The following is a 44,643-nucleotide window of genomic DNA, read 5'->3' as shown; positions in this document are numbered from 1 at the left end:
TCGCGGTATGCAACGCATGACTCGGGGACCTTGTGGATTGCTGGTCCTTCAATGGTCGGGGACTTTCACCCCTTGATCTCTACCGGTCACCCGGCGCACACTGTATACATATACAGTATTATCAATCGATGAGAGAAATCAAGGGCTGCTGGCGTGATAACGGAGTACTGGCCGCGTATCCCTCTGATTTAATAACGACTCTTTCTGCTTAAGGGAAAGCTCTGGTTTACAGGGCAACCGTGAGAAAAACCGGACGATAAAGCAAAGCGACGGTCACCGGCCAGCGCGCGAAGATATATCACTCGTCAGATGGCCTCTGCCTGCCCACCACAAACAAGAGCACCGGCAGACGAAGTGACCAGAAAATTGGCAAAGAGTAAGTCGCATCTCTGGAAATTTCCGCCGATTGGGAGGAGGATAGTCTTTGTGCAACCGACCGTTATGGGCCATCGCTATCCCCATCATACCGGCGATGTACCCGAGATACTGAACTGGAGATTCTTATGTATTACACGTTAGGAGATACCACCCTCCACTTTTATCGCTATCAGTGCCGCTTCTACGTCGCCCATTGGGACGGCGGCAATGTCATGAGCGATAAGTTCAAGCAGTTCATTGAGTTGATTACCGAAAAAACCGGTATTGATTCTAAGCGCGTCGAAGCCGTTGCGCGGGACTACTTCAATAACGTGGATTGACGCCGGTCGGAATCCGCATACGTCATACGTCTTTATTTCTCATTCGGGCACAGCCCCCCGGTGAGCGTTTACCAATCAACAGCCCGCCATTACCCGCTCGCGGAGGGCTGTCGCGCGCGATCCACGCGCGTATTGTGCTAAACAGTCCACTTCAGCAGGTCTCCCACGAGGCCTGCAGCCGCATTTTTGACTAAAGCATCCGCCACGCCGCACGATTGCCATTTCCAGTGAGTTATTAATCAGATATCACCTGCTAGCGGCCTCTTTTTCTGCTTATCTGCCTCACAGACCAACCACGGTGTATCCGATGTTTTTGAGCGAAAAATCCATTATCAATGACCATATAATGCTACGCCATCGGGGCGCAATTGGCATAAAATCTCGCACCAACAGAGCAAACAGAATTAAAAAAACTTTTTTCACATTCCATTAAAATATTTAGTTAGGATTTTTCTTAATCCTGGAGTAGATTCGCTTTCATAAAAGCAAGAATATCCATGAACTTCTCGGGGACTAAACCACATGGCAAACTTATTCTTTTTAGTATTAGCTATAGTACTGCTTCTGGTTGCTGTTTTTTCTCTCGTTTCCTATATCAAAGACAGAAAAAAGCAGCAGTTTACGTTCAAAAAAAGGCGTTAATAACAAAGCCACAACAGGAGAGGCACGCATCTGTGAACTTTCTAAAGTGAATTTAACTTAATGATCGAGAGTCTGACATGGCCAGTTTAACGCGATATCGCGTCAAAGATTGACGTCGCTTTAAACGCACAGGTCATGAGTTTTAGCAAAATTACGCATAAGCAAATCCAATTAATAATATTGCATTAATAAGATTTTAATTTCTCTTGGGTTAAGCAAGATAGTTATTTAGCGACCTTATCAACACCGACGGTATGATTGGTGCTGACAGGCCGTGCCGCGAAATTAAAATGCTGTTTGTCCTCACGGTGGTCTGCTGCTGGCCACCTGAGTTCACCCGCCGGTGTCATCCCTCCGCCCCCTTCCCGAGACATTAGCAAGACAGAGCCGGCCAAATCCAGTCAGGTCGGTCTGACTTTACCGCAGAGTGGTCAACGCCGTGTCGCCGGTCTTATATGATGTCATTAACGTGCCCATTTCTATCTCCTTTCGTCATGAGAAAGAGCATGGTACTTGCGACACCATTCGCGATGTCATAAGAGAATCCCGGTGTATTCCAGGCACAGGCGCAATCCATTCTCCCCTGTCGCATCGACCAGAGTGAGTTCAGGCATATTTATCACCCATGCTATTTCACACTCCGACACAATTGTTACCCACAGCAATGCCCTTGCACATTATCTTTACCGGTATTGACTAAGCCTGACCGTCGATTCATAAAACAAATCATAAAATCAAGATAACGCTCACTCCCCATTTTTTTATCAACCCCAGAAATATTGTTTTCCTCAACACTGCTCTCTGACTAGCGGCAGACATTTTGTTTAAAATAAACCAAAACAAACTATTACAACGTATTAATTCATTGTTTAATAGGATTTTTCTTATCAAAGCAAGCCTGTATCTCATTTTTGCCACACCTCTTGCAAAGATAATCTTAGTGAAATATCTTAGCTGCAATGCATTAACAAAAGAAAAGTTATAAAAAACACAACATTATCATATCCTGCCCTGACTATTGACTGTGAATACTAATGACTAAAATTTTACTTAATATAAAAAACATTTATTTCAGACTTGCTATGATAAAATTAATTGAAGATATCATGGCCGAGAATGAAAACATCACTTATGACTTCACCTACAATATAAAAAATATCAGCGCCGCCGATATCATCATTACAGAAATGGTCGCGGGAGAGTTTTCCTTATGTCATGACACGCTAAATAACAGAGGTGATGCCGCGAGAATTTTCATCATTCATCCACAAAAGGGACCCATTATAAAAAATCCGCTCCCCAACTGTATTAAAGGTTCTGTTTTTATTTACGAAAAAGATTTGCTTATCAATATCAAAAAGATCATTGCAAAAGCACTGGATGTTAACCGCATAAAAACCACAGATGAATCAGCATCATGTAGCCTCAGAAGGTGTCTTGACTGCCAGTGTAAATCGGTCACCGCGATACAACTAAAAATTCTCTATGCCACCAGTATCGGATTAAATACTTCCGATATTGCCAAAAAATTAAGCATGAACTATAAAACAGTATTTTCACACAAAAGAAATGTAATGAATAAATTTAACCTCGCCAACAAGCAGGAACTGCAAAAATTTGCCAATCTGTTTGCCAGAAAAAGAAGTGAGTCATAATATGGCCTGCGTCCGTGCTAATAAACGATGAATCAGAGACGCATCTGGCTTTTACATCATATTAATAATATATATCGGTTACACTCTAAAAAAGTCATAGTCTTCCGCTCCTGTCCCCTGCGCGACGCTAACATAGCGGTAATGAGCCCCCTATATGTTGATATTTATACTGTTGCTGCGACAAGATCAGCATGGGCCTGCGCAAAAGGGAGATGTCTCCCCCCTCTGACACAACGTCAGCACGTGCCGTCAGTCCATCAATATTGCCAAAAAACAGGGCGCGGATAACCGCGCCCTGTTAAACGGTGCTGAGGTAACAATTACGGGTGCTTTTCGATATACATCGTACGGCTATAGGCAACATCTTCCGGGTTATTAATCGGATACCCTTTCAGCCACGGCTTAATCAACCGCCCGTTGGTATACTGGTAAATCGGGGCGATAGGCGCTTTACTCATGATGATTTTTTCCGCCGCATTGTAATCATCATTGCGCGCTTTCTCCGAGGTTTCCAGCGCCGCCTGGCTCAGAATCTTGTCATAAGCCGGGTCGTTAAAACGGGAGATATTCCCGCTGTGGGTCGAGGTCAGCAGCGACAGGAAAGTGGAAGACTCATTATAATCCCCTACCCATGAAGCGCGAATCACATCAAAATTGCCGGTATTGCGGCTATCGATATAAGTTTTCCACTCTTGATTCTGCAGCTTCACATCCACGCCGAGATTCTTCTTCCACATCGAAGCAACCGCAATCGCGATTTTCTGGTGGTTTTCCGAAGTGTTATACAGCAGCGTCAGCTGCAGCGGACGACCGGGACCGTAGCCTGCCGCCTGCAATAACGCTTTGGCCTGAGCATTCAGCTCGGCCTGGCTCATGCTTTCCATCTGCGACGGCTGCGGTGTAAACCCGGCGGTCACGTCCGGCGTAAAGTGCCAGGCCGGTTTTTCGCCGGTTCCCAGTACCTTCTCCGCCATCAGACGACGGTCGATAGTCATGCTCAGCGCCAGACGCACGCGCTCATCGGCGGTAGGACCTTTCTGGGTATTAAAGGCGTAGTAATAGGTTCCCAGCTGCGGCGGCGTATACACCTGACCCGGAATATCCTTCAGCAATTTCTGATACAGATTCTTCGGGAAAGACTCGGTGATATCAATATCGCCGGCCAGATAGCGTTTCGTTGCCGAGGATTCCTGATTAATCGGGACAAACGTCACCTGCTGAATGACCGTTTTCGCATTATCCCAATAGTGGCTGTTTGGGACGACCACCAGTTTTTCGTTAACCACGCGATCTTTTAAAACGTAAGCGCCGTTGCCGATAAGATTGCCCGGACGCGTCCAGTTGGCACCGCTCTCCACGTTGGCTTTCTGTACCGGATAAAACGCGAAGCTGGCCGTCAGGTTACTGAACCACGGCAGCGGTTTATCCAGCTGCACGCGCAGGGTACGCGCATCAACGGCGGTGACGCCCAGCGTCTGCGGCGCAGCTTTACCGTCGATAATATTTTGCGCGTTGCTGATCCCCGCCAGCGCGGCGAACCAGGCGAAAGGCGAGGTGGTTTTCGGGTCGACCAGACGCTGCCAGCTATAAACAAAATCCTCTGCCGTCACCGGTGAGCCATCGGACCAGCGCGCGTTATCGCGCAGCGTAAACGTCCAGACGCGGTTATCATTACTCTGCCAGCGGGTCGCCACGCCTGGGATAATATTGCCTTTCGCATCCTGGTTGACTAAACCTTCAAAAAGATCGCGAATCACCTGAATTTCCGGCAGACCAACGGCTTTGGCGGGATCTAAGGATGCGGGTTCATCTTTAATATGCCGTACCAGCATCTGCTTTTCGGCTAATACGGTTCCCTGGGGGACATCCGCCGCCCAGGCAAGAGAAGAAACGCTGGCTAACCACAGCGCGCCGCATGTCAATGTGACAGGATACTTCATGAGATCCCCTTTAAAATAAAAAAACCAGAGCTGGCAGAGCGATAATTATTTGTTTCATCACCTGAAATTGCAAACGGCTTGTGATAGAAAATTGACCTGTCTACTGATTTAGCCGCCTCAGGAAACTATTTGATTCCGGGAGGCTTTTACACAACACTGCAGAAAATAACCTGCTAACAGGATGCCCTATGCCCGTTTCCCGTCCTCGCCCCCTACGCGGCGCCTTTCCGCCCGGTACGCAGCGCTATGGTCAGTCACATCTTGGCGCGCCGCTGCTCTGGTTCCCCGCCCCGCTGGCGGACAGCCGCAGCGGCCTGATTCTTGCCGGTACCCACGGCGATGAAAACTCATCGATCGTGACGCTCTCCTGTGCGCTGCGTACCCTGAAGCCGGAATTACGCCGCCATCACGTCGTGCTGGCGGTGAATCCCGATGGCTGTCAACTGGGGCTACGGGCCAACGCCCGCGGCGTCGATCTGAACCGCAACTTCCCCGCAGCAAACTGGAAAGAAGGGGAAACGGTGTATCGCTGGAATAGCGCGGCAGAACAGCGCGACGTGGTACTGCTGACCGGCGAAAAGCCCGGTTCAGAACCGGAAACGCAGGCACTGTGCCAGCTGATCCATCAGATCCACCCGGCATGGGTTGTCTCCTTCCACGATCCGCTGGCCTGCATTGAAGATCCCGGCCACAGCGAGCTGGGACAGTGGCTGGCCGAGGCTTTTGCCCTGCCGCTGGTCGGCAGCGTCGGTTACGAAACCCCCGGCTCTTTTGGCAGCTGGTGCGCCGATATCGGCCTGCCCTGCATCACCGCCGAGTTTCCGCCCGTCTCGGCCGACGAAGCGACGGAAAAGCATCTGTCGGCGATGATGGATCTGCTGCGCTGGCACGCTCAGAGATGAAGCACTCCGGTGCTGAAATGCAGCGCCGGCTCAACATCCACCGCCAGCCAGGTCGGGCCATCCAGATCGGCGAAACGCGCCAGCGGCGCCAGCGGGAGCGCCGCTGAAATGGCCCGCGACGTGCAAAGCATGCAGCCCAGCATACGTTCAAACCCCAGCTCCCCGGCCTCCTGCGCCAGAAACAGTGCTTCGGTCAAGCCGCCGGTTTTATCCAGCTTAATATTCACCATCTCATAGCGCCCGCGCAGCTGCGGCAGGCTATCACGGGTGTGGCAGCTCTCGTCGGCACAGACAGGCAGCGGGTGAATAAAGTTTTCCAGCGCGTCATCGGCGTCCGCCGGAAGCGGCTGTTCGAGCATGGCCACGCCGATATCCGCCAGCAGCTGACAGCGCGCCGCCAGGCCATCGCCGGACCAGGATTCATTGGCATCCACTATCAGCGTCGCCTCTGGCACCACGTTGCGAATGGCAATCAGCCGTTCGCTGATCAGATGATTATCCAGTTTCACCTTCAGTAGCCTGGCCCCCTTCTCCCACAGCGCGGCGGCGCTGGCCGCCATCTGTTCAGGGGTACCGATCACCACCGTCTGCGCCGTCACCACCCGATTGGGGAGTCCGATCCCCAGCAGTTGCGGAATCGTCTTCCCGACGCGACGGGCCTGCAGATCCCACAGTGCGCAATCTACGGCGTTGCGCGCTGCCCCTGCCGGCAGCAGATGCTGGAGCTGTTCGCGGGTTATGCCGCTTTCCAGCTGCTCGCCAATGGTGAGGATCTGCGCCATGACTGACGCAATGCTCTCCCCATAGCGCGGGTACGGCGTGCACTCTCCAACGCCTTTTACGCCGTCCTCTTCAATTTCCACCACCACCACCTTCGCCTCGCTGCGACTGCCGCGGGCAATCACAAAAGGCGTATGTAACGGCCAGGCTTCTTCGTACACTCGCAGGTTTCGCATTCCCAGGTTCCTCCAGGGGAAACATTAAATAGGATTTGCCGTGCCGATAACGGATGTCATACACTATCCGTGACGTTAACTATATGTAAACAGGAAGATAAACATGTCACAAACCGTGCATTTCCAGGGCAACCCCGTTTCTGTTCAGGGCACCATTCCGCAGGCTGGCGCTACCGCGCAGCCGTTTACGCTGGTCGCCAAAGATCTCTCTGACGTCGCGCTGAGCCAGTTCGCCGGCAAACGTAAAGTACTGAATATTTTCCCGAGCATCGATACCGGCGTTTGCGCGGCATCGGTTCGTAAATTTAACCAACTGGCCTCCGAGCTGGATAACACCGTTGTACTGTGCATCTCTGCCGACCTGCCGTTCGCTCAGTCTCGCTTCTGCGGCGCGGAAGGTCTGAACAATGTCGTCACGCTGTCCACGCTGCGCGCACCGCAGTTCCTGGCCGATTACGGTGTCGCCATTGCAGCCGGCCCGCTGGCCGGTCTGGCCGCGCGTGCGGTGGTCGTTGTTGATGAAAATGACCAGGTTGTTTACAGCCAGCTGGTGAACGAAATCACCGAAGAGCCGGACTACGATGCGGCCCTGGCTTCGCTGAAAGGCTAAGACCATAAGCTATCCCGGAAAATGGCGTCACCGCCAGCCTTCCGGCTACGTTAAGCCTCCGCTATGCGGAGGCTTATTTATTTCTGCGGCGCATAACGTGAAATAAAACGCGCCATCATCGGGCCGGTCAGCAAAATGGTAAACAGACGCAGCGTCTGCATCGCCATGATAAACGACATATCCGCCCGCGTACCTGCGGCAATGATCGCCACCGTATCCAACCCGCCGGGGCTTGTCGCCAGATAAGCGGTCATAAAATCGAGCGGCAGCACCTGGGTCACGCCCAGCGCCAACAGCGCACAAACCACAATCAGGCCGATAATGGAGGCGATAATCTGCGGCAGCGTCTTCAGGGCCAGCAGGAAGATCTCTTTATTAAACTTTAGCCCAACGCTCCAGCCAATGGCAGCATACGCCAGCGCCAGCAGCCATTCAGGCAGTTCCAGCATCCACCAGCCCTCCCCCTGCACCACCGCGCCCGCCAGCATCGGGAATAACATCGCGCCGGACGGGAAACGCATCCTCAGCCCCAGCCATCCCGCAACCATCGTCAGCAGCAGCGTCCACGGCAGCTGCCACGTCAATGGCGGAAACCAGACGATCTGCTGGGTCAGCGCCTGCGCATCGCCGCCCAGGGCAAAACGTACCACCAGCGCCGCCGCACCCGCGACAAACAGTACCCGCAGATACTGCATCAGAGCCACCAGCCGCACGTCGGCGCCGTACTCCTGCGCCATCACCACCATGGCCGACGCTCCGCCAGGCGAACTGCCCCACGCGCCGGTCGCGCCCGGTAGCGCGCTATAACGCACCAGCAGCCATCCCGTCAGCGCGCTGACGGCAAGCGTGGAGAAGAGGATAAGCAGCACCAGCGGCCAGTGCCCGATCAGGACACTAAAAATAGAGGGGGTCAGCGTGCGGGCGATCATGCAGCCGATAATGGCCTGAGCGGCAATAAAAAACGGGCGCGGAACGCGAATGTTCGCCCCGCGCAGACTCAACGTTATCCCGGCGATCATCGGCCCCAGCAGCAATGCCGCAGGCAGGTGCAGACCAAACAGGACCCCAGAGAGTCCGGCAGAGAGTCCCAGCAGTTTCATCCACTGAAGCAGATGACCCGGTGAAGTTGACATCCGTATTCCTGGAAAAAGATGAAGAAAACTGAGTATATACAGAAGCCGGCGACAGGCAGAAGCCTCTATGGCATCCGGTTGTCACCGGCCGCCTGAGCCGCCGGTGATTGCGTCTACTCTTCGCCTTTCTTCTGGCTCAGACCGTATTCACGCAGCTTGTTGGCAATCGCGGTATGCGATACGCCGAGGCGCTTCGCCAGCTTACGCGTGCTCGGGAAGCTGCGATAAAGCTGGGTAAGTACCGAGCGTTCAAAGCGACGCGTTATATCATCCAGCGACCCTTCCATCGCCTCTTCGCCAACCGGTAGTGAAGCCACATCGTGATCCGGCAACAAAATATCCTGCGGGCGCATCTCATAGCCTTCGAGCTGGGTCAGCGCGCGGTAAACCGCATTCTTCAGCTGGCGAACGTTGCCGGGCCAGCTATAGCGGGTCAACACCGTGCTGAGGTCGGCGGAAAGCTTCGGTCGCGGGATCCCCTGCTCGTCGGCAAACCGTGAAACAAACAGCTCCGTCAGCGGAATGATATCCTGCGGACAGTCGCGCAGCGGCGGCAGGTAGAGGGTGAGCACGTTGAGGCGGTAGTAGAGATCCTCGCGGAATAATCCCTTCTGCACCAGCTCCAGCAGATTTTTCTGCGTCGCGCAGATGACCCGCACGTCGACGTGAACTTCATGATCCTCCCCGACGCGCCGGAAGGTGCCGTCATTGAGAAAACGCAGTAGCTTGGTCTGCATCCGCGGCGACATTTCGCCGATTTCATCCAGCAGGACCGAACCGCCGTTCGCCTGCTCAAAGAAGCCTTTTTTACCCTGAATGGCGTCGCCAAACAGCTCGCTTTCCACCGCATCTTCCGGGATGGAGCCACAGTTCAGCGCCAGATAGGGTTTGTTCGCCCGCGGACTGGCCAGATGGCAGGCGTGGGCGAATAAATCTTTGCCGGTTCCGGTATCGCCGACGATCAGCAGCGGCGCGCTGAGCATCGCCAGCTTACGGGCCTGCTCGACAACATGGCGCATTTTCGGGCCGACGGCGAGGATTTGACTGAAGGCACTGGTGTCCTGCGTCGTCATGGTTTGCAGCTGACGCCCCATACGGACGGTGGAACGCAGCATCGCCACCGCGCCGGTCAGGACCCGTTCGCCGTGTTCGCCTTCAAGGTAGACCGGGGTGATTTCCAGCACGAAATTCTGACCGTTAACCACCACATGCTCGCTATGCGACTCCTGCGGGCTGCTCTCCAGCCAGCGCTGGACGTTAAAATCGGTAATTAACTGAGCGACCGGATGATTGCGCAGCCGCTCCTGGCTCTGCGCAAACAGCTGGCAGCTGGCGGGGTTCGCCAGTTCAACCTTGCCTTTGGTGTCCAGCGACAGCACCGGTTCCGGCATCGCCACCAGCAGCGCGCTAAGCGCCAGGTGTTCACGTTCCGACGGCATCCACGGCACGGTACGCACGTCGGTCACGCCGGCGATCCGACGGATTTCCGCCATCAGGCTGCTGAAGCTGGCGAACTCCAGCTCGGCAAAATTAAGATAAATTCGGCCAATGGGATCAATGTCGATGCCGCGCAGATCGATACCGCGGAGCACCAGCAAATCAAGCAATTCACGAGTCAGACCAAGACGGTCTTCACAAAAGACTTCAAGACGCATGGGAGTATTCACCCTAAAAAGGCCAATGACGGATGAATAATAGGACAGTTATTTGCTGGCGTGAAGATAGCTGTCAACAATTATTGACAGCATGGCGGAAAAACGGCCGTTATGGCGTAAAGATATCCGTTCAAAGCCCCGGCAGTCGGGGGAGCGACGTTAAAACCGCCGGTCGCCCGGCGGTTATCAGAAGGCGATCAGGGCTGCGGACCGCTTTTACTTTTTTGCAGCGTCTCTTTCAGCTGACCAATCAGTTCACGACGGAAATCGCCCAGCCGCGGTTTGTCGTCAGCGATCCACGGTAGTGGGCGGCACAGCTCCATTGCCTTAATCCCCAGACGCGCCGTGAGCAGTCCGGCGCCAATCCCCTGCGCCGCACGTGCCGAAAGTCTGGCCGCCAGGTCCTGCGACATCCAGTCCATGCCCACTTCCCGCACCAGTTCGCTGGCGCCGGCAAAGGCAATATTCAGCAGCACCAGGCGGAACAGACGCAGGCGGCTGTAATAACCCAGCTCAATGCCATACAGCGTGGCGATGCGGTTGATCAGGCGTAAATTACGCCAGGCGATAAAGGCCATATCCACCAGCGCCAGCGGGCTGACGGCAATCATCAGCGTGGACTCCGCCGCCGAACGGCTGATTTCCCGCCGCGCCTGGGCATCCAGCACTGGCTGCACCAGTTGCGCATACAGGCTGACCACTTCCCGGTCGTTTTGCGTTTCATGAATCGCCGCATACCAGCGCTGCAGCGCGGGATGCGCCTGATCCAGCCCGGCCTGCTGCGCCAGTTTCTCGCAAAACGCACGCCCTTTTCCGACCGCGTGACTGTGCATCAAATCCCGCGCCTCATCGCGCTCGTGGGCCCGCTGGCGCAGACGCCACAGCCGCCGCCATTCGGTGGCGACCGACCCGACACCGGCGCCGACAATCAGCGCTCCCGCCGCACAGCCGCCCAGCGCAATCCAGTCCTGGGTTTGCCAGGCGGTCATTGTCCACTGTACGCCCTGCGCCACGACGCTGACGCCAAAAATAGCCAGACCGGCGCTGACCATGCGTCGCCATAAACTCCGTTTCGGCCGCAGAACCGATTCGACTACCGCTTCTGCCGCCCCCTCGTCTTCCTCCAGCGCGTCGACTCGCGCCGGGGCAAATTTCGCCGCCTCTGCGCCGTCAAAGGCGCGGGCCGATTTCAGCGCTTCCATTTTCTCCGCTTCCAGCGGACCGTCGAAATCGATACGCGGTTTTAAGGGTTCGCTCATCGCAATTTATCTCCGATCAAAAATTCAAGCGCGGCATCCAGGCGAATATGCGGCAGCGGCTTATCGACGTCCATCACCTGCGGACGGAAATTCTCAAACTGAAACCCCTGCTGTTGCCAGAACGCCTGACCCGGCAGGCGCGCCGGAACCTCTCCGGGGTAGACGGTCAGCGGCTGACCGTCGCTCAGGCGATTTCCGCGCAGCGCGGGAATCTTCTCGCCGTTAACCTCAATCAACCCGCTCTGCGTCGCCTGGATCGATGCCAGCCCCAGACAATCCATACTGATGCCTTCGAACGCGGCGTTCTGCCAGGCGTCCTGAATCAGCTGCTGCAGCAGAGAAACCATATTGCCGTGCTGATCGACGGTGACGTGATCGGCTTTGGTGGCGGCAAACAGCAGCTTGTCGATCACCGGGGAAAACAGACGGCGGAACAGGGTTCGCTGGCCGTAATGGAAGCTCTGCATCAGCTGAGTCAGCGCCAGGCGCATATCGTTGAAAGCCTGCGGGCCGCTGTTCAGCGGCTGCAGGCAGTCCACCAGCACGATCTGGCGGTCAAAGCGCAGGAAGTGGTCTTTGTAAAAGCCCTTCACCACTTTTTCGCAGTAATATTTAAAGCGTTCACGCAGCATTCCGGCGTTGCTGTGTTTATCCGCCTGGGCCAGCTTCGCTTCGCCGATGGCGTCGACATCCGGCCAGGGGAAAAACTGCAGGGCCGGCGCCCCGGCCATATCTCCCGGCAGCACAAAGCGCCCCGGCTGAATAAAGTGCAGTCCTTCTCGTTTGCAGGCATGCAGATACTCCGTCCACGCGGCGGCAATCTCCGCCAGACGGTTTTCATCCGCCGGCGCCAGCGGATCCAGCCCGTCGCAGAGCTGACGCCAGCGAGCGGACCACGCCTCACGCTGCCCTTGCAGCAGGCCGGTCATCTGCCGCGACCAGCTGAGGTAATCCTGCGCCAGCATCGGTAAATCAAGCAGCCACTCGCCCGGATAATCGACGATCTCCAGGTACAGCGTGGAGGTCTCTTTAAAATGGCGGAGCAGCGATTCGCTGGAGCGGTAGCGCAGCGCCAGGCGAATTTCGCTTACCCCGCGGGTCGGCGTCGGCCAGACCGGCGGCGAACCGTACAGCTGCGCCAGCCCTTCGTCATAGGTAAAACGCGGAATGCCGAAATCACGCTGCGGAACCCGTTTGACGCCAAGCAGGCGCTCTTCTCTCACCGCGCTAAGCAACGGCAGGCGTGCCCCGGAGTGAATATTCAGCAGTTGATTGACCAGCGCGGTGATAAAGGCGGTTTTACCGCTGCGGCTCAGGCCGGTGACCGCCAGACGCAAATGACGGTCAACGCCACGGTTCACCAGCGCATTGAATTCAGTTTTGAATCGCTTCATTGCCATCCTGTTATGCTCTGAAGGAAAGTGCTTTGATTATAAGCTATTAGGTGAGGATAAGTAGAAAGATTCCCGCCAGCGCTGCGGGAGATTGACGGCTGATGGCATTCACCTCAGTCGCTGCGCGCCAGGCGCGCGCAGGAGTGCCTGCGCGACCTCACCCGTCCACCCCGTGGACGTCGCAACGATACGCCTGGCGCATCGCCTCGATAAATCATTTCATCCCGCGGGCAAAACGGTTGGCCAGACGGCTGAGCAACGGTTCCAGCGCCACCGCCAGCAACATTTTTAACGGCCGACGCGCCACCGATTTCACCGCCCAGCCGGCAACCCCCGCCGGGCCATAACGTAACGCGGTCAGCAGAACCAGCTTACCCGCGATTTTCAGGCCGGGTTTCACTTTTTGCCCTGCCTGCTGCCATTTTATGTTCATGCGTGACCTCAGATTTCAGTTAGAGCTGGCGAAAACGGCTGCGTAACGTAAAGGTATCCGACGTGACATAGCGTTCCATTTCGCGCAGGCGGCGTTCGCTGGCCGCCAGTTCTTGATCCGCCGCGGCCAGCAGCTCACCGCTGGTCGGCATTTTCTCGCCGTACAATTCACTTTCCGGCATCGGGTCAAGAGCGAACGTCAGGATGATGTACGCCACCACCACAAAGAAAAACAGGCCAAAGATCATCGCCAGTACGGTAATCAGTCGTACCAGCTTGACCGGCACATCCAGATACTGCGCGATACCGGCGCAGACGCCTTTTACCATGCCGTGCTGCGGCACGCGCCACAGTTTTTTATTCAGATCCAGTCCGCCCATTATTTGTCTCTCCAGTTCGGATGTTCGGCATCAAGAATGTCTTCCAGCGTCTGAATACGTTCGCGCATGCGCTTTGCATCGTCGGTCAGCTGCAGCAAACGCTGCTGTTCATTCTGCGATAAGCTGCCGCTCGCGGTGCGGTTGTTGTAGTGCAGCCAAAGCCAGACCGGTAAAACGAACAGCACAAACAGCGTCAGAGGTATGGCAATAAAAAGCGTACTCATGTGTACTCCTTACGGTGAGTGAACGGCGGCGCATAGCAGCGCCGCAACGCATTATCCTTCAGAACGTCGGGGCATCGGCTCACGACCGGCTTTAGCTGCGCCCGCCCTATCCGGCCCGCCAGTTCTGAAGGCGCTGGCCTCTGCCATTAGTTGTTTTGGTTCATTTTGCTTTTCAACGCCGCCAGCTGGGCGCTGATTTCATCATCCGCTTTCAGGTCGGCAAACTGCTGATCCAGCGTTTTCTGTTTACCAAAACCATGGCTTTCCGCTTCGGCTTCCATATGATCGATGCGGCGTTCAAAGGATTCAAAACGCGCCATCGCTTCATCAATTTTACCGCTATCCAGCTGACGACGTACATCGCGGGAAGAGCTGGCCGCCTGATGACGCAGTGTCAGCGCCTGCTGGCGAGCGCGGGTTTCGCTCAGTTTATTCTCCAGCTCGCCAATCTCTTTTTTCATCCGCGTCAGCGTTTCGTCAACCATCTGCGCTTCATTTTCCAGACTGCCGATAAGGTCGGTCAGCTTTTGTTTTTCGATAAGCGCGGCACGCGCCAGATCTTCTTTATCTTTACGCAGCGCCAGTTCAGCTTTTTCCTGCCACTCGGCCTGCTGGGCAAGCGCTTGTTCAATTCGACGGCTCAGCTGTTTCTTTTCCGCCAGCGCACGCGCCGAAGTTGAACGGACTTCGACCAGCGTATCCTCCATCTCCTGGATCATCAGACGCACCAGCTTCTGCGGATCTTCCGCTTTCTCCAGCAGGGAGTTGATGTTGGCGTTCACGATGTCGGCAAAACGAGAAAAAATACCCATAACGTTGATCCTCATAGTTCTGATTTCAGGCCGTGGCCTGCGATGATACTTACGCTGATTAATACAAATCCTGTGCCAACTTTTTATCTTATTGATTTTAAAAGGAGTGGTTGTTATCTGCACAACGGGTTGCTACAGTAGCCTGGTGAATCACACGAATAAATGGCGAATTTCATCATGGCGGAATACAAGGACAACCTGCTCGGCGAAGCGAACAGCTTTCTCGAGGTGCTGGAACAAGTGTCGCGGCTGGCGCCACTGGACAAACCGGTGCTGGTTATTGGTGAACGCGGTACTGGTAAAGAGCTTATCGCCAACCGCCTGCACTTTCTCTCTTCGCGCTGGCAGGGACCGTTCATCTCCCTCAACTGCGCGGCGCTGAATGAAAATCTGCTGGATAGCGAACTGTTTGGCCATGAAGCCGGCGCCTTTACCGGTGCCAGCAAGCGTCATCCGGGGCGCTTTGAGCGCGCCGACGGTGGAACCCTGTTTCTGGATGAACTGGCGACAGCGCCGATGCTGGTCCAGGAAAAGCTGCTGCGGGTGATTGAATATGGCGAACTGGAGCGCGTGGGCGGCAGTCAGCCGCTGCAGGTTAACGTGCGTCTGGTTTGCGCGACCAACGCCGATCTGCCGCAGAGGGTTGAGGACGGCCATTTCCGCGCCGACCTCCTCGACCGCCTCGCCTTCGATGTGGTGCAACTGCCGCCGCTACGCGACAGACAGAGCGACATTATGCTGCTGGCGAATCAGTTCGCTATCCAGATGTGTCGCGAACTGGGGCTGCCGCTGTTTCCCGGCTTCAGCGACCGCGCCCGCGAAACGCTGCTCGGCTACCGCTGGCCGGGGAATATTCGCGAGCTGAAAAACGTGGTGGAGCGCTCGGTGTATCGCCACGGGACCAGCGACAGCGAACTGGATAACATCATCATTAATCCTTTCCATCAACATCAGCCGCTTCAGTCGCCCGCCGCCGACGTTGCCGCGCATCCCACCGGGCCAACGCTGCCTGTGGATCTGCGGGCCTTTCAGCAGGAACAAGAAAAAAACCTGCTGCAGACGAGCCTGCAGCAGGCGAAGTACAATCAGAAACAGGCGGCGGCGCTGCTCGGGTTAACCTACCACCAGCTGCGGGCGCTGCTCAAAAAACATCAGCTGTGAGAGCTATGCGGCAGCATCAGGGCGCTGACCACCGTTGCTCCCAGGCACATCGCCGCGTTAAACCACAGCGCATACTGCGCGGCGCTGGCCATACCGAGCGGTAAAAACAGCGCAAAAAGTGACGCTGTCACCGCAATGCCCATCGCCCCGCCGAGCGAGCTGCCCATTTTGTAAATCCCCGAGGCGACGCCCACTTTGTTTTCCGGCGCGTTCACTACCGCCGTATCGGTAGACGGTGTCGCATAGCACCCCAGCCCGAGGCCAAACAGCACGTTGCTGAGAAAGACGGTGACGATATAGAGCGACTTATCGAGAAAGGTGCAGGAGATAAGCACAATCGCCACCGCGGTTAACAGCGGCCCGGTCATCATAGGCAGCCTGGCGCCGTAGCGCTGCAGCAGCTTTTCCCCCACGCGGATCATCGCCAGAACGGTCACCAGATAGCCCAGAGTCATGCCGCCGGTCTCCAGCGGGGTCATATTGTGCCCTTTTTGCAGCCAGATACTGGTGATCATCATCGTGCCAATCGCGCCGTTAAGCAGAAAGTTAGACAGCACGGCGGCGCTGTAGGCCCGGTTGCGAAACAGCGCAAAATCAATCAGCGCGGCATCCCCTTTGCGCAGGCCGCTGCGGATGAAAAACCCTGCCGCCAGCAGCGAACCGGCAAACATCGTCAGCGACAGGCCGCTGCTCCAGCCCCAGCCGTGCCCTTTGCTGATAAACAGATTCAACAGTACCAGCGAGGCGATCAGGCTCAACAGACCGCTGATATCCAGTTTTTGCTGCTGCGCGCCGGCGCTACGGCTTTCCGGCGTGCCGCGCAGCAGCATCAGCGCCACCAGCGCGACGGCAATGGAAAAGACGAAGATCCAGCGCCAGCCGAGACCGGTAGCGATGGCGCCGCCGACGAATGAACACAGCCCGCTACCGCCCCATGAACCGATAACCCAGAAGCTTACTGCGCGCTGGCGGGCCTTGCCTTCATACCAGGTTTTGATCAATGCCAGGGTAGCGGGCATGATGCAGGCCGCCGACAGCCCCTGTAAAACCCGCCCGGCGAGAAACAGCCATGGTCCCTGGGCCACGATCAGCAGCGCACTACCGGCAATACTCAATCCTAAGCCGATATGGGTCATGCGCATCCGGCCAAATTTATCCGCCAGCCCGCCGCTGGCGACAACAAAGCAACCGCTGAAAAGTGCGCTGAGGCTGACGGCGAGCGTCAGCGTCTCAAGGGAAATATCCAGACTGCTTTTCATGGCCGGCACGACGTTGATGACCGACTGGGCAAACAGCCAGAAGGTCAGCACGCTCAGCACGATGCCCGCCAGCAGACGATCGGTGCCGACAAACGGGGTGTCGGTCAGAGATACGGAGCTCATAATAGGGTCCTCCCGGTCGCGGGTCGTTAGCGCAGATAATGTTCCGTCAGGCCGCACCACAGCGCCGCGCCCTTGAGCAGGATCTCGTCGTTAAAATCATATCCGGGATTATGCACCATGCAGCGATCGGCTTCGTCTCCGGCGCCGATAGTGAAATAACACCCGTTCGGATTATGTTCGAGCATAAAGGCAAAATCTTCGCTGCCCATAAACGGTTTCACCTCCCCGACCTGCGCTGCGCCAAACAGCGATGTCGCCACCTCGCGCACCATCTGATTCGCGGCGGGATCGTTTTTCAGCACCGGGCTGCCGTTGACGTGGGTTAAGGTGGCCGTGGCGTTAAAGCTTTCCGCCTGGGCAACGGCAATATCGTGGATGCGCTGCAGGACCGTTTCACGTACCTGCTCGTTAAGAGTACGGACCGTCAGCTTCATCAGTACCTTATCGTTGATAATGTTTGGCGCATGTCCCGCCTGAATACTGCCGACGGTCACCACCGCCGGTTCAAATGGCGTGATATTACGCGAAACGATGGATTGCAGCGCCAGCGTGATGTGACAGGCAACCAGCGTGGCGTCAACGGTATGCTCCGGTACCGCCCCGTGCCCGCCTACCCCCTTGACCTCAATATGCAGGGTATCGGAGGAGGCCATCATCGCGCCGTCGCGCAGACCAATTTTACCGACCGCCTGCCCCGGCATATTGTGCAGACCAAAGATCCGGTCGCAGGGGAATTTGTCGAACAGGCCGTCTTCCACCATGACCCGCCCACCGTACAGCAGCTCTTCGGCGGGCTGAAAAATCAGCTGTAGCGTGCCATTAAACTGCCGGGTGCGCGCCAGATACTCGGCGGCGTAGAGAAGCGTGGTGGTGTGCCCGTCATGGCCGCAGCCGTGAAAACGGCCATCGACCTGACTGGCCCAGGCTTTACCGCTCGCCTCCTGCATCGGCAGCGCGTCCATGTCGGCGCGCAGACCAAGGCGACGCTGGCCGCTGCCGACGGTTAATGTCCCGACCACGCCGGTTCCCGCCAGACCACGATGCACCTCATAGCCCCATTCGGCCAGCAGGCGTGCGACTTCATCGCTGGTTTGATGTTCTTCGAAGCCGAGCTCCGGCTGTTGATGGAAACGGCGACGCAGGGCGATAAACTGCGCTTCATTAACCTGTAATGCCTCAATAAGTGGATGTGTCATTTTTGTTATTCCTTCATTGGGTTTGCGCGACACTTTCGAGTTTATGCGGTTAAAAAGCCCACGATGCGCTGTTTTTTGTTTTATATTGACGGATTATTCATGAGTGCTTTTCATACAAATCGGTTATGACAAAAAATAACCTGTTATTTTTTGTCTTTGCGGGGGCGTTACGGTGGAACACCATTCAGGCGATTTTAGCGTCGTGGTTCGCGATGTTCGTCAGTACAGTCAACAGGATAGCGATGCCTTAACGTTGCTGTGGGTGCTGGAAGGCCGCGTCGGGCTGCATGACGGCGAACTCCGCCAGCAGTTGGATACTGACGACCTGGCGATAGTGAACCGTCATCAGCGCTGGAGCCTGACCGCATCCGCCGCCAATGCGGTGATGCTGCTGACCCTGCCTTACGGCTGGCTGACGCGTCTTGACGGTGATTTTTTCGCCGTCGACTACCAGGTCGCGGACGCAACCCGCGATGCCGATGATAACCTGCGCCATCTGATGCGCCAGCTGTTGGTCATTGAACTGGTAAATCACCAGTCCCGCTACCGCCTGGAAGCCAATCGCTGGCTCAGTGAAATTGCCCTGCTGCTGGCCACTCGCTATACCCGGCCCGTCATCGCCAGGACACAGCGCGGGGCGGAGAAGTGGAGCCGCCGCATTGCCCGGGTGGTGGCGCGGATCGAGGCCAACTATCAGCAGCGGCTTTCGCTACACGATGTCGCCGCAGCGGAATTTGTCTCCGAAGCCTGGCTATCAAGACTGTTTCGCAAGGAGGTCGGCGTAAGCTTTGTGCAGTACATTACCGCACTGCGTCTCAACAAGGCGGCCGAACAGCTCCTCACCACCCGCAAGTCGGTGCAGCAGATTGCCCAGGAGCAAGGGTTCGCCAGCACCCGCATCATGAGCGACCTGTTTAAACGACTGCATGAACTGACGCCGCGTCAGTTTCGCCAACAGCATCCGCAGAGCCACCCGGAATCCACCCGCTCACGCATCGGTCAGGCCGATATCTGGCAGCCGGTCGCCGTGGAGCGCCTCTATGCCCGGCTGAGTGAGCCGGAGAAAAACGGCTGGGATAATCCTCCGCCGCGGCTGAATCCGCAGCAGACCCGCCAGATTGATCTGCGTCAGCTGCCGGGCCGGGCCGCGCCATTACGCCATACCCGAATCGTGGTCACCGTACGCGAGCTGGATGATTTATTACGTGAAGATGTCCGCCGCGAGCTGGAGCGGCTGCACGATACCCTGCCAGTCTATGCGATTGATATTAATGACCCGTTTCTCAGCAGCAGACTGTTCGCCACCGGTTGGGATGACCCGCAGATGGCAGGCTATGCCTGCTGGTACCAGCTGCAGCAAATTTTCAGCTGGCTGGCCAATATGGGCTGGGGGTTGATTTTGCATACCGGGCTGACCACCCGCTGCGATCTGCTACAGCGTTTTTTACGCCTCGCGGCCAATCATTTCCCCCCGGCGACGCTCGCCAGCTGGCGATTTGTCTGGCACTGGTCACCCCAGGCCAGCGAAGAGGCGCGCCAGCACGCCTGGCAGCAGCAGCGCGATACGCTGCGGGCGATACTGCCGCAGCCGCAGCTGGGGATCTGGCATCGCTTCCCGGAGAGCGCCATTGGCGAAGACGCACTGCTCCGTTCGCCGCTGTTGAGCGAAGCCAGCTTTCTCGCCTGTCAGGCTGATGCAAACGAACTGCTGGATCTGGCCCAGCTCGATAGCAGCAGACTGGCCGCCAGCGAAAACTACCCGGTACATAAACTGCGCCAGATCCACAGCGCCCTGCGCCAGCGCCAGCTGTCGCTTCCCGTCTGGCTACTCTCCTGGAATACATTGACCGGCAACACCCGCGACACCAACGGCCGTTTCTTTCGCGGCGCGCTGTTGATGGATAATCTGCTGGGGCTGGCGGATCAAGTATGGCTGGCCGGGTTCTGGCTCAACTCAGGCCTGCAGGGCGAAGCGCGGGCGAACGGTAAGCTGGATACCTCGAGCCTGGCGCTGCACTATCTGCACGGCCTCCCGCGCCCGGTTTACTGGGTGCTGTGGCTCTGGCGACGGCTGCGTGGTGAGGTGCTGGTGAATGACAAAAACCTGCTGCTGTTACGCCACGGGGAACACTATCAGCTGCTGTTACGTAATACGGTGGTGTTCAACCCCTGGCTCTCCAGCGAAGAGGCTTTTATCCAACGCTTCAGTCAGCCCTATAGCGTGCAGCTATCGGGGCTGGAGGGCCGCTGGCGGGTTAAACAACATCTTTTCGATCGCCATCACGGGGCGTTATTCCCGCTTTTTGACGCCTTTCGTAGCCAGAGCGGGCCGGACGAAGAGGATTATCACTGGATAATGCACAAAGCCCGCCCGGCGCTGAGCGTCTCAGAGGAGCGGCCAGAAAACGGCTGGCATGTCGTAGACTCGCTGGAGAGCAACGCCCTGGTTCTCTACGAATTTACCCCGATAAGTGACTAACCTCGCCACCATCAGATGACGGCTTGCCCTGTTTGACCCAGGCATCGATTTTCACCCGGCTCGCCTCGCTAGCCGGGTTAAACACCATCATGTTGAGGTCCGGGCGACCGTCAACGGTAAAGGTGGAAAACTCCAGCTCAATCATACCAAGCTGCGGATGATGCATGCGCTTAAAGCCTTCGCCCTGCCCGGCCACATCATTGCTACGCCAGAAGGCGTCAAATTCCGGGCTCTGACGACTGAGCTCGGCAATGAGTCGTTCGTTTTCCGTCGATGCTCCTGCCCGGGCAACATCAGCACGAAAGGCGCTGACGATAAGGCGGGCTACGGATGACCAGTCTTCCAGCGCGCTGCGCGCAGTGTGATTGGTAAACAGACGCCGGAGAATATTGCGTTCGGCGGGCGGTAGCCGACCGTAGTCGGTCAGGACGCGGGCGGCGGCATCATTCCACGCAATCACGTCCCAGGCGACGGTTTTAACGATTGCCGGAACGGGGAGCGCATCCAGCACCCGCTGTAAACGCGGGGTAATGTCGTCGGAGACAATCAGCCGGGTTTCCGGCGGATGACCAAATGCCAGAATAAACAGGTGTTCACGCTCCGGCGTAGTCAGTCTCAGGCCACCGGCAATACGGCCCAGCACTTCGCGGGATGGCGCTCCGCCGCGCCCCTGCTCCAGCCAGGTGTACCAGGTGGGGCTGATATTGGCCAACTGAGCAACCTCTTCGCGCCGGAGCCCAGGCGTGCGCCGACGGCCTGGCGTAAAGCCAAATGTTGCCGGATCGAGCCGTAAACGCCGCGCCCGCAGAAATTCACCCAATGCATACGTTGAAGAGTCGCTCATGCTCAGCCTGTTAGTCTTTATACCCTGATAATGTCTCTACTTTTATCGTATCGCGTTAAGACTACCATAGCCTGGATACTCATTCTGGAGGCAGGTTATGCGAATTTTTCTCACCGGCGCGACCGGATTTATCGGCTCGCGTATTCTCAACGAACTGCTGGCCGCCGGACACCAGGTCACCGGCCTGGCGCGTTCAGAGGCCAGCGCCCTCGCGCTGCAGACGGCAGGCGCAGACGTGCAGTACGGAACACTGGAAGAGCCGCGCTCGCTGCTGGAAGCGGTCACCCGCTGCGATGCGGTGATCCACACCGCTTTCGATCATGATTTCAGCCGCTTTGTGGAAAACTGCGAAAAAGACCAGCGCATTATTCTCGCCATCGGCGCGGCGTTGCAGGGGAGCCGGCGGCCGCTCATCATCACTTCCGGTACCGCCATGGGTGACATCGGTAACGGACTACCCGCCAGTGAAATGCACTTCAATCCCGCGCACCCGAACCCTCGCGCCGCCTCAGAGCGTGCGGGAAACCGGCTGCTGGATGCCGGGGTGGATGTCCGGGTGGTGCGACTGCCGCAGGTGCATGACACCACCCGCCAGGGCTTATTGACCTATTACATCGCGCATGCGGCAGAAAAAGGGGTCGTGGCCGTAGTCGGCGACGGGAATAACTGCTGGTCGGCCGCACACATCAGCGATGTTACCGCGCTGTACCTGCGGGTGCTGGAGCAAGGTCTGGCCGGCAGGCGCTATCATGCCGTTGCTGAAGAGGCCATCCCCTCTCTGCGCATCGCCGAGGTGGTGGCGGAGAAATTGCACCTGCCGCTGCAGTCCCTGAGCGCCGATCGCGCGGCGGCCCACTTTGGCTGGTTTGCCGCCTTTGCCGGAATGGATTTACGCGCCACGTCCGTCTGGACCCGCCAGCAGCTGAACTGGCAGCCCACCGGTCCGGGCCTGCTGGACGATCTGCGTCACCTGAATCACGACAAGTGACAACGTCACTAAAACGATGGCCGTATGCTCAGCTCGCCTGGCCCGGCCGCCCTTTTATCTCGCGCCCGGATATATTTGTCAGACAAAATTGATGGGCCACGCATTTTCTCCGCCGGGAGCGGAATAAGGTAGTTGCGGTACTCCATCGAGGATAAAACCGTGAAAAAATTACTGATATGTTGCCTGTCTGGCGAGACAGCGAACATCTTAGCGAAGAAAATGCAAAAAATAGCGGATGCGCAGGGTCTGAATCTGTTAATTAGCGCCGTAGGCCTGGAGAATGTATTTAGCGTTGCCCCGGCCTATGACGCCGTTTTAGTGGCGCCGCATGTTCAATATAAACGGGATGAAATCGCTAACGTGCTGCAAGACAAGCAGGAGATTGCGGTTATTGAAAGCCTGCCCTACGCCGCATTCAACGGCGACAGCGTGCTTAAATTTGCGCTGGTCAATCTGTCCCAATCGCTCACCTGACTGAGCATGAAACTATGCGGGCAGGTCGCAGATGGCCGGCCCGCATTATCCCGCCTCGCCGGCATTGCATGACAACCGGCGCGCCCGCCCCGAGTTAATTATTTGTAACTGGTAAGATGTGCCAATGTGAATTATAGTCTGCGCATCATCGTTCAATGGACTGAAAACGCACATGATTCCGGTTAATATTCATACTCTTAGTCGCTATGCGGCCCATGTCAGCTTGACCCACACGATGAAAAACCATCGGTCGCCCGCCCTCTCCGTAATGATGATCTTCTCCGATTTATGTATCCGTTCAACCCTGGACTCCTACAGTGAACAGGGCTGGGAAATTAGCGAGAAGCGCAGCGGGCTGGTTCTGCGCAGCTTTGTCGCCACCCATCGCGGTGGGACGGCGATCGAAATCACGCCGAAGGATTATATCGGTCGATATAACCGCTTGCTTCCGCTGTAAGCGCCGGTGAATTAACAGCTAACTGGAGAAAGTGGCAATAAAAAGATACCATGTTTCATTATCCGCCATACACCGCATGAATATGCTGAGAAGCGCCTAAAAGAGCACCATACCCTCAGGTTTTTGATGAATATCAATCCATAGTCCCCTTTGCAGCATCACGATCGGCGCGACCCGTGCTCTCGTACGCTTTGTCCGTTTATTCAGGGAGATGGAGGATAAAAACGCCTGGTGGTTTTACGAGGTATACTCGAAGTAGCGGTGTGGTATGCATTCGAACCTGCGGAACAGCACAACGGCGCAGCCGTCGTGATATTGTCCCTGTGAGCGTTGAAGGTGATGGAATATGTCATTCAATATTAATAAGATAGAGCACCGCTCTATCATCATAAAAACATTATGCGCCTGAAAATATCTTCTCTCCTGGCGGTAGCGTCGCTGCTGTGCGGGCAGGCTCTTGCCGCGCCCACGTTGCCCGCGAATGCCGATATTCGCGATAGCGGCTTTGTTTACTGCGTCAGCGGGCAGGTTAATACCTTTAACCCGCAAAAAGTCAGCAGCGGTCTGATTGTCGACACCTTAGCCGCCCAGCTGTACGATCGCCTGCTGGATGTCGATCCTTATACCTACCGTCTGGTCCCTGAGCTGGCCGAAAGCTGGGAAGTATTGGATAACGGCGCGACGTACCGCTTCCATCTGCGTAGCCACGTCCCTTTCCAGTCGACATCGTGGTTTAAACCCACCCGCGCCTTTAACGCCGACGATGTGATTTTCACCTTCAGTCGTATTTTTAACCGCGACGATCCGTGGCACAGCGTCAACGGCAGCAGCTTCCCTTATTTCGACAGCTTACAGTTTGCCGACAGCGTTGAAAGCGTGCGCAAGCTGGACAACCAAACCGTCGAATTTCGCCTGAAGCGCCCGGATGCCTCATTCCTCTGGCACCTGGCGACCCACTATGCGTCGGTCATGTCTGCAGAATACGGCGCGCAGTTGATCAAAGCCGATCGTCCGGAACAGCTTGACCGTCAACCGGTTGGTACCGGTCCGTTCCAGCTTGAAGAGTACCGCGCCGGGCAGTACGTGCGCCTGCAGCGCCATCCGGACTACTGGCGTGGCAAACCGCTGATGCCGCAGGTGGTCGTCGACCTCGGTTCCGGCGGCACCGGCCGCTTGTCGAAACTGCTCACCGGGGAGTGCGACGTTCTGGCCTGGCCTGCCGCCAGCCAGTTGACCATTTTACGCGACGATCCCCGTCTGCGTCTGACCCTACGCCCGGGAATGAATATCGCCTGGCTGGCGTTCAATACCGCCCGACCGCCGCTGGATAAACCGGAAGTTCGCCATGCGCTGGCGCTGGCTATCAACAACCAACGCCTGATGCAGTCTATTTATTACGGTACGGCGGAAACCGCCGCGTCAATGTTGCCGCGCGCCTCGTGGGCCTACGATAACGACGCTAAAATTACCGAATACAACCCGAAAGAAGCTCGCGAGCGGCTCAAAGCGCTGGGGCTGGAAAAGCTGACGCTCAAGCTCTGGGTGCCCACCAGCTCGCAGGCCTGGAACCCCAGCCCGCTCAAAACCGCCGAGCTGATTCAGGCGGACATGGCGCAAATTGGCGTGAAGGTCATTATTGTGCCGGTCGAAGGCCGTTTCCAGGAGGCCAGACTGATGGACATGAACCACGATCTGACGCTCTCCGGCTGGGCCACGGACAGCAACGACCCGGATAGTTTTTTCCGACCGCTGCTGAGCTGTGCGGCCATTGCCTCACAGACCAACTTCGCCCACTGGTGCAATCGCGAATTTGACGAGGTGTTGCAAAAGGCCCTGCGCTCGCAGCAGCTGGCGTCGCGCATTGAAGCCTATAAAGAGGCACAGCATATCCTGGCCCGCGACCTGCCGGTGCTGCCGCTGGCTTCATCGCTGCGTCTGCAGGCCTACCGCTATGATATGAAAGGTCTGATACTGAGTCCGTTTGGCAACGCCTCCTTTGCGGGCGTCTCGCGGGAGAAAAAAGAGGAGGTGAAAAAACCATGATTATTTTTACCCTGCGCCGCCTGCTGCTGCTGCTGGTCACCCTCTTTTTCCTGACCTTCGTCGGCTTCAGCCTGAGCTACTTTACGCCCCACGCCCCGCTGCAGGGCGCCTCGCTGTGGAACGCCTGGCAGTTCTGGTTCAGCGGACTGTTGCACTGGGACTTCGGTGTCTCCAGCATTAACGGCCAGCTGATTTCTGAACAGCTGAAAGAGGTTTTTCCGGCCACCATGGAGCTGTGTATCCTCGCATTTGGCTTCGCGCTGCTGGTGGGTATCCCCGTCGGTATGCTGGCGGGGATAATGCGCAACAAGTGGCCCGATACGCTGATCAGCGCCCTCGCGCTGCTCGGCTTCTCGATTCCCGTGTTCTGGCTGGCGCTGCTGCTGACGCTCTTTTTCTCTCTGACCCTCGGCTGGTTCCCGGTCTCCGGGCGCTTCGACCTGCTGTACGAGGTGAAAACGGTGACCGGTTTTGCGCTGATTGACGCCTGGCTGTCTGACTCGCCGTGGCGCCATGAGATGATCGTCAGCGCCGTACGCCATATGGTGCTGCCGGTGCTGACGCTGGCGGTCGCCCCCACCACCGAAGTGATCCGCCTGATGCGCATCAGCACCAGCGAAGTGTATGACACCAACTACGTGAAGGCGGCGGCCACCCGCGGCGTGTCGCGGCGGACGATTTTACACCGCCACGTTCTGCACAACGCTCTGCCGCCGGTGATCCCACGTCTTGGGCTTCAGTTTTCCACCATGCTGACCCTGGCGATGATCACTGAAATGGTCTTCAGTTGGCCGGGGCTCGGTCGCTGGTTGATAAATGCGATTCGCCAGCAGGATTACGCCGCCATTTCGGCCGGCGTCATGGTCATTGGCGCCCTGGTGATTACCGTCAACGTGATATCAGATATTCTGGGTGCGATGGCTAACCCGCTGAAACATAAGGAATGGTATGCCCTAAGATAGCACCTATGAGCAACATAAATAAATCACCATAAATCAGATCGTTAACAACAAATCATTTAAGTTTTAAGTGATTTTAGCACACAAATCTGTACACATTATTTTTTCCGTTCGCTCCGGCCATCCATTTTTTTGTTACGGGTTGCCGGAGCTACCTACTCTCCCCATCAGCCACATCTTCTATACTTTCAGTCAGAAAACTGGAGGTTGATATGTGCGGACGTTTTGCTCAATCACAAACCCGAGAAGAATACCTGGCTTATCTTGTCGAAGAAGCTGATCGTAATATTGCCTATGATCCCGCGCCTATCGGACGTTACAACGTTGCCCCTGGCACCCGCGTATTACTGCTCAGCGAGCGAGACGAACAATTGCACCTCGACCCAGTTCACTGGGGTTATGCCCCGGGGTGGTGGGATAAACCACCGCTGATTAATGCTCGGGTTGAGACTGCGGCGACAAGCAGGATGTTCAAGCACCTCTGGCAACACGGCCGAGCTATCTGTTTCGCTCACGGTTGGTTTGAATGGAAAAAGGAAGGCGACAAGAAGCAACCCTACTTCATCCACCGCAAAGACAGAAAGCCCATCTTCATGGCGGCGATCGGCAGTGTTCCTTTTGAACGCGGAGACGAAGCTGAAGGATGTTTGATTGTGACCGCCTCAGCTGATCAAGGCCTCGTAGATATTCACGACCGCCGGCCGCTGGTCCTGATGCCGGAAGCAGCGCGAGAATGGATGAGGCAGGATGTTGGAAGTAAGGAAGCCACCGAGATTGCTGCCGATGGCTCAGTGTCAGCAGACCATTTTACTTGGCACCCTGTATCTCGTTCGGTGGGTAACGTTAAAAATCAGGGGGCGGAATTGATTGAGGCTATCAAAATCCTATAGCTTTGATAAAGTCTGGAGTGTGCTGTGAGTTCAATGGGTCGATGCAACGCTAACGTGATCGACTGGCTACAGCAAGCAGTGTACCAAATATGACCAGTAAGCCGCCGAAAGATCTATCTATCCAGTGCCTGATTGCAATCAACCGACTACGTATCGGGCCTGCAGAAAAGCAAAGCGCCACCAGGCCAAACCAGAAAATATGCATTAATGAGATGAAAATTCCGTAGTAAATCTGGGTCATCAGCGGCGTTTCAGGTTTTATCACCTGCATAAATAGGCTGACAATAAAGATCAAAGTTTTAGGGTTTAGTACATTTGTCAGAAAACCGGTTCGAAAAGCAGCCAGGTCAGACATGGAGGGTGCACTATGGTCGGATACAACATCTTCTCGCTTTGTGCGAAGCATCTTGATACCCAAATAAATCAGGTAAATCGCCCCGGCAAACCTAATGGCATTGAACATCCATAAAGATTGCTGCAGAAGCACACCCAAACCAATCAATGTATAAGAAACATGAATAATGATGCCGGTCCCTATACCAAAAGCCGTCAGCAGACCTGCACGGCGCGACAATATCAGGCTGTTACGCGAAACCATCGCGAAGTCAGGGCCCGGACTGATAACAGCCAGTATAGTAATAGTGATAACAGCTAACAATTCGGTCATAATCATATCCACTGAGATTTAATAATCAGACCTGATTTTAAAGTTAAATAATCAACTGGAATAACGATGTTTTCTGACAAAGATAGTGAGTCTGACTCACCATTATTTTCTCCCCGCTTACCATCATTGCTTGCGTTACGCAGCTTTGAAGCTGCGGCACGCCTGGAGAACTTCAGTCATGCAGCCGCTGAGTTACATCTCACGCACGGTGCGGTCAGTCGGGCTGTTCGTCTGCTCGAGGACGAACTGGGTGTACCTCTCTTTGAGCGACGCAGTCGTCGGGTATTCCTGACTGATGACGGGCACACACTTTCGCGAGCGGTACGCGAGGGACTGGGTACTATTCAAAAGGCAGTTAATGACCTGCAGTCCCTCGCACGTCTGCAACATCGCCTTGTGCTTTCATGTGAACCAACTTTACTGATGCGGTGGCTGATACCGCGCTGGCCGGCCTTCCAGGCACAATATACCGGAACAGAGATACATTTGGCGGCGGGAGGGGGGACATTCTCATTTACAAGTGGTGTGGATCTGGCTATCCGTCGGGACGACTTTGCCTGGCCACAAAACTATTATTCCGCTCCATTGTTTACAGAAAAAGTGGGGCCTGTATGCCGTATTGATAAAGTTTCACAATGGTTTGTTAGCACAGCAGATACCATTCAGCTGTCTTCTGACGCAGAACATCTGCAGACGCGCACACGTCCCAAAGCCTGGCAGGAATGGGCAAGTGCGGCAGGGATCGCAATGACTCATAATGATGGCCAGGTATTTGATCACTTTTATTTCAGCCTGCAGGCTGCGGTTGCTGGCCTTGGTGTGGCAATCGGCTCCTGGTATCAGGTCTGCGATGACCTTAATAATGGAGTGCTGGCCGCACCGCTGGGGTTTGTTGAAGATGGGTCACGCTATTACCTGCTGTCACCTCTGCCCTTCGAACAAGGTAGTCCACAGACAAGGTTACTGACCTGGCTCCGCTCCCTCGACGAGCCTTAACTCTCCGGTTCAGTTCTTCGCTCACAGCGGACACTAATAGCAGCACAACCACTACTGAATCACTTGACTTTAAGCAGGTCACAGAACCTCGTCGTATAGCGAGGTGATAGCATTTCTCTCTTCATCTGCCATCCTGCCTGTATTCCCTGCCCTGCAAAATACAACGCCCCTCTTCCGCTTTTCTCATTGAGATGATCCAGCATTTTCATCAGCTTCTCGCTATTCTGCCGCGGGGCGTTGTCGTCGAACAGGTTCAACTGTGCCACGCCCTGGCTGTAAAAGTCGCCGAGCATCACGCCTGCTTTTTGATACCGGTAGCCGTCTTTCCAGACAGCATCAAGACATCTGGTGGCGGCAGCTATAATGTCCCGGCTGTCCTGAGTTGGGGTCAACAGCTTTACCGATGCGCTGTTGCCGTAATACGGTTCGTTCAACGCAAACGGGCTCGTTTTGACGAATGCGGAGATAAAGCGGCAATACTGGTGCTCACCACGGAGTTTCTCTGCTGCGCGCGAGGCATAGCTGCATATTGCCTGCCTCATCTCATGGTATTCTGTAATGCGGCTGCCGAATGAGCGGCTACAGACGATTTCCTGTTTTACCGGAGCAAACTCCTCCAGACCGAGACAGGGCTCCCCGCGCAGCTCTCGCACAGTTCGCTCCAGCACCACATTAAAATGCTTCCGGATAAAACGGATATCGGTGTCTGCCAGCTGCAATACGGTCTTGATACCCAGGGTATCCAACTTTTTGCTGATGCGGCGCCCGACGCCCCAGACCTCATCAACCGGCAGTGCAGCCATTAACTTACGCTGCTTCTCGATGTTGGAAAGGTCCACCACCCCGCCAGTCTGCCGCTGCCACTTCTTCGCCGCGTGATTTGCCAGCTTCGCCAGGGTTTTGGTCTGGGCTATACCCACCCCAACTGTCAGATGCGTGCGCTGCAGAACCGTCTCACGAATTTCGCGGCCAAAATCGGTAAGGTTACGACAGTTTCGCACACCGGTCAGATCGCAAAAAGCCTCATCAATGCTGTAAATTTCGCACCGTGGGGATAGTTCCTCTAGCGTTGTCATAACCCGGTTCGACATATCCGCATAAAGTTCGTAGTTACTGCTGAAACAGATCACACCATGCCTGCGGAACTGATCCTTCTGCTTAAAATACGGCTCCCCCATTTTAACGAACGGCTTTGCTTCAGCAGAGCGCGCTATCACGCAGCCATCATTGTTGCTTAGGACAACCACCGGCCGCCCCTTAAGAGCAGGACGAAACATCGTCTCACAAGATGCATAGAATGAATTAACATCAACCAGGGCAAACATCACATCACCGGACAGTCGTCAAAGCCAGGTTTGCTGATGATGTGTGTAACCACGCCGATCAGCTCCACGTCTGCGAGCGCATCACCTTCAATCGACTCCCCGTCTTCAGTAATAAGGACACCGCTGAGGAAGCGGGCGAACTGCCGGCATCCACAAAACGAAACGAGCAAAACCGCAGTAGCGATGGGTACTGATGCGCGTTCAACAACAGCAATTCCGCGCTGAGTATCAATAAATGTCGCGTGCTGACTTATACCAGTAGCTGCATAAATTGGTTCAGAATGGAGCATATTGACCTCCGATAAAACAACTATTTATATATACAGTTTTTTTATCAATGCTCCCGGTCAATATTGGTTACAGCTATCAATTTTCGCCGCTGCCGTAATATATTGATGTATTGAGTCAGGTAAGTCCTAAAGTGATTTCTGCCCTGAACTGATTGATGGTTTTGCCAGCAGCGCGAGGATAATATTTCCTGACTATGGTCTGCCACTATAGTACTTGCTCACCTGCGAGCTCTTGCATACGGTTCGCAGGTGAGCATCCTTATCCCGCAGGGAAATACTTGTAAATGGTCTTCACTCCTACCCCGATCACGTCGGCCACCTGTTGACGGGTTGCGCCGTTCTCCAGCATCCGGCGGCAACGTTCCACTACCTCTTCAGTCATTACTCTCCGTCGACCACCGATGCGCCCCTGTTCGCGCGCGGCAGCTAATCCAGCGCGTGTTCGCTCCACTATCAATTCTCGTTCCATCTCCGCAAGGGCGCTCATTACGTGAAAAAAGAAGCGGCCAGCAGGTGTTGAAGTGTCGATCGAGTCTGTGAGGCTTTTAAAATTGATACCCCGCGCCTGCAGCTCCGATAGACGATATCGCCCCGCCGGTAGGTTCCCAGTAATCAAATCCGAGATTGAGTAAAACAAAGTAGCGACGATGAAATGCCGGATTGCGGACAAGCTTATAGTCAGCTTCCAGGACGGCGCCGAGCCTGCATTTTGTTTGCAGGAAATCGCTGGTCTCCTGCGTGGCAGGGATCAGGATGCCTTGGGACTGTTTTATTAAGTGTAATTGTTGCGCCATGGTTTCTCTCCGTGGCGCAGTAGGTTAACGGTTGTTCAGGCCGTTGATTTCATATTATCAGAAGGCGGCAAAACTCGGTAGCCGAGTCGTTCAGCAAACTTCATAAATCCGTTTAGAGTAAAAATTTCTTCATCGGGCAATAATGGACGCATTGAAATTATGCCATTAGCCCTGTAAATAAGATGCCTTCCTTCGGCCGGGAAGCTACAAATAATGGCACCATCCGATCTCCTGACAACATCGTACCAGACATGATCATCAGGAACTTCAATACTATCACTCACACTATCCCCCTGAGCGACATTCAGACGCAAAATATAAGTCTGGTAGCAACCTCAAAGGGAAACGCGTATGCGATACTTTGGGAGATGCCCACTACCAGTAAGAGCTAATCAGTAAAACCAATCGTCAGCACTTTCCCACGATTCCTGCAGGAACTCTTCTATGGTTTCTTTGTCGCCATCTATACCACCAGAAACACTGAGCCCATTAGCCCCTGCCCGGCGAAGCGTTAAAGTAGTGCCCCCCCCCCCCCTTGACCGGAGTCAAGGGGGGAGTTGCAACTCAATCAAAGAAGCTTAAATTTTTCGAGGGTGGCTCTGACCTCATTCCTCAATCCAGCTTCATCCAGTTCATAGCTTTCCCTGTCTGATTCAGGATTATAGCAATCTGCAATAATAAACAACTCTCCTCCACAATGATTTATATCTTTATTTGGCTCTTCAACCCCATATAACTCCCTTCTTGCCAAAACTATATTACTGACAAAGTCATCCGCAGTGATTTTTTTATTTAAAAAATCCCTCCCCAACTCAATTAGTTTTATTTTACTCATAGAACCCCCGTATCAAGATATATTTTACAATTCTCTTCTGTCGGGTCAATTTTCCACCCAGATAAAAAGTCACCGTTAGCTCTAATAATCACCGCACGCATTGTTTTGGGATTAAAGTAAACTTTTGCCCCCTTATCTCTTCGGTACGTGCCCTTTTCGACAGTATCTTTATCAGCCAGGTGCGCTTCAATAGCATCCCTGAATTTAGTCAACGTTTCACTGTTTATCTTCGTATCGCTGATACCAAAATCAATGGCGTGTTTGTACTTCTTCTGGAGCTGCCTACGCGTAAATTTGCCTAAGTCCAGGGGGTCACTCAGCATCACATAAATCGGTTCCACTCCCGTCCCGGTCGCATCGGGCTGCCAGTAGATAAAATCCTGTATCTCCCGCTGATCTTCTACTGGGTATGTCGTAGTGACAATACTGTCAGCTTGTCTGATATCGGTACCCGTATGTGCTGGGGTCTTTGGTACCGGCCCCGTGTTGCCAGTATTAGCCGGTACTGTTGGACCACTAGGCACAGGGTTAATCAGAATTGTGCGAGAAGGAGCTCCTGCTACTGCCGGTATGGTAATACGGTCAAGTCCAGTCGCTTCATCACGGACTGCATTTAGCACCGGAACAGTTGCTGATATTCCACCTACACCGGTTTTGACCATACGTACTGACTGACGTCCATCATCATCAGTGGTAATGAAGCTACGTACAGGAAGATTAACGCTGGTCATACCCGGTTCAATGCTAACCTTCCCCGCCGCCATCAATTTGGCCTGCACCGCCAGCATTTCAATATCCCGCCCCGGAACTCGATCACTACCCATCCCCACGGGAAGTGGTGTAAATCCAGCAACAAATGCTCCAACCATCGCTCCAACCGGACTAACCACAGCAATATCCGCTACCGCGACAGCCCCTCGCCACAAAGCACTAGCCATCCATCCCGCGAGATCGCTCGCGGTAGTCATGACGCCGCCAGAAGCCGATGTTAGCTGCAGAGCAGCAGGAGCACGGTTTAGGACCATTGCCCCAGCTTTGGCTAGTGCAGCACTCCCCGCTGCGGCCTTTTCAGGGGTATATGTGGGTGTTGGTAAAATACCAACTTTCTTAAATAGGGCCTGACGAGCCTCCTCGACCTTCCTGGCCTCTTCTGCTTTTCTGGCGGCCTCAGCCTGGCGGGCGGCCTCAGCAACATCAGCCTGAATCTCCTTACTTTTACGATATGCCTCCGTTAACGAAGGGACCTCAACATCTGTATCCTTGTACACGGTACGGTCATCACCTTTTCCCCCGCCATTGATGGTATAAGGAAGACTGACACGAGTCATCACCTTGTCGTGATCCAGCCAAAATCCGGCTGGAATTTCGCCCTGCAACGTGGACAGATACACATTCGGCGACACTTTATTTTCTGCAACAATGGTTCCGTTGTTGGTACTTCCGCCAGTCCCTCCACTTACCGGGGGGGTTTTACCCAGCACATGTCCGGTTTCAATACTTCCTCCCGTATACATCACCCCATCATTACCATGCAGAGTTATTATGTTTTTCAGGCCCAGTCCTGCTGCCTGATCCGCCGATAAGCCGTCAAGTTCAATCTTTAAGGTACCACTCGCTGTCAATTCAAAGATAGAGAGGTGGACACCTGGATTTATTGCCTTTGCCCCTTTAATTATTTCAGCCAGTTTATTTTTTACCGCCGGATCATTCACTACCGCTTCAATCTGTCTCTGAGCTGCCGTATTTTCGGTTGATGAACCTCCGCTATTTCCTCCACCGGTACCATTTGCTCCACCGCCGGGAGTTGAATTATCAGGTCTTTCGTTAAGGTTATCGCCCGTACCGCCAACAGCTTCGCCAGCGATATCTCCTGGCCCATTTAGGTTAGTTGTCATTTTTATTATTTCCCAGAAATACTTTGATTTGTGGAAATAAAATTCTCCAGCGCAGTTACTTTATCTTCTAATTGAAGTCTCAACTCACGCTCTTCCTTAAGTGCCTCAACTAACAAGGCCACTACACCGTTGATGTTAACCGCACGGGCATCGTCAAGAACACTGCCGTCATTGAGTGTCAGGGAGGTCTGAGTTACTGATTGAGGTAGTACGGTCTCAACTTCCTGCGCAATCACCCCGGCTTCCGGCACACCCTGTTTGAGGTAGGTGTAACCGCCGATGCTGTCGAGTTTGTTCAGCGCATTGCCGATTTTTTCGATATCTGTTTTCATGCGGACATCGGAGCTGCTGCTCCAGGCCCCGTTGGTATAGGCATGTCCGTCGTTACGGAATTCATACCAGCCCTGTGCCCCGCCGTTGGCCACATGCAGCCCCAGAAAGTGGTGCTGGCCGATGCGTTCATAATGATAAAAATCTGCGGATAAATCGCTGATGCCCTGAAACCAGATGCCGTTGGTTTTCCGGTCCTTATTGCTGTTCGTGTTGTAAACACCGGCGGCTTTAATCCATCCGTCAGTATTGCGTTTTGTCAGCTGACCGACCGTCAGCTCGGCATTCGGTTTCAGCTGAAGTTCGTTCCAGTTTCCCCTCATGTCCTGGTAGGAAATTATCCCGTAGTCCTCCTGACCGGTTACAATTCTGGAGCCCATCAGCATCTTCGTGGTGATTTTGCCGGTGGTAAAATCTGTATGGATATCCGGTGCCCGGTAGGTCTGACCGTTGATAAGCGAGTCAGGGCCGGTGGCCTGTGCGGTGATACCGGCATTATGGGAAATGAAAGCGCCACCGGAGACATCCACTCCGTTACGAAGTGATACCCGACCAGTTTTGAGGTTAAAGGACAATGGACGAAGAGTATTCCATTGCCCATCTTGTGCCTGCCCATCAGGTGTTGTGAGGGCGTAAAAATCAGTGCCGTCATTGCGCAAAATGACACCTGTTCTGCCGTTTGCAAGCCTGAATCCGTTCGCTGATTTTGAAACAACCTCCCCGTCACTCACGACACGTTGACGCAGCGTGGTCAGGGCCTTCATTTCTGATATATCCTCGTTAACTCCGTTTGAGACCTGGGCATTACTTTTTTGATCAGCCATTTACGTTTTTCCTTGTCGATTGCAGAAATAAAACACTGTACATACATACAGTACATCGACGTTTGGCTTTTATCAACGCCTTGACAGCACAAAACGTTAATTTTTGATTAGCATCATAAATAAAAACCCGCCGTAGCGGGTTGATTTATCGGGATTAATTTTTTTGGTTTTGCTCTGCCATCTCGATGTAACGCGGGTCAGAAGCACGCGGGAGTTGTTCGCTCTGCAGTCGGTAAAAATTCAACCTTTCCCAAAAATACTCGCGAAGATGCTCGGGTTGTTCTCTTGCCACTTACTCCGCAACCACAGGCATGTTCATGCGTTCTTTGTACGCAACGCCGGACGCGGCCAGGTCAACGTTAACCTTGTCCTATTCGTCTTTTGATTTGTCTGCAATGCTCCACTTGCTCATAGTGAATTTTTGGCCTTTGCATAAAAATTTGAGGATATGTCGTATAGTTTCAAAGCTAACCTATCTCCTCTGAGCTCAAAATCAGATGCAAACGTTTTTATCAGAGAACTGAGCTCTTCATCATCGACACCTTCATTTATAACAATTAACGAATACCTTGCCCACTCGTACTCCAGACTGTTATCCATTAAATCATCAGCAACCCGGCCAATCTGTTTCGCTATCATCGAATAAACTTCAAACACGATGCAACCTCACTCTTTTATGATTTTGGGCCACACATTAGCATGGCCCACTATTGCTTGGTTTGCGTTAAATCACTGTGGGATTGCTTTGCGTTCTTCGGGGGTTTAGGCAGCATCCTAACAAGGATCATTAGCGGCTTTAGGGCGGGTTTCGATATAAATACCTACCTGACAATTACTCATACTACAACCGAACCATCTCTGCCAATGAATACCATCCATGCATATTTCAAGAGTTTGATCATTCCCTCTGAATCTAACCCCCTCAAACAACATGTCCAGTCGCTCCACAATAATACCACGCGGAGGATTTAATTTTAAAACAAGGACTATGTTACCTGGCCCACTACGTATTGTTATCCTAGGACCAATACACTCAACATCCCAATTTCCAGTATTGACAGACCATTCATTATCTTTAATAACGAGGGCATCTCTTCCAATGGAGTCACAAAATACCCCTGAAAGCAGCATTGGTGAACTAACTTCTTGAGGTGGACGAACAGATAGTAAAGAACGTCCATTAACCATAATCAAATGAGCACAATCATAAAAAGTGACCCCCGCAAATACGACTTCAATCGGATCACTATGGAAGTCAAACATTTCATTAGCGTGCCCATTCATAATACAAACTGGATTTTGGTTAGCCAGGGCTACAGTCTCTCGAGACAACCTTCCCCGTGCGCGATTTTGGTTGCATCTAGGGCACAATAAAGTCATTCCATCAGGATTATGATCTGTGGCATCGACAAAATCAGGAGCAAAATGCTCATAATCATAAAAGCCTACGCCACATATTACGCAACCGAAACCACATCTCTGCCTGACTTCTCTTTTGACAGCTTCAGGAATCGTTCTCGACAACCCATGATCATTAGTATTCGCCATTCCTACGCTCCTCACATAAACCTCTTTAACTATAATCGAAGCATATAAGGATAAATACCTCCCTGTATTTTGATAAGAAAAGTATTTTTTATCTATCACCTTGATTTTAATGATGATGTACAATTACCTCATCCCACAACTCACGCAGGGAATCATAAGCATCAGACCAATTAGCGGTTATATAAGCACCAATTTTAGTTTTGAGTTGAAAGTCCCTTAACTGCTCGGGTGATACCTCCTTCGGCACCAACACTTACCCCTCTGGAATTACCGGAGAGTTGCCAGGCGCAGCTTGGTACATCCGCCACAATGCCTGCGCTACTGTATGATTAAATACCTTGCCGTCCCACTCCATTCTCAGCTCATAACCCCGGTCATCAGCGCATACCAGGTCCATTTCTGACCAGTTCCAGAACTCATTGCATAGGGAGATGAAATGCTCGCGTGAGCGATTGGTTGACGTTTCCGCGATTTCCCGACAATTGTTGGTTGACGAACTCGAATTTTCCCGACAGTTGCCAGCCTAGAGCATGGTTGCTCGAGCCGAATCCCAGATGTACTGAGCCTTCTCTCGAAAATCAGGGTAACAAAGCGTGATTTGCAAAGCGCATTTGCGTGACCACTCGTCAAAACTAATTGGCTCCTGAGTCTCGCTGTCCATTGCGGCCAGCTGCGCGCGGGCCAGCTCAATGACGTCATCATGGGTGTAACAATGCTCGCCGAGAGCAATTCCGGACATGCGTTCTCTGGTTATGGTTGATTTGCTGGTCATTGGTTGGCTCCTTCGATAATCGCATTCAGGGAGTTGAGGACCATATCTGTCATGATGCCCTTGCCGTTCTCTTTTACGTGAGCCTGTATTTCACTTCGGGCTGCCTTGAGAACTCCGACACTGACTGTGACCATGCGCTGATTGTCTGCGTTAATTTGCAGCAAACGCTCCAAATGTGATTTTTCAGCCATCATTCAGCCTCCACCTTGAGAGGTGGCAGCTTCACGGTGCGGGACTCCAGCTCGGCGATGCGCTCCTCTGCACAGTCCAATTTTTCACCGAGCTCTTGGGCTATTTGAAACCACCTAACTCGCCGCTCTTCACTCACCTCCAGCGACTTTGCCTGCTCTTCTATACGATTGCGCATCGATTCAATTTCAGTTCCTTGAGACTCCAGCGCCTCTACCAGACCCGAAATGATATTGAGCTCGTCACTATCGACCAGTTCCATAAATTCGCTGGTCGCCTCATCCCTGGCTGCTACAGTGTCGTAATCTCTCGGGTTATTACGATATGCCTCGAGGGTTAAGCGATATTTCTCTGCCGCCGCTTTCATAGCTGGCGCCAGTTCGGTGATATCAGTCATGCTGCAGCCCCCTTCACGAAAATTACCCAGTGCGTTTTGTCCGCTTTCCCTGTGCGTTGCCAGATGGCCGGCTTCTCATCTGTCAGCGCCAGAATCTGGCTAACCGGTATCTGGGTTTCGTTCCATTTGAAGAAGATGAGTACGCCGTGTGGCCGCAGCACGCGAAACGCCTCTTTGAATCCTGCGCGAATGTCGGCACGCCATGTTTTTTTGTTCAGGCGCCCGTACTTTTTACCCATCCACGCGGTCTGCCCGACGCGCTCAAGATGTGGCGGGTCAAACACAACAACCGGAAATGAGGCATCAGCGAACCGCAGCGCACGGAAGTCGGCAACGAGGTCAGGGCTGATAACCAGACGGCGGCCGTCGCACAGCTTGTGCTCCTCAGCTCTAATGTCAGCGAATACCGCACGAGTATCTCGTTTGTTGAACCAGAACATCCGGGAGCCGCAGCACATGTCGAGAATAGTTTGCTCGGTCATTTGGCCCCCTCGCGCAACTGCTCAATTTCGAAGTCCAGCTCATCGGAAATACCATCCAGATGCGGTTGTACCATCGCTTCTTCGTACTGCCGATTTTCAGCTAGGCCTCCGGGGCAGATGTTATCGTGGCAAGCACGGGCAATTTCTCGCGCTTTCTCAAGCCCGCGCGCCTCTGCCTCGGCTACGATGCGATCGGTGGCGGGGGTTTCCATCGCAGTTTTCTGCACATCGACGTACCATTCGTGGTACCGGTAATCCAGCATCCCGTCGGCCTGCTCAATCCACATATCAGATGCGGTAGCAAATTCGGCAGCCTGCTTCAGCGCCACATTCTCTGCAGCCAGCTGCGTCACCCAGTCCTGCAGGTCCACGCCAGCTGGGCACCCGACAATCTCCCGGCACTTCTCGATAATCAGTGCCAGTGCTGTTAATTCGTTCTCGTTATTCATGCTATTGCCCCTGGATCTGCTGAATGATTTTTTTGTGCTTACCCAGCTCACGGATCGTGCCACGCAGCTTTTCAAGGCGGTTTAACTTCGTTTTTGCCTTACGAATTTCCTGCGCGACTTGCGCCAGGGTCGGTACGTTTAATTCGCCCTGGGGTTTAATCAGCGCCGGGATGCTTAGGACAAATTCTTTCGTCTGGATCGGGCTCTCTTCCGCCTGAAAGGCCGACTCTTCAGCATGTGCTGTTATACGGCGCCTACGGACGCCAGAAGGCGAAACGGACTTATACGGTCATCGTTGAGGGCTCAAAAATCACCGTTGAAGTCGTGAACCGGAAATGCAGCTACGTGGCGACGGCCATGAACTGTGCTCGCAGGCTGCGGCATCTTCCAGGACAATGCAACTAAGAGAGAAAACATGAATAACACTTCGCAAGCGCCAGATGAGATTTTGATAACTAGCGACGTTTTGTCCAGATACAAAATTTCTCGCAGCACGTTGTATTTCTGGAGCACTCCTTCCCGGATGCCATCTTTTTTTATCGGCCTTTCCCGAAGCCAAGGATAGATGGCAGCCCGAAAAGGTGGAGGCTTTCGGACCTACTCGCGTGGGAGGAAAACGTTGGCATCAAACCAGAGGCTGACCAATCAGGGTTTCAAGATGGCTCTGCCAAACAGCTAACCAATGCCGCTGATCATCCAGATAATCATGCAGGTTATAGCGTGCCATGACTCCGGACATATGATGTCCAAGCAATTTTTCAATAACATGTGGTGGCGCGCCTAATTCTGAAAGGCGCGTCGCGATAGTTCTTCTAAGGTCATGGAGTGACCATGTTTTCATACCGGTTTTGGCAATTATCTGAACTGAGAACAAAGCCACATTTGGCTGAAGTGGCGGCCTGTCATCCTCCGGCCCTTTACATCGTGACACTGTAACGACATGAGTCGAAACGGATGTTTCTTTGTAGGACTCCATCATTTTAACCACCGTCTCGGGCAAAGCTCTTCTAACCGATTTCCCGGTTTTATAATCGCTTCCCGGGATAGTCCATGTCCGATCGTGGAAATCAAACCACTCCCACTTTGCTGTTCTTATTTCAGTGCTTCTGCAGCCGGTCAAAATAAGAAACTTCATGATCAGCTGTTGCCTGTCCTTCATCTCAGGAAGAGCATTCCAGAGCGTTTTGATTTCTTCATCACTTAATTTGCGATCTTTGACCGCGGCGGTTAGTCCGACATCGGAGCGCCTCAGGGTTTCTATAGGGTTATTGCTAATCACCCCTCGGTTAGAGCAGAAACGGAACGTTCGCTGCATCAACCCCAACATTTGCCCAGTAACAACCCGTCTACCCATGCCATCAAAAAGACTCAGCCAGTGCGCCTTTGTTGTCTGGTCAACGATCATATTTCCCAGAACGGGATTAATGTGATTGTTAAAGTCCCGGCGATTCACCTTGATTTTGACTATCCCCTCGGGAATACAGTAATACTTCTCCCAGTAATCGAACGCTTCTTTGACTGTTATCGCATCGATTCTTTTCTGCTTTTCCAGCACGGTCTGGCTTCTTGGGTCCAAACCTTCCACCAGCCAGGATCTGAACTGCTGCCTACGCTCCCTTGCATGAGATAATGATACGCTCGGATAATCGCCAATCGTCAGTTGTACGGCCTTGCCGTTCCATCTGTAGCGATAAAAGAATGTTATACTGCCGGTTATAGATAACCTTACATTCAGTCCGTGAGCATCTGAAATGACATCAATTTTGTCTCTTTTCTTGCCAAGGGCCTTTCTTAACTTGGTGTCAGTAAGCATGTGTACATTCCGAAGAAGATATACAACATGAGTGTACACATTTTCTGTAAATTGAGAACCATCAAGGTTATCAGGATTAAACAGATTTAAAGCGGGGATGAGCGGCAAAGCCGCTCGGTAAGCGGAAACATTAAAAAGACGTAAAGTATGATTAACGAATATAAAACGGATTCATATGCCCTACGATAGCGTGTATCTGGAAAAGCGTCCGCCTGGGGCGCTGCGTACCGTCTGGCGAAAATTCTACGGCGACACGACTGCGATGATCGGCCTGTACGGCTGCGCCGGTCTGGTGCTGCTGTGCGTCTTCGGCGGCTGGTTTGCCCCTTATGGTATCGATCAGCAGTTTCTTGGCTACCAGCTGTTGCCGCCGTCATGGTCGCGCTATGGCGAAGTCTCGTTCTTTCTCGGGACCGACGATCTCGGTCGCGATGTGTTGAGCCGTCTGCTGAGCGGTGCGGCGCCGACCGTCGGCGGCGCTTTTGTCGTCACCTTCGCGGCGACGCTGTTCGGCCTGGTGCTCGGCGTCGTTGCCGGCTCAACCCATGGCCTGCTGTCGGCGATGTTGAACCATATCCTCGATACCCTGCTGTCGATTCCGTCGCTGCTGCTGGCCATTATTGTCGTGGCTTTCGCCGGGCCGCATCTGAGCCACGCGATGTTCGCCGTCTGGCTGGCGCTGCTGCCGCGCATCGTACGCTCGGTCTACAGCATGGTGCATGATGAGCTGGAAAAAGAGTACGTCATTGCCGCCCGTCTCGACGGCGCATCGACCTTAAATATTCTCTGGTTTGCGGTGCTGCCGAATATCGCCTCCGGGCTGGTCACGGAGATCACCCGCGCATTATCGATGGCGATTCTCGATATCGCTGCCCTGGGCTTTCTCGACCTCGGCGCCCAGCTTCCTTCCCCGGAATGGGGCGCGATGCTGGGCGACGCGCTGGAGCTGATTTATGTCGCGCCATGGACGGTGATGCTGCCCGGCGCGGCGATTATGATTAGCGTCCTGTTGGTCAACCTGCTGGGCGACGGGATCCGCCGCGCCATTATCGCCGGGGTGGAATAATGCCGTTACTTGATATTCGCAACCTGACCATTGAGTTCAAAACCAACGAGGGCTGGGTCAAAGCCGTCGACCGCGTCAGCCTGACCCTTGCGGAAGGTGAGATTCGCGGCCTGGTGGGCGAATCCGGATCCGGTAAAAGCTTGATTGCCAAAGCGATCTGCGGCGTCACCAAAGACAACTGGCGGGTGACCGCCGACCGTATGCGTTTCGATGATATCGATCTCTTACGCCTTTCCAGCCGCGAACGCCGCAAGCTGATTGGCCACAACGTGTCGATGATTTTTCAGGAGCCGCAGTCCTGTCTCGATCCGTCGGAGCGTATCGGCCTGCAGTTAATGCAGAATATCCCCGGCTGGACCTTTAAAGGCCGCTGGTGGCAGCGCATCGGCTGGCGAAAACGCCGGGCCATCGAACTGCTGCACCGCGTCGGGATTAAAGATCACAAAGACGCCATGCGCAGTTTCCCCTACGAATTAACCGACGGGGAGTGTCAGAAGGTGATGATTGCCATCGCCCTCGCCAACCAGCCGCGTCTGCTGATCGCCGATGAGCCGACCAACGCCATGGAGCCGACGACCCAGGCGCAAATTATCCGCCTGCTTACGCGTCTGAACCAGAACAATAACACCACCATTTTGCTGATCAGCCACGATATGCAGATGCTCAGCAAGTGGGCGGATAAAATCAATGTGATGTACTGCGGACAAACGGTAGAAACGGCGCCCAGCGAAGAGCTGGTGACAACGCCTCATCATCCGTATACCCAGGCATTGATCCGCGCGATCCCGGATTTTGGCAGCGCGCTTCCGCATAAAAGCCGCCTGAATACGCTGCCGGGAGCCATCCCCCTGCTCGAGCAGCTGCCGATCGGCTGTCGTCTCGGGCCGCGCTGCCCCTACGCGCAGCGTGAATGCATTGAAACGCCGCGCCTGACCGGAGCCAGAACGCATCTGTACGCCTGTCATTTCCCGCTAAACATGGAGAAAGAGTGAAATGGTCGAAACATTGCTCGAAGTCCGTAATCTGAGTAAGACCTTTCGCTACCGTACCGGCTGGTTTCGTCGTCAGATGGTGGAAGCGGTGAAACCGCTCAGTTTTACGCTGCGCGAGCGCCAGACGCTGGCGATTATCGGCGAGAACGGCTCAGGAAAATCGACGCTGGCGAAAATGCTGGCGGGCATGATCGAGCCAACATCCGGCGAGCTGTTGATTGACGATCATCCGCTGACGTTTGGCGACTACTCTTTCCGCAGTCAGCGTATCCGCATGATCTTTCAGGACCCTTCGACCTCGCTGAACCCGCGGCAGCGTATTTCGCAAATCCTCGACTTCCCGCTGCGCCTGAATACCGACCTCGAACCGGAGGCGCGGGAGAAGCAGATTATTGAGACGCTGCGAATGGTCGGCCTGCTGCCGGACCACGTGAGCTACTATCCGCATATGCTGGCTCCCGGCCAGAAGCAGCGTCTGGGCCTCGCGCGCGCGCTGATTCTGCGTCCGAAAGTGATCGTCTGTGATGAAGCGCTGGCGTCGCTGGACATGTCGATGCGTTCGCAGCTGATCAACCTGATGCTGGAGCTACAGGAGAAACAGGGGATTTCGTATATCTACGTGACCCAGCATCTGGGGATGATGAAGCATATCAGCGATCAGGTCCTGGTGATGCATCAGGGCGAGGTCGTCGAGCGCGGCAGCACCGCCGATGTGCTGGCGTCACCGCTGCACGACCTCACCCGACGCCTGATTGCCGGCCACTTTGGCGAGGCGCTGACCGCCGATGCCTGGCGCAAAGACGGTAAATAATCATCGGCGCCGGCAGCGGCTCAGTCGGCTCTAGTCCGGGAACACGCTCTGCGTCGGCAGCACGCGACGATCAAAACGACGCAGCGCGTAGTAAAGAACCCCGGTCCCGAACCAGCCGATAATCCAGGAGACATCGTTGCCGGCAAACAGCCACGTCAGCGAGCCGTGATACAGCGGGTTCTCAATAAACGGCAGCTGGATAAGCACGCCGACGATATAGACCGCGATCGCGTAGAGATTCCAGTATCCGTAACGCTGTTGCGGATCGGACAGCGCGGGAATATCCACGGCGCCCGCGGAGATCAGATAGTGGTCGGTCAGACCGATCGCGCTCCACGGGACAAAAAACGCCAGCAGGAAGAGCAGGAAATGGGTGAAGTTCTTTAAGAACGCGGGCTCGCTCAACAACGCAATCACGCATGAGATGGCCACCATCAGCACCACGAAGAGAATGCGCGCCCTCTTCGACAGCGCAGCCTGACGACGAAATCCGGAAACGATGGTGCTCAGCGACATAAAGCTGCCGTAGGCATTCAGGGTGGTGAAGGTGATTTTGCCAAAGCAGATCGCAAAGTAGATCACCATCGCCATCAGCTGGCTTTT

48 protein-coding genes and 5 pseudogenes (1 of these 53 cut by a window edge) are annotated in these 44,643 nt (G+C 54.3%); 18 read left to right on the top strand and 35 right to left on the bottom strand.

Features of this window, described 5'->3' with window-relative positions; translation table 11 throughout:
* Positions 1-503 precede the first annotated feature (503 nt).
* The 3 genes from BV390_RS23090 to BV390_RS23085 all read left to right on the top strand — a co-directional run bounded on the left by BV390_RS23090 (position 504) and on the right by BV390_RS23085 (position 2,995).
* Positions 504-698: a hypothetical protein gene (locus BV390_RS23090; RefSeq protein WP_015584548.1), complete on the top strand. Its 195-nt coding sequence runs from the start codon at positions 504-506 to the stop codon at positions 696-698.
* A 522-nt stretch (positions 699-1,220) separates the two neighbouring features.
* On the top strand, positions 1,221-1,340 hold the full coding sequence (locus tag BV390_RS30840; RefSeq protein WP_137056547.1) for a small membrane protein: 120 nt from the start codon (positions 1,221-1,223) through the stop codon (positions 1,338-1,340).
* A gap of 1,106 nt (positions 1,341-2,446) precedes the next feature.
* The gene (locus tag BV390_RS23085; protein ID WP_164673303.1) at positions 2,447-2,995 is read left to right on the top strand and encodes a helix-turn-helix transcriptional regulator; all 549 of its coding nucleotides are present in this window, start codon (positions 2,447-2,449) and stop codon (positions 2,993-2,995) included.
* A gap of 320 nt (positions 2,996-3,315) precedes the next feature.
* On the opposite strand, the gene BV390_RS23080 is transcribed toward BV390_RS23085, so the two are convergent.
* Positions 3,316-4,935, bottom strand: coding sequence for a peptide ABC transporter substrate-binding protein (locus tag BV390_RS23080; RefSeq protein WP_085397408.1), 1,620 nt, complete (start codon positions 4,933-4,935; stop codon positions 3,316-3,318).
* On the bottom strand, positions 4,932-5,027 hold the full coding sequence (locus tag BV390_RS31200) for a hypothetical protein (RefSeq protein ID WP_163922497.1): 96 nt from the start codon (positions 5,025-5,027) through the stop codon (positions 4,932-4,934). Before BV390_RS31200 ends, BV390_RS23080 begins: the two co-directional genes overlap by 4 nt.
* A gap of 96 nt (positions 5,028-5,123) precedes the next feature.
* Between BV390_RS31200 and mpaA the strand changes: the two genes are divergently transcribed.
* Entirely contained in the window at positions 5,124-5,837 is a 714-nt protein-coding gene (gene mpaA / locus BV390_RS23075) for a murein tripeptide amidase MpaA (protein WP_032688064.1), read from the top strand.
* Here mpaA and ycjG read toward each other — a convergent pair.
* Positions 5,828-6,793, bottom strand: a complete 966-nt coding sequence (ycjG, locus tag BV390_RS23070) for an L-Ala-D/L-Glu epimerase (RefSeq protein WP_032688068.1) — start codon at positions 6,791-6,793, stop codon at positions 5,828-5,830. The two genes, mpaA and ycjG, sit on opposite strands and share 10 nt — an antisense overlap.
* Before the next feature lie 103 nt (positions 6,794-6,896).
* Here ycjG and tpx point away from each other — a divergent pair, with 103 nt between their 5' ends.
* Positions 6,897-7,403, top strand: coding sequence for a thiol peroxidase (tpx, locus tag BV390_RS23065; RefSeq protein ID WP_032688069.1), 507 nt, complete (start codon positions 6,897-6,899; stop codon positions 7,401-7,403).
* 77 nt (positions 7,404-7,480) lie between these two features.
* Here tpx and BV390_RS23060 read toward each other — a convergent pair whose 3' ends face one another.
* The 8 genes from BV390_RS23060 to pspA form a co-directional block, all read right to left on the bottom strand.
* Positions 7,481-8,536, bottom strand: a complete 1,056-nt coding sequence (locus BV390_RS23060; RefSeq protein WP_032688070.1) for an AbrB family transcriptional regulator — start codon at positions 8,534-8,536, stop codon at positions 7,481-7,483.
* 113 nt (positions 8,537-8,649) lie between these two features.
* A complete protein-coding gene (tyrR, locus tag BV390_RS23055; RefSeq protein ID WP_032688071.1) occupies positions 8,650-10,191 on the bottom strand; it encodes a transcriptional regulator TyrR in 1,542 nt (513 codons plus the stop codon).
* Between the two features lie 197 nt (positions 10,192-10,388).
* A complete protein-coding gene (locus tag BV390_RS23050) occupies positions 10,389-11,450 on the bottom strand; it encodes a YcjF family protein (protein ID WP_032688072.1) in 1,062 nt (353 codons plus the stop codon).
* Complete coding sequence (locus BV390_RS23045) at positions 11,447-12,844, bottom strand: YcjX family GTP-binding protein (RefSeq protein WP_015584552.1); 1,398 nt, start codon at positions 12,842-12,844, stop codon at positions 11,447-11,449. Before BV390_RS23045 ends, BV390_RS23050 begins: the two co-directional genes overlap by 4 nt.
* Positions 12,845-13,058: 214 nt before the next feature.
* A complete protein-coding gene (pspD, locus tag BV390_RS23040) occupies positions 13,059-13,277 on the bottom strand; it encodes a phage shock protein PspD (RefSeq protein ID WP_004861166.1) in 219 nt (72 codons plus the stop codon).
* 19 nt (positions 13,278-13,296) lie between these two features.
* Positions 13,297-13,656 carry an envelope stress response membrane protein PspC gene (pspC, locus tag BV390_RS23035; RefSeq protein WP_004861164.1) on the bottom strand — a complete coding sequence of 120 codons (360 nt, stop codon included), beginning with the start codon at positions 13,654-13,656 and terminating at the stop codon, positions 13,297-13,299.
* Entirely contained in the window at positions 13,656-13,880 is a 225-nt protein-coding gene (gene pspB / locus BV390_RS23030; RefSeq protein WP_004861160.1) for an envelope stress response membrane protein PspB, read from the bottom strand. The genes pspC and pspB overlap by 1 nt, the downstream gene beginning before the upstream one ends.
* 146 nt (positions 13,881-14,026) lie before the next feature.
* Positions 14,027-14,692: a phage shock protein PspA gene (gene pspA, locus BV390_RS23025; protein ID WP_004861156.1), complete on the bottom strand. Its 666-nt coding sequence runs from the start codon at positions 14,690-14,692 to the stop codon at positions 14,027-14,029.
* Positions 14,693-14,854: 162 nt separating this feature from the next.
* Between pspA and pspF the strand changes: the two genes are divergently transcribed.
* Positions 14,855-15,853, top strand: coding sequence for a phage shock protein operon transcriptional activator (gene pspF, locus BV390_RS23020; protein WP_164887143.1), 999 nt, complete (start codon positions 14,855-14,857; stop codon positions 15,851-15,853).
* Here the strand turns inward: pspF and BV390_RS23015 are convergent.
* Both BV390_RS23015 and BV390_RS23010 read right to left on the bottom strand, forming a co-directional pair.
* Positions 15,844-17,235 carry an MFS transporter gene (locus BV390_RS23015; protein WP_032695892.1) on the bottom strand — a complete coding sequence of 464 codons (1,392 nt, stop codon included), beginning with the start codon at positions 17,233-17,235 and terminating at the stop codon, positions 15,844-15,846. The two genes, pspF and BV390_RS23015, sit on opposite strands and share 10 nt — an antisense overlap.
* A 26-nt stretch (positions 17,236-17,261) precedes the next feature.
* The gene (locus BV390_RS23010) at positions 17,262-18,431 is read right to left on the bottom strand and encodes a M20 aminoacylase family protein (protein ID WP_032700157.1); all 1,170 of its coding nucleotides are present in this window, start codon (positions 18,429-18,431) and stop codon (positions 17,262-17,264) included.
* Between the two features lie 172 nt (positions 18,432-18,603).
* Here BV390_RS23010 and BV390_RS23005 point away from each other — a divergent pair, with 172 nt between their 5' ends.
* Positions 18,604-20,910: a helix-turn-helix domain-containing protein gene (locus BV390_RS23005; RefSeq protein ID WP_032700158.1), complete on the top strand. Its 2,307-nt coding sequence runs from the start codon at positions 18,604-18,606 to the stop codon at positions 20,908-20,910.
* On the opposite strand, the gene BV390_RS23000 is transcribed toward BV390_RS23005, so the two are convergent.
* Positions 20,891-21,754, bottom strand: coding sequence for a helix-turn-helix transcriptional regulator (locus BV390_RS23000; protein ID WP_032688077.1), 864 nt, complete (start codon positions 21,752-21,754; stop codon positions 20,891-20,893). The genes BV390_RS23005 and BV390_RS23000 overlap by 20 nt on opposite strands.
* Before the next feature lie 97 nt (positions 21,755-21,851).
* Here BV390_RS23000 and BV390_RS22995 point away from each other — a divergent pair, with 97 nt between their 5' ends.
* The 6 genes from BV390_RS22995 to BV390_RS22970 all read left to right on the top strand — a co-directional run bounded on the left by BV390_RS22995 (position 21,852) and on the right by BV390_RS22970 (position 27,565).
* A complete protein-coding gene (locus BV390_RS22995) occupies positions 21,852-22,742 on the top strand; it encodes an SDR family oxidoreductase (RefSeq protein ID WP_032695888.1) in 891 nt (296 codons plus the stop codon).
* Between the two features lie 159 nt (positions 22,743-22,901).
* On the top strand, positions 22,902-23,216 hold the full coding sequence (locus tag BV390_RS22990; protein ID WP_032695995.1) for a PTS sugar transporter subunit IIB: 315 nt from the start codon (positions 22,902-22,904) through the stop codon (positions 23,214-23,216).
* A gap of 172 nt (positions 23,217-23,388) precedes the next feature.
* Complete coding sequence (locus BV390_RS22985) at positions 23,389-23,673, top strand: hypothetical protein (RefSeq protein ID WP_032688090.1); 285 nt, start codon at positions 23,389-23,391, stop codon at positions 23,671-23,673.
* A gap of 399 nt (positions 23,674-24,072) precedes the next feature.
* On the top strand, positions 24,073-25,716 hold the full coding sequence (gene sapA, locus BV390_RS22980) for an ABC transporter substrate-binding protein SapA (RefSeq protein WP_032700159.1): 1,644 nt from the start codon (positions 24,073-24,075) through the stop codon (positions 25,714-25,716).
* Complete coding sequence (sapB, locus tag BV390_RS22975) at positions 25,713-26,678, top strand: putrescine export ABC transporter permease SapB (protein ID WP_004861121.1); 966 nt, start codon at positions 25,713-25,715, stop codon at positions 26,676-26,678. Before sapA ends, sapB begins: the two co-directional genes overlap by 4 nt.
* 209 nt (positions 26,679-26,887) lie before the next feature.
* Complete coding sequence (locus BV390_RS22970; RefSeq protein WP_085397407.1) at positions 26,888-27,565, top strand: SOS response-associated peptidase; 678 nt, start codon at positions 26,888-26,890, stop codon at positions 27,563-27,565.
* A gap of 49 nt (positions 27,566-27,614) precedes the next feature.
* On the opposite strand, the gene BV390_RS22965 is transcribed toward BV390_RS22970, so the two are convergent.
* Positions 27,615-28,232 (bottom strand): LysE family translocator, encoded by a 618-nt coding sequence (locus BV390_RS22965; protein WP_085397406.1) that lies wholly within the window; start codon positions 28,230-28,232, stop codon positions 27,615-27,617.
* 66 nt (positions 28,233-28,298) lie between these two features.
* Between BV390_RS22965 and BV390_RS22960 the strand changes: the two genes are divergently transcribed.
* Entirely contained in the window at positions 28,299-29,228 is a 930-nt protein-coding gene (locus BV390_RS22960) for a LysR family transcriptional regulator (protein ID WP_085397405.1), read from the top strand.
* Positions 29,229-29,287: 59 nt separating this feature from the next.
* Here the strand turns inward: BV390_RS22960 and BV390_RS22955 are convergent, their stop codons facing one another.
* The 18 genes and pseudogenes from BV390_RS22955 to BV390_RS31970 all read right to left on the bottom strand — a co-directional run bounded on the left by BV390_RS22955 (position 29,288) and on the right by BV390_RS31970 (position 39,530).
* Positions 29,288-30,553, bottom strand: coding sequence for a Y-family DNA polymerase (locus BV390_RS22955; protein WP_085397404.1), 1,266 nt, complete (start codon positions 30,551-30,553; stop codon positions 29,288-29,290).
* Entirely contained in the window at positions 30,553-30,843 is a 291-nt protein-coding gene (locus BV390_RS22950; protein ID WP_085397403.1) for a hypothetical protein, read from the bottom strand. The genes BV390_RS22955 and BV390_RS22950 overlap by 1 nt, the downstream gene beginning before the upstream one ends.
* Before the next feature lie 259 nt (positions 30,844-31,102).
* Positions 31,103-31,471, bottom strand: a pseudogene (locus BV390_RS22945) (recombinase family protein); the annotation flags it as partial.
* A pseudogene (locus BV390_RS22940) lies at positions 31,422-31,637 on the bottom strand (DUF1367 family protein); the annotation flags it as partial. The pseudogenes BV390_RS22945 and BV390_RS22940, both read right to left, overlap by 50 nt.
* Positions 31,638-31,672: 35 nt before the next feature.
* A complete protein-coding gene (locus BV390_RS22935; RefSeq protein WP_085397401.1) occupies positions 31,673-31,921 on the bottom strand; it encodes a hypothetical protein in 249 nt (82 codons plus the stop codon).
* A gap of 108 nt (positions 31,922-32,029) precedes the next feature.
* Positions 32,030-32,152, bottom strand: a pseudogene (locus tag BV390_RS22930) (DinI-like family protein); the annotation flags it as partial.
* Between the two features lie 53 nt (positions 32,153-32,205).
* Positions 32,206-32,472 carry a colicin immunity domain-containing protein gene (locus tag BV390_RS22925; protein ID WP_085397400.1) on the bottom strand — a complete coding sequence of 89 codons (267 nt, stop codon included), beginning with the start codon at positions 32,470-32,472 and terminating at the stop codon, positions 32,206-32,208.
* On the bottom strand, positions 32,469-34,367 hold the full coding sequence (locus BV390_RS22920; RefSeq protein WP_139156009.1) for an S-type pyocin domain-containing protein: 1,899 nt from the start codon (positions 34,365-34,367) through the stop codon (positions 32,469-32,471). Before BV390_RS22920 ends, BV390_RS22925 begins: the two co-directional genes overlap by 4 nt.
* 5 nt (positions 34,368-34,372) lie before the next feature.
* On the bottom strand, positions 34,373-35,521 hold the full coding sequence (locus BV390_RS22915) for a tail fiber domain-containing protein (RefSeq protein ID WP_085397399.1): 1,149 nt from the start codon (positions 35,519-35,521) through the stop codon (positions 34,373-34,375).
* Positions 35,522-35,675: 154 nt separating this feature from the next.
* A pseudogene (locus BV390_RS22910) lies at positions 35,676-35,933 on the bottom strand (DNA polymerase III subunit theta).
* Entirely contained in the window at positions 35,930-36,178 is a 249-nt protein-coding gene (locus BV390_RS22905) for a hypothetical protein (RefSeq protein ID WP_085397398.1), read from the bottom strand. The pseudogene BV390_RS22910 and the gene BV390_RS22905 overlap by 4 nt, the downstream one beginning before the upstream one ends.
* Positions 36,179-36,295: 117 nt before the next feature.
* Complete coding sequence (locus tag BV390_RS22900; protein WP_227517246.1) at positions 36,296-37,192, bottom strand: transcription initiation factor IIE subunit alpha family protein; 897 nt, start codon at positions 37,190-37,192, stop codon at positions 36,296-36,298.
* Between the two features lie 400 nt (positions 37,193-37,592).
* Positions 37,593-37,841 carry a hypothetical protein gene (locus BV390_RS22895; RefSeq protein ID WP_085397396.1) on the bottom strand — a complete coding sequence of 83 codons (249 nt, stop codon included), beginning with the start codon at positions 37,839-37,841 and terminating at the stop codon, positions 37,593-37,595.
* Positions 37,838-38,035: a hypothetical protein gene (locus tag BV390_RS22890; protein ID WP_085397395.1), complete on the bottom strand. Its 198-nt coding sequence runs from the start codon at positions 38,033-38,035 to the stop codon at positions 37,838-37,840. The genes BV390_RS22895 and BV390_RS22890 overlap by 4 nt, the downstream gene beginning before the upstream one ends.
* Positions 38,032-38,427 (bottom strand): hypothetical protein, encoded by a 396-nt coding sequence (locus BV390_RS22885; RefSeq protein WP_085397394.1) that lies wholly within the window; start codon positions 38,425-38,427, stop codon positions 38,032-38,034. Before BV390_RS22885 ends, BV390_RS22890 begins: the two co-directional genes overlap by 4 nt.
* Positions 38,424-38,909: a class I SAM-dependent methyltransferase gene (locus BV390_RS22880; RefSeq protein WP_085397393.1), complete on the bottom strand. Its 486-nt coding sequence runs from the start codon at positions 38,907-38,909 to the stop codon at positions 38,424-38,426. The genes BV390_RS22885 and BV390_RS22880 overlap by 4 nt, the downstream gene beginning before the upstream one ends.
* On the bottom strand, positions 38,906-39,358 hold the full coding sequence (locus tag BV390_RS22875) for a hypothetical protein (RefSeq protein WP_085397392.1): 453 nt from the start codon (positions 39,356-39,358) through the stop codon (positions 38,906-38,908). Before BV390_RS22875 ends, BV390_RS22880 begins: the two co-directional genes overlap by 4 nt.
* Position 39,359: 1 nt before the next feature.
* Positions 39,360-39,530, bottom strand: a complete 171-nt coding sequence (locus tag BV390_RS31970) for a hypothetical protein (RefSeq protein WP_369804354.1) — start codon at positions 39,528-39,530, stop codon at positions 39,360-39,362.
* A 59-nt stretch (positions 39,531-39,589) separates the two neighbouring features.
* Between BV390_RS31970 and BV390_RS22870 the strand changes: the two are divergent.
* Positions 39,590-39,763 (top strand): annotated as a pseudogene (locus tag BV390_RS22870) (DUF4060 family protein); the annotation flags it as partial.
* A 220-nt stretch (positions 39,764-39,983) separates the two neighbouring features.
* On the opposite strand, the gene BV390_RS22860 reads toward BV390_RS22870, so the two are convergent.
* The gene (locus tag BV390_RS22860; RefSeq protein WP_085397390.1) at positions 39,984-41,171 is read right to left on the bottom strand and encodes a tyrosine-type recombinase/integrase; all 1,188 of its coding nucleotides are present in this window, start codon (positions 41,169-41,171) and stop codon (positions 39,984-39,986) included.
* Positions 41,172-41,346: 175 nt separating this feature from the next.
* Between BV390_RS22860 and sapC the strand changes: the two genes are divergently transcribed.
* Genes sapC through sapF form a run of 3 tightly spaced genes read left to right on the top strand, consistent with a single transcriptional unit; the run spans position 41,347 to position 44,040 of the window.
* The gene (gene sapC, locus BV390_RS22855) at positions 41,347-42,237 is read left to right on the top strand and encodes a putrescine export ABC transporter permease SapC (protein ID WP_004861118.1); all 891 of its coding nucleotides are present in this window, start codon (positions 41,347-41,349) and stop codon (positions 42,235-42,237) included.
* Positions 42,237-43,229 carry a putrescine export ABC transporter ATP-binding protein SapD gene (gene sapD, locus BV390_RS22850; RefSeq protein WP_004861115.1) on the top strand — a complete coding sequence of 331 codons (993 nt, stop codon included), beginning with the start codon at positions 42,237-42,239 and terminating at the stop codon, positions 43,227-43,229. Before sapC ends, sapD begins: the two co-directional genes overlap by 1 nt.
* A gap of 1 nt (position 43,230) precedes the next feature.
* Positions 43,231-44,040, top strand: a complete 810-nt coding sequence (sapF, locus tag BV390_RS22845; RefSeq protein ID WP_032688092.1) for a peptide ABC transporter ATP-binding protein SapF — start codon at positions 43,231-43,233, stop codon at positions 44,038-44,040.
* Between the two features lie 30 nt (positions 44,041-44,070).
* Here the strand turns inward: sapF and BV390_RS22840 are convergent, their stop codons facing one another.
* Positions 44,071-44,643 carry the 3' portion of a purine-cytosine permease family protein gene (locus tag BV390_RS22840; RefSeq protein WP_168185427.1) on the bottom strand. 804 nt of this gene lie beyond the right edge of the window, so only the last 573 of its 1,377 coding nucleotides appear in the window; its start codon lies beyond the right edge, outside the window — the gene reads right to left on this strand; the stop codon is at positions 44,071-44,073.

Origin of the sequence: Klebsiella sp. YJ, from assembly GCF_002108615.1 — a bacterium.
Classification (GTDB): domain Bacteria; phylum Pseudomonadota; class Gammaproteobacteria; order Enterobacterales; family Enterobacteriaceae; genus Klebsiella; species Klebsiella planticola.
Note: the sequence above shows the minus strand (reverse complement) of the source record. Positions and strands in the feature narration are given on the sequence as shown.

Bases quoted from the DNA above. Each gene is read 5' to 3' on its own strand.
- BV390_RS23090 (WP_015584548.1), top strand. From the start codon at position 504: ATGTATTACACGTTAGGAGATACCACCCTCCACTTTTATCGCTATCAG.
- BV390_RS30840 (WP_137056547.1), top strand. From the start codon at position 1,221: ATGGCAAACTTATTCTTTTTAGTATTAGCTATAGTACTGCTTCTGGTT.
- BV390_RS23085 (WP_164673303.1), top strand. From the start codon at position 2,447: ATGGCCGAGAATGAAAACATCACTTATGACTTCACCTACAATATAAAA.
- BV390_RS23080 (WP_085397408.1), bottom strand. From the start codon at position 4,935: ATGAAGTATCCTGTCACATTGACATGCGGCGCGCTGTGGTTAGCCAGC.
- mpaA (WP_032688064.1), top strand. From the start codon at position 5,124: ATGCCCGTTTCCCGTCCTCGCCCCCTACGCGGCGCCTTTCCGCCCGGT.
- ycjG (WP_032688068.1), bottom strand. From the start codon at position 6,793: ATGCGAAACCTGCGAGTGTACGAAGAAGCCTGGCCGTTACATACGCCT.
- tpx (WP_032688069.1), top strand. From the start codon at position 6,897: ATGTCACAAACCGTGCATTTCCAGGGCAACCCCGTTTCTGTTCAGGGC.
- BV390_RS23060 (WP_032688070.1), bottom strand. From the start codon at position 8,536: ATGTCAACTTCACCGGGTCATCTGCTTCAGTGGATGAAACTGCTGGGA.
- tyrR (WP_032688071.1), bottom strand. From the start codon at position 10,191: ATGCGTCTTGAAGTCTTTTGTGAAGACCGTCTTGGTCTGACTCGTGAA.
- BV390_RS23050 (WP_032688072.1), bottom strand. From the start codon at position 11,450: ATGAGCGAACCCTTAAAACCGCGTATCGATTTCGACGGTCCGCTGGAA.
- BV390_RS23045 (WP_015584552.1), bottom strand. From the start codon at position 12,844: ATGAAGCGATTCAAAACTGAATTCAATGCGCTGGTGAACCGTGGCGTT.
- pspD (WP_004861166.1), bottom strand. From the start codon at position 13,277: ATGAACATAAAATGGCAGCAGGCAGGGCAAAAAGTGAAACCCGGCCTG.
- pspC (WP_004861164.1), bottom strand. From the start codon at position 13,656: ATGGGCGGACTGGATCTGAATAAAAAACTGTGGCGCGTGCCGCAGCAC.
- pspB (WP_004861160.1), bottom strand. From the start codon at position 13,880: ATGAGTACGCTTTTTATTGCCATACCTCTGACGCTGTTTGTGCTGTTC.
- pspA (WP_004861156.1), bottom strand. From the start codon at position 14,692: ATGGGTATTTTTTCTCGTTTTGCCGACATCGTGAACGCCAACATCAAC.
- pspF (WP_164887143.1), top strand. From the start codon at position 14,855: ATGGCGAATTTCATCATGGCGGAATACAAGGACAACCTGCTCGGCGAA.
- BV390_RS23015 (WP_032695892.1), bottom strand. From the start codon at position 17,235: ATGAGCTCCGTATCTCTGACCGACACCCCGTTTGTCGGCACCGATCGT.
- BV390_RS23010 (WP_032700157.1), bottom strand. From the start codon at position 18,431: ATGACACATCCACTTATTGAGGCATTACAGGTTAATGAAGCGCAGTTT.
- BV390_RS23000 (WP_032688077.1), bottom strand. From the start codon at position 21,754: ATGAGCGACTCTTCAACGTATGCATTGGGTGAATTTCTGCGGGCGCGG.
- BV390_RS22995 (WP_032695888.1), top strand. From the start codon at position 21,852: ATGCGAATTTTTCTCACCGGCGCGACCGGATTTATCGGCTCGCGTATT.
- BV390_RS22985 (WP_032688090.1), top strand. From the start codon at position 23,389: ATGATTCCGGTTAATATTCATACTCTTAGTCGCTATGCGGCCCATGTC.
- sapA (WP_032700159.1), top strand. From the start codon at position 24,073: ATGCGCCTGAAAATATCTTCTCTCCTGGCGGTAGCGTCGCTGCTGTGC.
- sapB (WP_004861121.1), top strand. From the start codon at position 25,713: ATGATTATTTTTACCCTGCGCCGCCTGCTGCTGCTGCTGGTCACCCTC.
- BV390_RS22970 (WP_085397407.1), top strand. From the start codon at position 26,888: ATGTGCGGACGTTTTGCTCAATCACAAACCCGAGAAGAATACCTGGCT.
- BV390_RS22965 (WP_085397406.1), bottom strand. From the start codon at position 28,232: ATGACCGAATTGTTAGCTGTTATCACTATTACTATACTGGCTGTTATC.
- BV390_RS22960 (WP_085397405.1), top strand. From the start codon at position 28,299: ATGTTTTCTGACAAAGATAGTGAGTCTGACTCACCATTATTTTCTCCC.
- BV390_RS22955 (WP_085397404.1), bottom strand. From the start codon at position 30,553: ATGTTTGCCCTGGTTGATGTTAATTCATTCTATGCATCTTGTGAGACG.
- BV390_RS22950 (WP_085397403.1), bottom strand. From the start codon at position 30,843: ATGCTCCATTCTGAACCAATTTATGCAGCTACTGGTATAAGTCAGCAC.
- BV390_RS22925 (WP_085397400.1), bottom strand. From the start codon at position 32,472: ATGAGTAAAATAAAACTAATTGAGTTGGGGAGGGATTTTTTAAATAAA.
- BV390_RS22920 (WP_139156009.1), bottom strand. From the start codon at position 34,367: ATGACAACTAACCTAAATGGGCCAGGAGATATCGCTGGCGAAGCTGTT.
- BV390_RS22915 (WP_085397399.1), bottom strand. From the start codon at position 35,521: ATGGCTGATCAAAAAAGTAATGCCCAGGTCTCAAACGGAGTTAACGAG.
- BV390_RS22895 (WP_085397396.1), bottom strand. From the start codon at position 37,841: ATGACCAGCAAATCAACCATAACCAGAGAACGCATGTCCGGAATTGCT.
- BV390_RS22890 (WP_085397395.1), bottom strand. From the start codon at position 38,035: ATGATGGCTGAAAAATCACATTTGGAGCGTTTGCTGCAAATTAACGCA.
- BV390_RS22885 (WP_085397394.1), bottom strand. From the start codon at position 38,427: ATGACTGATATCACCGAACTGGCGCCAGCTATGAAAGCGGCGGCAGAG.
- BV390_RS22880 (WP_085397393.1), bottom strand. From the start codon at position 38,909: ATGACCGAGCAAACTATTCTCGACATGTGCTGCGGCTCCCGGATGTTC.
- BV390_RS22875 (WP_085397392.1), bottom strand. From the start codon at position 39,358: ATGAATAACGAGAACGAATTAACAGCACTGGCACTGATTATCGAGAAG.
- BV390_RS22860 (WP_085397390.1), bottom strand. From the start codon at position 41,171: ATGCTTACTGACACCAAGTTAAGAAAGGCCCTTGGCAAGAAAAGAGAC.
- sapC (WP_004861118.1), top strand. From the start codon at position 41,347: ATGCCCTACGATAGCGTGTATCTGGAAAAGCGTCCGCCTGGGGCGCTG.
- sapD (WP_004861115.1), top strand. From the start codon at position 42,237: ATGCCGTTACTTGATATTCGCAACCTGACCATTGAGTTCAAAACCAAC.
- sapF (WP_032688092.1), top strand. From the start codon at position 43,231: ATGGTCGAAACATTGCTCGAAGTCCGTAATCTGAGTAAGACCTTTCGC.